This window comes from Nocardioides sp. (assembly GCF_044226765.1).
GTDB lineage: Bacteria > Actinomycetota > Actinomycetes > Propionibacteriales > Nocardioidaceae > Nocardioides.
Genome location: NZ_JBGAGJ010000008.1, coordinates 110750 through 168420, shown reverse-complemented (window position 1 = coordinate 168420; position 57671 = coordinate 110750). Strand labels below are relative to the sequence as shown.

At 73.9% G+C, this 57671-nt stretch carries 48 protein-coding genes (2 of these 48 running past the window's edge); 31 read left to right on the top strand and 17 right to left on the bottom strand.

Annotated features, from left to right (window positions below):
- From ACILRH_RS16850 to ACILRH_RS16830, 5 genes are all read left to right on the top strand, one after another.
- Nucleotides 1-399: the end of an SDR family oxidoreductase gene (locus ACILRH_RS16850; RefSeq protein ID WP_395695204.1), read on the top strand. The gene continues 408 nt to the left of window position 1, outside the view; the window shows 399 of its 807 coding nt (coding positions 409-807); its start codon lies beyond the left edge, outside the window; its stop codon occupies nt 397-399.
- Nucleotides 400-877: 478 nt separating this feature from the next.
- Nucleotides 878-1768, top strand: coding sequence for a hypothetical protein (locus tag ACILRH_RS16845; RefSeq protein ID WP_395695203.1), 891 nt, complete (start codon nt 878-880; stop codon nt 1766-1768).
- Between the two features lie 103 nt (nt 1769-1871).
- Nucleotides 1872-2870 (top strand): hypothetical protein, encoded by a 999-nt coding sequence (locus ACILRH_RS16840; RefSeq protein ID WP_395695202.1) that lies wholly within the window; start codon nt 1872-1874, stop codon nt 2868-2870.
- Nucleotides 2871-3207: 337 nt separating this feature from the next.
- Nucleotides 3208-3612 carry a hypothetical protein gene (locus ACILRH_RS16835; RefSeq protein ID WP_395695201.1) on the top strand — a complete coding sequence of 135 codons (405 nt, stop codon included), beginning with the start codon at nt 3208-3210 and terminating at the stop codon, nt 3610-3612.
- A gap of 59 nt (nt 3613-3671) precedes the next feature.
- Nucleotides 3672-5909 carry a Kelch repeat-containing protein gene (locus tag ACILRH_RS16830; protein ID WP_395695200.1) on the top strand — a complete coding sequence of 746 codons (2238 nt, stop codon included), beginning with the start codon at nt 3672-3674 and terminating at the stop codon, nt 5907-5909.
- A 4-nt stretch (nt 5910-5913) separates the two neighbouring features.
- On the opposite strand, the gene ACILRH_RS16825 is transcribed toward ACILRH_RS16830, so the two are convergent.
- The gene (locus tag ACILRH_RS16825; protein ID WP_395695199.1) at nt 5914-7323 is read right to left on the bottom strand and encodes a flavin-containing monooxygenase; all 1410 of its coding nucleotides are present in this window, start codon (nt 7321-7323) and stop codon (nt 5914-5916) included.
- A gap of 169 nt (nt 7324-7492) precedes the next feature.
- Here ACILRH_RS16825 and ACILRH_RS16820 point away from each other — a divergent pair, with 169 nt between their 5' ends.
- A complete protein-coding gene (locus ACILRH_RS16820; protein WP_395695198.1) occupies nt 7493-7903 on the top strand; it encodes a VOC family protein in 411 nt (136 codons plus the stop codon).
- 16 nt (nt 7904-7919) lie between these two features.
- Here ACILRH_RS16820 and ACILRH_RS16815 read toward each other — a convergent pair whose 3' ends face one another.
- Entirely contained in the window at nt 7920-8501 is a 582-nt protein-coding gene (locus ACILRH_RS16815) for a cysteine hydrolase family protein (RefSeq protein ID WP_395695197.1), read from the bottom strand.
- 52 nt (nt 8502-8553) lie between these two features.
- Nucleotides 8554-10104, bottom strand: a complete 1551-nt coding sequence (locus ACILRH_RS16810; protein ID WP_395695196.1) for a hypothetical protein — start codon at nt 10102-10104, stop codon at nt 8554-8556.
- Between the two features lie 144 nt (nt 10105-10248).
- Here ACILRH_RS16810 and ACILRH_RS16805 point away from each other — a divergent pair, with 144 nt between their 5' ends.
- The 10 genes from ACILRH_RS16805 (at nt 10249) to ACILRH_RS16760 (ending at nt 21900) form a co-directional block, all read left to right on the top strand.
- Nucleotides 10249-12972 carry an ATP-binding protein gene (locus ACILRH_RS16805; protein ID WP_395695195.1) on the top strand — a complete coding sequence of 908 codons (2724 nt, stop codon included), beginning with the start codon at nt 10249-10251 and terminating at the stop codon, nt 12970-12972.
- Nucleotides 12973-13109: 137 nt separating this feature from the next.
- A complete protein-coding gene (locus ACILRH_RS16800) occupies nt 13110-14843 on the top strand; it encodes a GMC oxidoreductase (RefSeq protein ID WP_395695194.1) in 1734 nt (577 codons plus the stop codon).
- Nucleotides 14840-15445, top strand: coding sequence for a hypothetical protein (locus ACILRH_RS16795; protein WP_395695193.1), 606 nt, complete (start codon nt 14840-14842; stop codon nt 15443-15445). The genes ACILRH_RS16800 and ACILRH_RS16795 overlap by 4 nt, the downstream gene beginning before the upstream one ends.
- Nucleotides 15442-16509 (top strand): alpha/beta fold hydrolase, encoded by a 1068-nt coding sequence (locus ACILRH_RS16790; protein WP_395695192.1) that lies wholly within the window; start codon nt 15442-15444, stop codon nt 16507-16509. The genes ACILRH_RS16795 and ACILRH_RS16790 overlap by 4 nt, the downstream gene beginning before the upstream one ends.
- Nucleotides 16506-17393 carry an acetoacetate decarboxylase family protein gene (locus ACILRH_RS16785; RefSeq protein ID WP_395695191.1) on the top strand — a complete coding sequence of 296 codons (888 nt, stop codon included), beginning with the start codon at nt 16506-16508 and terminating at the stop codon, nt 17391-17393. Before ACILRH_RS16790 ends, ACILRH_RS16785 begins: the two co-directional genes overlap by 4 nt.
- A complete protein-coding gene (locus ACILRH_RS16780; protein ID WP_395695190.1) occupies nt 17390-17854 on the top strand; it encodes a DUF1772 domain-containing protein in 465 nt (154 codons plus the stop codon). The genes ACILRH_RS16785 and ACILRH_RS16780 overlap by 4 nt, the downstream gene beginning before the upstream one ends.
- Nucleotides 17851-18234 carry a hypothetical protein gene (locus ACILRH_RS16775; RefSeq protein WP_395695189.1) on the top strand — a complete coding sequence of 128 codons (384 nt, stop codon included), beginning with the start codon at nt 17851-17853 and terminating at the stop codon, nt 18232-18234. Before ACILRH_RS16780 ends, ACILRH_RS16775 begins: the two co-directional genes overlap by 4 nt.
- Nucleotides 18231-19646, top strand: coding sequence for a patatin-like phospholipase family protein (locus tag ACILRH_RS16770; protein WP_395695188.1), 1416 nt, complete (start codon nt 18231-18233; stop codon nt 19644-19646). The genes ACILRH_RS16775 and ACILRH_RS16770 overlap by 4 nt, the downstream gene beginning before the upstream one ends.
- 8 nt (nt 19647-19654) lie before the next feature.
- Nucleotides 19655-21052: a hypothetical protein gene (locus tag ACILRH_RS16765; RefSeq protein ID WP_395695187.1), complete on the top strand. Its 1398-nt coding sequence runs from the start codon at nt 19655-19657 to the stop codon at nt 21050-21052.
- Between the two features lie 29 nt (nt 21053-21081).
- Nucleotides 21082-21900, top strand: coding sequence for a hypothetical protein (locus ACILRH_RS16760; RefSeq protein ID WP_395695186.1), 819 nt, complete (start codon nt 21082-21084; stop codon nt 21898-21900).
- Nucleotides 21901-22267: 367 nt separating this feature from the next.
- Here ACILRH_RS16760 and ACILRH_RS16755 read toward each other — a convergent pair whose 3' ends face one another.
- Complete coding sequence (locus ACILRH_RS16755) at nt 22268-23890, bottom strand: TolB family protein (RefSeq protein WP_395695184.1); 1623 nt, start codon at nt 23888-23890, stop codon at nt 22268-22270.
- Between the two features lie 161 nt (nt 23891-24051).
- On the opposite strand from ACILRH_RS16755, the gene ACILRH_RS16750 reads away from it, so the two are divergent.
- Complete coding sequence (locus ACILRH_RS16750; protein ID WP_395695182.1) at nt 24052-24651, top strand: TetR/AcrR family transcriptional regulator; 600 nt, start codon at nt 24052-24054, stop codon at nt 24649-24651.
- 32 nt (nt 24652-24683) lie between these two features.
- Here ACILRH_RS16750 and ACILRH_RS16745 read toward each other — a convergent pair whose 3' ends face one another.
- Nucleotides 24684-26987 (bottom strand): heavy metal translocating P-type ATPase, encoded by a 2304-nt coding sequence (locus ACILRH_RS16745; RefSeq protein WP_395695180.1) that lies wholly within the window; start codon nt 26985-26987, stop codon nt 24684-24686.
- A 93-nt stretch (nt 26988-27080) separates the two neighbouring features.
- The gene (locus ACILRH_RS16740; protein WP_395695178.1) at nt 27081-27527 is read right to left on the bottom strand and encodes a hypothetical protein; all 447 of its coding nucleotides are present in this window, start codon (nt 27525-27527) and stop codon (nt 27081-27083) included.
- A gap of 67 nt (nt 27528-27594) precedes the next feature.
- Here ACILRH_RS16740 and ACILRH_RS16735 point away from each other — a divergent pair, with 67 nt between their 5' ends.
- Complete coding sequence (locus ACILRH_RS16735; RefSeq protein ID WP_395695176.1) at nt 27595-27984, top strand: hypothetical protein; 390 nt, start codon at nt 27595-27597, stop codon at nt 27982-27984.
- Between the two features lie 43 nt (nt 27985-28027).
- Here the strand turns inward: ACILRH_RS16735 and ACILRH_RS16730 are convergent, their stop codons facing one another.
- A complete protein-coding gene (locus ACILRH_RS16730) occupies nt 28028-29107 on the bottom strand; it encodes a diacylglycerol kinase (RefSeq protein WP_395695175.1) in 1080 nt (359 codons plus the stop codon).
- Nucleotides 29108-29169: 62 nt separating this feature from the next.
- On the opposite strand from ACILRH_RS16730, the gene ACILRH_RS16725 reads away from it, so the two are divergent.
- Nucleotides 29170-29922: a glucose 1-dehydrogenase gene (locus tag ACILRH_RS16725; protein ID WP_395695173.1), complete on the top strand. Its 753-nt coding sequence runs from the start codon at nt 29170-29172 to the stop codon at nt 29920-29922.
- A gap of 146 nt (nt 29923-30068) precedes the next feature.
- Here the strand turns inward: ACILRH_RS16725 and ACILRH_RS16720 are convergent, their stop codons facing one another.
- Nucleotides 30069-31169, bottom strand: a complete 1101-nt coding sequence (locus ACILRH_RS16720) for a TIGR03857 family LLM class F420-dependent oxidoreductase (RefSeq protein ID WP_395695171.1) — start codon at nt 31167-31169, stop codon at nt 30069-30071.
- 95 nt (nt 31170-31264) lie between these two features.
- On the opposite strand from ACILRH_RS16720, the gene ACILRH_RS16715 reads away from it, so the two are divergent.
- Together ACILRH_RS16715 and ACILRH_RS16710 are read left to right on the top strand one after the other, a co-directional pair.
- Nucleotides 31265-32488 carry an anaerobic sulfatase maturase gene (locus ACILRH_RS16715; RefSeq protein WP_395695169.1) on the top strand — a complete coding sequence of 408 codons (1224 nt, stop codon included), beginning with the start codon at nt 31265-31267 and terminating at the stop codon, nt 32486-32488.
- A complete protein-coding gene (locus ACILRH_RS16710; protein ID WP_395695167.1) occupies nt 32481-35387 on the top strand; it encodes a sulfatase-like hydrolase/transferase in 2907 nt (968 codons plus the stop codon). Before ACILRH_RS16715 ends, ACILRH_RS16710 begins: the two co-directional genes overlap by 8 nt.
- A 9-nt stretch (nt 35388-35396) precedes the next feature.
- On the opposite strand, the gene ACILRH_RS16705 is transcribed toward ACILRH_RS16710, so the two are convergent.
- Complete coding sequence (locus ACILRH_RS16705) at nt 35397-35969, bottom strand: hypothetical protein (protein WP_395695165.1); 573 nt, start codon at nt 35967-35969, stop codon at nt 35397-35399.
- 190 nt (nt 35970-36159) lie between these two features.
- Between ACILRH_RS16705 and ACILRH_RS16700 the strand changes: the two genes are divergently transcribed.
- Together ACILRH_RS16700 and ACILRH_RS16695 are read left to right on the top strand one after the other, a co-directional pair.
- Nucleotides 36160-37761 carry an MFS transporter gene (locus ACILRH_RS16700; RefSeq protein ID WP_395695163.1) on the top strand — a complete coding sequence of 534 codons (1602 nt, stop codon included), beginning with the start codon at nt 36160-36162 and terminating at the stop codon, nt 37759-37761.
- Between the two features lie 48 nt (nt 37762-37809).
- Entirely contained in the window at nt 37810-39378 is a 1569-nt protein-coding gene (locus tag ACILRH_RS16695) for a hypothetical protein (RefSeq protein ID WP_395695161.1), read from the top strand.
- Here ACILRH_RS16695 and ACILRH_RS16690 read toward each other — a convergent pair.
- Both ACILRH_RS16690 and ACILRH_RS16685 read right to left on the bottom strand, forming a co-directional pair.
- Nucleotides 39319-40893 carry a phytoene desaturase family protein gene (locus tag ACILRH_RS16690; protein WP_395695235.1) on the bottom strand — a complete coding sequence of 525 codons (1575 nt, stop codon included), beginning with the start codon at nt 40891-40893 and terminating at the stop codon, nt 39319-39321. The genes ACILRH_RS16695 and ACILRH_RS16690 overlap by 60 nt on opposite strands.
- A gap of 120 nt (nt 40894-41013) precedes the next feature.
- Nucleotides 41014-42753, bottom strand: a complete 1740-nt coding sequence (locus tag ACILRH_RS16685) for a glycosyltransferase family 2 protein (protein WP_395695159.1) — start codon at nt 42751-42753, stop codon at nt 41014-41016.
- A gap of 157 nt (nt 42754-42910) precedes the next feature.
- Here ACILRH_RS16685 and ACILRH_RS16680 point away from each other — a divergent pair, with 157 nt between their 5' ends.
- The gene (locus tag ACILRH_RS16680; protein ID WP_395695157.1) at nt 42911-43498 is read left to right on the top strand and encodes a hypothetical protein; all 588 of its coding nucleotides are present in this window, start codon (nt 42911-42913) and stop codon (nt 43496-43498) included.
- Nucleotides 43499-43514: 16 nt separating this feature from the next.
- On the opposite strand, the gene ACILRH_RS16675 is transcribed toward ACILRH_RS16680, so the two are convergent.
- Nucleotides 43515-45194 carry a GAF domain-containing protein gene (locus ACILRH_RS16675; protein ID WP_395695155.1) on the bottom strand — a complete coding sequence of 560 codons (1680 nt, stop codon included), beginning with the start codon at nt 45192-45194 and terminating at the stop codon, nt 43515-43517.
- A gap of 225 nt (nt 45195-45419) precedes the next feature.
- Between ACILRH_RS16675 and ACILRH_RS16670 the strand changes: the two genes are divergently transcribed.
- Nucleotides 45420-46397: an Acg family FMN-binding oxidoreductase gene (locus ACILRH_RS16670; protein ID WP_395695153.1), complete on the top strand. Its 978-nt coding sequence runs from the start codon at nt 45420-45422 to the stop codon at nt 46395-46397.
- 24 nt (nt 46398-46421) lie between these two features.
- Here ACILRH_RS16670 and ACILRH_RS16665 read toward each other — a convergent pair whose 3' ends face one another.
- A complete protein-coding gene (locus ACILRH_RS16665; protein WP_395695151.1) occupies nt 46422-46616 on the bottom strand; it encodes a DUF1918 domain-containing protein in 195 nt (64 codons plus the stop codon).
- Nucleotides 46597-47205, bottom strand: coding sequence for a 2-oxo acid dehydrogenase subunit E2 (locus ACILRH_RS16660; RefSeq protein ID WP_395695149.1), 609 nt, complete (start codon nt 47203-47205; stop codon nt 46597-46599). The genes ACILRH_RS16665 and ACILRH_RS16660 overlap by 20 nt, the downstream gene beginning before the upstream one ends.
- Before the next feature lie 174 nt (nt 47206-47379).
- Here ACILRH_RS16660 and ACILRH_RS16655 point away from each other — a divergent pair, with 174 nt between their 5' ends.
- The 5 genes from ACILRH_RS16655 (at nt 47380) to ACILRH_RS16635 (ending at nt 52249) form a co-directional block, all read left to right on the top strand.
- Nucleotides 47380-47709: a DUF1876 domain-containing protein gene (locus ACILRH_RS16655; RefSeq protein WP_395695147.1), complete on the top strand. Its 330-nt coding sequence runs from the start codon at nt 47380-47382 to the stop codon at nt 47707-47709.
- Nucleotides 47710-47791: 82 nt separating this feature from the next.
- On the top strand, nt 47792-48385 hold the full coding sequence (locus ACILRH_RS16650) for a 2-oxoacid:acceptor oxidoreductase family protein (RefSeq protein WP_395695145.1): 594 nt from the start codon (nt 47792-47794) through the stop codon (nt 48383-48385).
- On the top strand, nt 48378-49559 hold the full coding sequence (locus ACILRH_RS16645) for a transketolase C-terminal domain-containing protein (protein ID WP_395695143.1): 1182 nt from the start codon (nt 48378-48380) through the stop codon (nt 49557-49559). The genes ACILRH_RS16650 and ACILRH_RS16645 overlap by 8 nt, the downstream gene beginning before the upstream one ends.
- 7 nt (nt 49560-49566) lie before the next feature.
- A complete protein-coding gene (locus ACILRH_RS16640) occupies nt 49567-50562 on the top strand; it encodes a thiamine pyrophosphate-dependent enzyme (protein WP_395695141.1) in 996 nt (331 codons plus the stop codon).
- A 1-nt stretch (nt 50563) separates the two neighbouring features.
- On the top strand, nt 50564-52249 hold the full coding sequence (locus tag ACILRH_RS16635; protein WP_395695139.1) for an NAD(P)-binding protein: 1686 nt from the start codon (nt 50564-50566) through the stop codon (nt 52247-52249).
- On the opposite strand, the gene ACILRH_RS16630 is transcribed toward ACILRH_RS16635, so the two are convergent.
- From ACILRH_RS16630 to ACILRH_RS16620, 3 genes are all read right to left on the bottom strand, one after another.
- Nucleotides 52174-54846 (bottom strand): GNAT family N-acetyltransferase, encoded by a 2673-nt coding sequence (locus ACILRH_RS16630; RefSeq protein WP_395695137.1) that lies wholly within the window; start codon nt 54844-54846, stop codon nt 52174-52176. The two genes, ACILRH_RS16635 and ACILRH_RS16630, sit on opposite strands and share 76 nt — an antisense overlap.
- A 97-nt stretch (nt 54847-54943) precedes the next feature.
- The gene (locus tag ACILRH_RS16625) at nt 54944-55177 is read right to left on the bottom strand and encodes a DUF1918 domain-containing protein (RefSeq protein WP_395695136.1); all 234 of its coding nucleotides are present in this window, start codon (nt 55175-55177) and stop codon (nt 54944-54946) included.
- Nucleotides 55178-55263: 86 nt separating this feature from the next.
- Nucleotides 55264-55824 (bottom strand): hypothetical protein, encoded by a 561-nt coding sequence (locus tag ACILRH_RS16620; protein ID WP_395695134.1) that lies wholly within the window; start codon nt 55822-55824, stop codon nt 55264-55266.
- Between the two features lie 105 nt (nt 55825-55929).
- Here ACILRH_RS16620 and ACILRH_RS16615 point away from each other — a divergent pair, with 105 nt between their 5' ends.
- On the top strand, nt 55930-57671 hold the 5' portion of the coding sequence (locus ACILRH_RS16615; protein WP_395695132.1) for a cation-translocating P-type ATPase. It continues 955 nt past the right edge of the window; the window shows 1742 of its 2697 coding nt (coding positions 1-1742); the start codon lies at nt 55930-55932; its stop codon lies off the right edge, out of view.

Sequence of the window (57671 nt, the reverse complement as noted above, 5' to 3'; positions counted from 1 at the left end):
GTCCTGCCTCTCCTCGAGGCCGGGGCGTCCTCCGCCGACCCCGGGCGGATCATCACGATCGGCAGCATCGACGGGATCGTCACGTCCGAGGCCGAGGCCTACGCGTACGGTGCCTCCAAGGCCGCGGTGCACCACCTGTCCCGCCATCTCGCGCGTCAGCTGGCCTCGAGGCACGTCACGTCGAACGTCATCGCCCCGGGCCCGTTCTACTCGAAGATGATGGCGTTCCTCCTCGACGACGCCGAGGCCCGACAAGGGGTGGAGGCCGGCGTCCCCCTCGGCCGGATCGGCACCGGTGACGACATCGCGGGCGCTGCGATCTACCTGGCGAGCCGGGCCGGCGCCTACCTGACCGGCACCACCCTCGTCGTCGACGGCGGGAGCTCCTCGTGCCGCTGACACCGCGAGATCAGAGACGCACACGTCTGTGGTGGGCCACCGCTGCACATGGGACGGCGCCCTCGGTGGATGCCCCGGCCCCCTGGAAGCCCTCGGGCGAGATTCACGCCAAGCAACTTGGCACCAACGTGACGGCGTGTGGATCTCCGACGTCGTCCTGGCGGATCTTCTGGGAGTGGCCGACACCGCGCTGGCGGCCAGGCGAGTGCCTGACGTGCTCCGACTTGGTCAACGTCCCACGGCACTCGGTCGGATCAGGTCTGGGCGTGACCAACCGAGAATGTCCCTTCCCCGAGGCTTTCCCAAGCGATGTGCCGCACCGTGACAGGCTGGACGCCCGTCCGGGACCGACGTAGCGCCAACGCATCGCTTTCGACCTGTGGAACGCGAACGCGCCATCGAGGTGACTCCGATGACTCCGCCCGATGCCTGTGGAGAGCGCCCGACGCGATTCCGGAATCCCTGCTTGCATCGAGCCATGAGCACGCAACCGCCCACGATCCAGGGCTTGGACGCGCAGGACACCCGGTGGCTCGTCGACGAGGTCGCGGCACTCCTGCGGGAGCTCGACCGGAGCTGGACCCTGGTCGACGGTGTCGCGTTCGAGCTGTCCTGCGGCAGGGTGCTGGGGCTGGACAACCTCGCTCGCCGGCTGCAGCTCTTCCCCCGGGCGCGCTGGCGTGAGCTCGTCCGGGACCAGATCACGACACTGCTGTCGATCACCGACCTGCCCGAGTCGGTCGCGCCGGAGACCCTCCGTCCCAAGCTGGAGCAGGCGGGGACCCTGGGTGACCTGGACTACGAGCCCCTCGAGCTGCTGCCCGGCCTCCCGGCGGTCCTGTCAGCCCAGCTGCCCGGCATGACCATCCAGATGGGCAACCTCGACCTCGTCGGTGACCGGGACGAGGCCTACGCCGCGGCACTGGACAACCTCTCCAGGCTGCCCCAGCCACGTCACGCGCGACGGCGTCTCGACCCGCGCCTGCAGGAGTCGTGGGTGGAGTTCCTCGACGCCGACGACTCGTTCGGCGCCTCCCGCGTGCTGGTCCTCCCCGACCTGCTGCGCCGGACGCTGCGCCAGGACTTCCCGGCCTCCGGGGTGCTGGTCGCCGTCCCGACCAAGTTCGACCTGTGGATCCACCTGCCGGTGGACGAGTCGGTGATCGAGACATCGCTGCTCCTCGCGTACGACGCACTCACGACATGCACCTCGAACCCGTTCCCCCTCTCACCGTGCGTCTACGCCGTGTCACCTGACATGCGGGCGGAGGTGCTGGTCCAGCCGGACCGGACCGGGGCCTCCATCAACGAGGAAGCACTCGGTCGCCTGCTCGAAGCGTTGCCACCCGGCCCTGCGTCGGCCGCCTGAGGTGACGAGGTTCCGGCGGGGCCGCCGAGCCACCGAGTCGCACCACGAGCCACCGAGAGACCGCCGGCCTGTTGCGAAGCGGGACGGTGGGTACCGCCGCCGGATGGACACCCTCCGCGTCGGTCTGGTCGCAGATCCCGCCAAGCCCACCGAGGTCGCGCGCCGATTCAGCGACGCCGACCCACCCCACGGCGGGGCCGGGGAGGCCTGGGACGTGTCGATGGTCAGCGAGCCCTTCACGGTGGCGTGCGAGGACGTGGAGACGGCGCTCTCACGACTGACGGAGCACGCCCGTGACCGGCAGTGGGACCTCGTCGTCGGCCTGACCGAGCTGCCCCTCCGGGACGACGACGGCCAGTACCTGCTGGTCGAGACCGACCGGCAGCAACGCACGGCCGTCCTGTCACTGCCCGCGCTGGGAAGTGTCCGCATGCACCGCCGCAGCAGACGCGCGCTACGCGAGCTGATCAGCGGCATGGCCGACTCCGCCGCCGACGTGGACAGCCGCGTGGTGCTCCCCCGCTGGAGCGGTCACTGGCGGCTGCTCCTCGGCATGGTGCTCGCCAACCGGCCCTGGCTGCTCCTGCCGGGGCTGAAGTCCGCGCTGGTCGCCGCACTCACGACCGGCGCCATCGCGACCATCAACTCCACCATGTGGCTGCTGGCTGGGTCGCTGTCACCGTGGCGCCTGGTGGCCGCGACGATCGCCTCCATCGCGCTCGTCGTGGGCTGGCTCGTCATCGACGGGGGGCTGTGGGACCGCCCGAAGGACGACTCCGCCCACGCGCGTGATCGCGCGCGCCTGTACAACACCTCGACGCTCCTCACGCTGACGCTGGGGGCGCTCAGCTGCTACGTCGCGCTGTACGTGCTGAACCTGCTGTGGGCGCTGTTCGTCCTCGACCCCTCGGTGATGGGGGGCTACCTGAAGCAGCCACTCCACTACAGCGACCTCTTCGTGCTCGCCTGGTTCGTGGCGTCGGCAGCAACCGTCGGCGGCGCCCTGGGCAGCGGACTGGAGTCGGACGAAGCGATCCGGGCGGCCGCGTACTCCAAGCGCGAGGAGGACCGCCGCAACCGGCTCGCGGACGAGAGGACATGAGAGGACATCCGCACCGGCCTGTCGGTGCGGTGGCGCCTCGTGCCTCTCGAGGGACGAAGGCACGAGGCGCCACCCGTCGCTCTTCGCCGAGAGATCGCCGCTCGAGGTGGTCGCTGCTGGCCACGGGCTTTCCGGCTCGGGGTCGGCGTTCGACGGACAGCCCGGGGCTGGTCCGGTCACGCGCGGATCACCGTGCTGGCGGCGACCGACGTGCCGGCCGGGAGCCAGGGACTGACCAACGGCCCTGGTCCGAGGGCCGGACAGCGGGCCAGCCTGGGGCCGGGGCCCACCGCGGCGGCGGGGGCGCTCAGTCGAGCACAGGAGGAGCGTCATGTCGGTGTCCAGCACGCACGCAGCCACGGGTCGCGCGGACCGGCCGTGGCGGCGCACGCTGGGGGTGGTCGCCGGCCTGACCTGCCTGGCCGCGCTCGCGGGTGCGGTGCAGCTGGTGACGGGGACCTACACCCCGCCGGTCTCCGACCTCGAGCCCCTGGGCCTCGACTCGTGGCTGCTGCCCGGCCTCTGGCTCGCCGCGTCGGTGGCGGTGCCGTGCGGCGTCACTGCAGCCCTCGCCTGGCGGGGTTCCAGGCACCTCGGGACGGCGGCCGTCGCCTCCGGGGCACTGCTGCTGATCGAGCTCGTCGTGCAGGTGCCCTTCGTCGGGCCGGACCCGCTGCAGGCGGTCATGGGCGCGGTCGCCGTCGCCCTCGTGGTCCTCGGTTGGGCAGCGCGCCGCCGCTAGCCCGATTCCCCGGCTCGGTGTGACGCCCTACCCTCAGGTGACTCGACGAGGGAGGGCACATGGCGAACGGTGACCGGTGGCGGTTCCGCGCGGCGGTCCGGGCGGTGTGCGCAGGGCTGTGCGCAGGGCTGTGCGTGGCGGCCTTCACCCCCAACACCAGCGCGGTGGCGACCCCACCGGACGACGCTGCACGGGCACCAGTCACCCGGGAGGTCCCTGACGGTGTCTACCTGACGCTCGACAGGGGCCGGGTCATCGCCGGCGTGCGCCGCGACTACCTGCTGACGGTCAACACCGAGGGCGCGGCGATCAACGGCCACCTGCGGATCACGGTGCCCGCAGGATGGACCCGTCCCCAGCAGGCCAGCCAGGAGCTGCCCGGATTCGTCTCTCCCGTCGAGACCAGCTGCAGACGCGCCGTGGTCGACGGCTTCAGGCCGGCTCCCGGCGGCAGTCGCGTGATCAACCTCCTCCTGCACTGCTCGGCCTCCGCGGACGTGACACTGAGCTTCGCGGACGTCACGTCCCCGGCTGTCGCGAAGATGTACCGATGGCCGACCACGACCAGCGTGCACGGCGTGACGACGTCCCTCAGCAGGACCGAGGCACCGAGGATCCGGGTGGTCGCCGGCCGGCCCACCGCCCTGACGTTCCGCAGCGGGCCGATGGCCAGCACGGCCGGAGAGGTGCTCGCCCGGCCTCCCGTCGTGGTGGCGGTCGACCGGTTCGGCAACCGGACCCTGGCCGCCGTCCCGGTGCGGATGGGGATCGAGAGCTCGTGCGGACGGGCGTCGTTGAGCGGGACGACCCGGCAGACGACCTCCGTCGGCGTCGCCCGGTTCACCACCCTGCGCACCGACCGGGCCTGCTCGACGGTGAGGTTGCGCGCGTCGAGCCCCGGACTCCGTACGGCGACGAGCCGACCGTTCCACGTCGACGCAGCGGCTCCGGCGGCCTTGCAGCTCCGGAAGCTCCCACCGAGGGTCGTGGCCCGGCGGCCGGTCGGGCCCACCCTGGCCGTCGACGTGCTCGACCGGTACGGCAACCGCACCTCCTCCTCGGCCGTGGTGACGCTGTCTGCGGGCGGAGCGTGCGCGGTCCAGGTGACGGGGCCGTCGGTCGTCGCGGCCGAAGCCGGGACGGCGACGTTCCCGACCACTGGCATCGACCGCGCCTGCAACCGGGTGACCCTGACCGCCGAGAGCGCCGGGCTCGCCTCGGACACCAGCCCCGTGTTCGAGGCGACCGGGACCTGGAAGGCGGTGGCGACGATCCCGGGCCACCTGGACGGCGCCGCATTCGCGCAGCTGTCCGACGGCCGGGTGCTGGTGGTCGGCGGCTACGGCTCCGACTCGGAGCCGGCGTCGGACGATGCCTATCTCTTCGACCCGGCCACCAACACCTTCAATGAGGCCGGGCTGGCGCCGACCGCGCGCGGGGGCGCGACGGCGATCACCCTCCAGGACGGCACGGTCCTCGTCTTCGGCGGGCGCGAGACCCGCTCGTCACCGATCTCGACCGCCGTGGACGTCTACTACCCCGCGACCAACGACTGGAACGAGCTCGCGTTCAGGTCCGCCGTCCCCGGGGACGTCACCAAGGAGCTCGCCGTGCTGTTGCCCGACGGCGACGTGCTCACGGCACCCGAGGGCTTCGGTGACGACCCCACCGAGGTGACGGTCTACGACCCGACGGCCGACACGTGGTCCCGGCCAGGTCAGCCTGCGGGGCCCTCGCCCCGCGTGGGCTTCACGCTGACCTCCCTCACCGACGGTCGGGTGCTGCTCGAGGGCGGCTTCGGCCCGACCTCACCCGCCCTGCTCCCACCACAGGTGTACGACCCGGACTCACGTCAGTGGGCGCCGGCCGGCACGCCGGCCATCCTCCAGGTCGGTGCGGCGGCGACCTCGCTCCTCGATGGACGGGTCCTCGTCTCCGGCGGACTGAGCGCGCTGAGCGACCACGCCGAGCCGCCGATCACGACCACCGAGATCTTCGACCCCACTACCTCCACCTGGTCCGCCGGTCCGCCGCTCAGCACCGGCCGTCAGCTCCACCAGGCGGTCACGCGATCCGACGGCACCGTCGTGGTCGCCGGGGGCGACGTCTCGGGGTGGGACGACGGCGGCGCGTTCCGGCGCACGACCGACACGTGGAACCCGGGCGCCAGCGTCTTCCGGGCCGGCCCCGACCTCAACGACGAGCTGGGCTCGGACGTGTTCCTCGCGCCGCTGCCGGACAACTCGGTCCTGCTGTTCCACACCGTCCCCGAGGGACGCGTCGAACGGCTCAGGTGAGCACTCAGCGGAGTCCGGCCAACGCGTGGCCGACCCGGTCGGTGAGCGAGGGGTGCGGCTTCTCGGCGCGCGCCTCCTTCATGGCCCGGATGTAGCGCCAGTAGTCGACCTGCATGGTGTGCCGCTCAGATCGGACGTAGCGCGCCGCGAGGGCAGCCTGGTCCTCCGCGATCCAGGCCTGCATCCGCTCCTTGCCGGGCAGCACGACCTCCCCGGTGAGGACGTCGCCGATCCACGCGGACTGGTACTCGAACAGCGGGATGTTGGCGCCGACGGTCTGCATGAAGCCGATGAAGTAGAGGCCGGGCCGGTCCGGCGCGACGGCGCGCTGGTAGAGCGGCATCCGGTTGCCGGAGGGGTCGAACACCTCCGGGGACAAGAAGGGCAACGAGACGTCGTACCCCGTCGCGTAGACGAGCAGGTCGGCGTGCTCGGCGGTGCCGTCGACGTAGACGATCCGGTCGCCGTCGAGGCGCTCGATGCCCGGCTTCATCACGATGTCCCCGTGCCCGACCCGGTCGTAGAGCTCTGCGGAGACGGTGGGGTGGGCGTGGAGCAGGCGGTGGTCGGGCTTCGGCAGCCCGCGGTCCTGAGGACGGCCGGTACTGAGCCGGAGCAGGGTCTCGTAGATCTTCCGCTCGACCGGGAACGGGAGGTAGGCCACGAGCGGGGAGCCGAACTGGTCGATGGGCCGGCCGAAGGCGTACTTGGGGATCACGTGGACGCCGTGCCGGGTCACCAGGCGCACGCTCCTCGCGGTCCGGGCGGCGTCGCAGGCGATGTCCATCCCGGAGTTGCCCACGCCGACCACGACGACGTCCTTGTCGGCGAAGACCGCGGGGTCGCGGTAGTCGTGGGAGTGGAAGGACTCGCCGGTGAAGGTGCCGGGGAAGTCCGGCACCTTGGGGCTGCTGTGGTGGCCGTTGGCGACCAGGACGCTGCGGTAGGTCCGGGTGCCGGTGGTGGCCGTGGTGACCGACCAGCCGTGGGCGCCGGGGTCCCCCGGTCCGGGCAGTGGCCGCACGGAGGTGACCGGGGACCGGAACGTGATCCGCCGCAGCAGGTCGTTGTCCTCGGCGAAGCGCTGGAAGTACTGCGCCATCAGCTCGTGGGTCGGGTAGTCCGGCCAGTCCTGTGGCATCGGGTACGACGGGTACTGCGTGAGCGGGCGCGAGCTGTTCAGGTGCAGCGTGCGGTAGGCCGCCACCGCCCCGTTGTCGTTGTCGATGCGCCACAGGCCACCGACCATCGACCCCTTCTCGAACCAGTCGAGGTCCAGGCCCCGGTCGACCAGGGCCTTGCCGGCGGCCAGACCCGCGGCCCCGGCGCCGATGAGGCACACCTCCGCGTCGAACCCGTCGGACCCGTCGCGGTCCGCGACGGGTTCGGTGCCCGTCTGCCTGGCGGTGGTCATCGCTGTCCTCCTGGTCTGCGGTCCGGTCGCTGCGGAAGCCCCGCTGGGGACACCGTATTGGTCCGAGGACCTCCGGCACCGGTCCTTCCTGGTCCGGACCGGGCCTGCCTCGGGGCGCCCTGCGGCCGTGCGCCATGGTGGTGCTCCACGCCCGACGACGAGGAGCACCGTGGCCCACCTCGAAGCCATCACCATCCACGCCCACGAGCCGGCCCGTCTGGCGGAGTTCTGGTCGGTCCTGCTCGGACTGCCGATCGACCCGGCCGACGCCGAGGCGATCGTGGCCGGCACCCTCCAGCCCGGGGTCTCGGTGCTGCTCGGCGACCGCGCCGGGCTCCACGTGTGGGTGAGCCCGGCGGACGAGCTGGCGCCCGTCGGCGGGCGGGTCCACCTCGACGTCCGCCTCGACCCGGGACAGGACGACGACCTGCTCCGCAGCCTGGGCGCGAGGCCGGCCTGGGCCGACCCACGGGGCCGATGGACGGTCTGGACCGACCCCGAGGGCAACCGGTTCTGCGCCGTTCCTCCTCCGCCGACCCGCGAGGGGGCGGACGCGGGGAGTCGGCGACGGACGGGCTGAGCGCAGCGACCGGCCGTCAGCCGAGCGCGTCCAGCACGTCCTGGGTGCTCACCACGGTCGCGAACTCGCCGTGCAGGTTGGTCGCGGTCGCCCGCGCGAGCTCGTCGGCGGTCAGCACCGAGCCGTCGGGACCGGTGCGGTCGAACGTATGCGTGGCGTCGAGGGCGAACCACACGTCGTACCCGAGGTTGCCGCCGACGCGCGCCGTCGTCTCGCAGCAGTGGTTGGTGGTGATGCCCGCCACCACGATCCCGGTGAGGCTCTCTCCTCGCAGCCAGTCGTCGAGGTCGGGCTCCCCGTGGAAGGCGGAGTTGACCGTCTTGCTCACCACGAGCGCGGCGGCGCGCTCGTCGAGGTAGGGCTTGAGCCGGTTGCCCGGGCGGTCCGGATGCAGTGGGCTGTCCTCGAGACGGGAGTCGTGCCGCACCAGGACCACCGGCAGTCCCCGGTCGGAGAACGCCGAGACGAGCGCGTCGATCCGGGCGTCGCAGTCCGGGTTGTTGCGCGGTCCCCACCACGGGTCGTCGAACCCGGCCTGCACGTCCACCACCACCAGCGCACTGCCGTCCAGATCCGCCGCGCCACCCCGACCAGCCATGCGCCGACTCTCCGGCGTCGGCCGCCGGCCCGTCAACCCGGGCCCGTCCGCCTCAGGGGGTGGTGCCGAACCCGCTGGACCAGCGTCGCGGCGGGTTGCCGGCCAGGTCGGTCAGGGCCAGGGTCCCCGGCGGGTCCGCGGTGACGTCGTACTCGATCCCGTCCGAGAACGGCGCGGCCGGAGTGAAGGACGCGCGTCGGACCACGCCGTCGCGGCACGAGGTCGGCGTGTGGTGCGAGTCCTGGCAGGTCCAGGTGCCCTTCACCCGTCCCGCGGCGGACCCGTCGACGGAGACGCGCAGGCTCTGCGGCGAGACGCCGTTGACGGCCTCGTCGAAGTCGACGACGAGCGGGCCCGCGTGCGGCACCGGTTGGCCGTGGAAGAAGACCAGCCGCGGAGCCGGTGGCTTGCGGTCGGCGCCCTTCATGGGCAGCGCGGGGAGGTCGACCGAGAGGTAGTTGGCCGCCTCGTCGTAGACGCCCAGCCGGAGCGCCACGGTCCCCGGGCTGCCCTGGCACGGCCGGAACACCAGGGTCGCCCTCCACACACCGTTCTGGACGGTGCCCGCGACGCGCTTCATCTCCGCCGCCGCGGTGGTCACCGGTCCCGTCGCGACCACTCCCGCCGAGTGCACCCCGGCCCCGGCGTCGGTGAGGCGGGCGGTCACGACAACCGTCCGCGCCCCCTGCCGGACGTCCACGACCTTGGTGTCCACCTTCGTGGACGCGACCACCGGCGCCGTGACGTCGCTGCCCGCGGTCACCTGGACCTGCCAGGGCAGGCTCTGCGAGGAGAGGTCCGGCGGGCCGTACGTCTTCTGGTTGCCCGCCTTGTCGGCCACGTCCAGGGAGAGCTGCCAGGTGCTGGTCCCGAAGTAGGGCCCGACGCGCCACACACCGGAGTAGGTCGCCACGGTCCCGGGCACCGGACGCAGCAGGACGGACGCTGCCTTGCTCAGCGTCGGGCTCAGGAACCCGGCGAGGACGCGTCGGGTGCCGGAGACATCGTCGGGCACGGTGGCGGTGACGGTCAGGTCCACCGCCCCCTGGGTCGCGTCGACGGGGGTGAGCTGGCTGAACGTCAGGCCGGTGAGCACGGGCGGCTTCACGTCCGGGGTCCCCGTCACGGCGACCTCGGTCGGGAAGCCGCGAGCGGCGAGCTGCGGGGATGAGTACTCCGCCGTGTTGCCCGCCTTGTCGGTGACCGAGACCCAGGTGAGTGTCCACGTCCCGGTCGCGCCGCCACGCGGGACGGTGAAGGTGGTCCGGAAGTCCTTCGAGGTCGCCTTCAGCGTCCGGGTCTGCAGCTGCCAGGTGTGTGACCTCAGCTGGGCCTGCACCCGCTTCACCCCCGACGCCGGTCCGGGGCCGCCCAGGTCGCGGACGCGCACCCGCAGGCCGACCGTCCGCGCAGCGTCGGTCACGTCGACCTCGCCGCGCGAGAGCGAGAGTTCGGTCACCACCGCGTCACCGTTGTCCCGGCTCCAGCAGGAGTTGAGGGGCGCGGCGACGGCCGGTGGCCCGGCGGTCACCCCCAGGACCCACCCCACCGACACCACCACGGCGACCACCACGTGCACGACGCCTCGCGGGCGACCCGACATCCTGACTCCTCCGTCGCTGGTTGGACCCGGCCATCGTGGTCGGGCCCGGGCGTGCCGCCAACGGCGATCGGTCAAGTTCAGGGCGCGCCTGCCGAAAGTTCGGGGTGCCCTCCCCCGGACCCCGAGATCCCCTAGCCTGCCGTCGTGTCGTCGGCCAGCAGCGTCCTGCTCGAGCGCGACGTCGAGCAGCGCCGGCTCGAGCGGGCACTCGTCGCCGCCGCCGGCGGGGCCGGAGCGCTCTGCGTGGTCGAGGGCCCGCCAGGCGTCGGGAAGACCTCGCTGCTGCGCGCCACCGCCCGGATGGCCACGGCGCGCGGGTTCCAGGTGCTGACCGCGACGGGCTCGCAGCTGGAGACCAGCTTCCCCTATGGCGCGGCCCAGCAGCTGCTCGGGCGTCGGGCGACCGCCGACGCCACGGCCTCCTCGACCGCGTACGTCGCCTCCGACCGCCTCTACTGGCGGGTCTCGGACCTGGGCGAGGCGGGACCCGTGCTGGTCAGCGTGGACGACCTGCAGTGGGTCGACCTGCCCACCCTGCGGTTCCTGCACCACCTTGCCCGGCGGATCCCGGAGCACCCCGTCCTGCTGCTCCTGGGGCACCGCCCCGACGACACCACACCGGCGGCAGCCCGGACGATCATCACCGACCTGGTCGCGCTCTCGCCCACACCGCTGCGGCCAGCGCTCCTCAGCCCGGCTGCGGTCGCCAGGCTCGCCGAGCTGCGCTGGGAGCGCCCGGTCGACCCGCCGTTCGTGTCCGCCTGCCTGGAGGCGACCGGCGGCAACCCGTTCCTGCTGTCGCAGCTGCTCAGCGAACTCGATGCGCGGAGCGCGACGCCGGCGGCGGTGCGCTCGGCAGCGCCCGACGGCGTACGGCGCCGCGTCGGGTCGGTCCTCGCCGGACTCGGTGCGGACGCCGATGCCCTCGCCCGGGCCGTCGCGATCCTCGGCGAGTGCGACCTGCCACTCGCCGCCGAGCTCGCCGGGCTACCACCCGACCGGGCGGCGCGCACGGCCGGCCAGCTCGAGTCCGCAGGCGTCTTCGCGGCCCAGGTGCACCCCCGGTTCGCCCACCCACTGATCTCCAACGTGGTCGAGGAGTCGTGGACCGTCCACGGCCGGGCAGACGCCCATGCGGCCGCGGCACGGCTGCTCCACGACCGGGGTGCGCCCCCGGGCCAGGTGGCCAACCACCTGCTGCGCGCCCGGCCGATGGCGGATCCGTGGGTCGCGGCGGCACTCCGGCGTGCCGGGGCCGAGGCATCGGGCCGCGGCGCACCGGAGGCGGCGGTGACCCTGCTCGAGCGTGCCCTGGCCGAGCCACCTCCGGGCGAGGAGCTCGAAGGGACGCTGACGGAGACCGGGCAGGCGCTCCTCATGCTGCAGCGGCACGCCGAGGCGGCAGGCGTCCTCGAGCGCGCCCTGGAGCTCGCCCGCGGCACGGCTCGCGAGGTCGACACCGCGCTGGTCCTCTCGCAGTGCTACTTCCACGGCAGCCGGTTCGACGCGGCCGCCTCCATCTTGGAGGAGGCCCGGAGCCGGGCCCGGACCGAGCAGGACGTGCTCCTGGTGGACGGCAACCTGGTGCCCCTCGGCCTGCTCGACCCCGCGCGCACCTCCGCCACCCGCACGCTCCTCGCCGACTACCGCGCCCGAGCCGCCGACGACCGACTGGACGACCCCGCCCTGCTGGCGATCGTGGGCGCGGCCGCGGTCATGGCGGCCGAGCCCCGCACGACCGGCCTGCGCCTGATCGACCGAGCCGTCGAGCAGCGCGGGCTCACCGCCTTCGGCCCGCACGCGTACGGGTTCGGGTGGGCGATCGCGGGCTACCAGTTCTCGTCGGAGAACGGGAGGGCCGTCGCGCTCCTGGAGGCCGCCATCGAGCAGGCACGAGCTCGTGGGGACGCCCAGAGCACGGCCTACCTGCTGTGCTACCTGACGACCTCCCTGGCCGACCTCGGCCGCCTCGCGGACGCCGAGGCGACCGGGGTGCAGGCGGCGGACCTGCTGGCCGGTCTCGGCGAGTCGCACGCCTACCCCTTCGCCCTGCTGGACGCCCTGCTGGCGCGAGGACAGGTCGAGGAGGCGGCGACCCGCCTGGCGGGCGTGCAGCGCGGCGGCGCCCCGCAGCGGCAGGCGGTCGTCTCGGTGATGGAGGGCAAGGTGGCGGCCACCTCCGGTCGATGGCGTGACGCCCTGGACCTGATGCTGCCCGCGGGGAGGCAGCTCGACGAGCTCGACCTGCGCCACCCCGACCTGGCGCCGTGGCGACAGGAGTGCGCGCTGGCCGCCCGGACGCTCGGCGACGACCGGCTCGCGACCCGGCTGGCCGGCGAGCTGGTCGAGCTCGCGCTCGGCACCGAGAATCCGCTCACGACCTGTCGGGCCCTGCGGACCCGCGGCGTCGTGGCGGCGGACGAGGACGACCTCCGGGACGCGATCGACGCGCTCGGGGACCACGAGAACCGGGTCGAGGCGGCCCGTACCCTGCTCGCCCTCGGCGAGCTGCAGCGCAGCCGCGGGGAGGTGGCGGCAGCACGCGACACCTTGCGCCACGCCTTGGACCAGGCCCACGTCGCAGGCGCCCACGGGGTCGCCGGCCAGGCGCGGTCCGAGCTGGTGGCGGCCGGCGGACGCCCGCGCCGGGCCGCCCTCAGCGGGCTCGACGCCCTGACCGCCACCGAGCTGCGGATCGCACAGCTGGCGGCGGGCGGGCTGACCAACCGCCAGATCGCCGAGCAGCTGTTCGTCACCACCAAGACCGTGGAGAGCCACCTCGCGCGGGTGTACGCCAAGCTCGGTGTCCGTGGCCGTCGTGACCTCTCCGGAGTGACCGGGCTGACCCATGAGGTGCCACCGGTCTAGGTCGTCTGCGCTATGGCCGCCGCCGATCGGGTGGCCGGAGACTGGCCCGACAGACCCGGCCCGGATCACCGGACCGGATCACAGGACCGGATCGCTCGGCCTGATCGCTCGGCCCAATCACTCGGGAGGTGGAGCCGGTGGTGCTGCTCGTGGGAGAACCACCCGACCGGGCCGACGTCGTCGTGATCGGGAGCGGCTTCGGGGGCGCCGTCGTCGCCGAGCGGCTCGCGGCCGAGGGCCTCGACGTGTGCGTCCTCGAGCGCGGGAAGGCCTACCCGCCGGGGTCGTTCCCCCGCACCCCGGCCGGCCTCGGCGCCAACTTCTGGGACCCCAGCGCGGGCCTCCACGGGATGTTCGACGCCTGGTCCTTCTCGGGCCTGGACTCCATCGTGTCCAGCGGGCTGGGCGGAGGATCGCTCATCTACGCGAACGTGCTGCTGCGCAAGGACCCGACCTGGTTCCGCCAGCCGCACCCCTACCGGCCCGGCGTCGAGGAGGTCTGGCCGATCGGGTACGACGACCTCGCGCCGCACTACGACCGGGTCGAGCAGTTCCTCGACGTCCAGACGATGCCGTTCGACAGCCCCTCGGGCGCGTTCCACCTGCCCAAGACGGCGGCGATGCGCGACGCCGGGGCGAGCACCCGCGGCACGTTCGCCCTCGCCCCCCTGGCGGTCCGCTTCCGCGACGCCGCCGGCGAGCCGGCCGTCGGGGCCGAGCTCCCGCTCGACGGCTACCCCAACATCCACCGCCCGGGCAGTCCGACCAGTGGCCGGCGCACCTGCCGTCTGCTCGGCGAGTGCGACGTGGGCTGCAACGAGGGTGCGAAGAGCAGCCTGGACCACACCTACCTCTCCGCCGCGAGCCACCACGGCGCGCACATCCATGTGCTGACCGAGGTACGGCGGCTCGCGCGGGTCGACGGCGGCTTCGACGTCACCGTTGCCGTGCACGAGCCCGACGCCGGCCCGCGTCCGACCGCTGAGCGCCCCGAGCACACGATCCGGGCCACGCGTGTCGTCGTGGCCGCGGGCACGCTGGGCAGCAGCTACCTGCTGCTCGACAACCGCGACGCCCTCGGCATCACCTCCCCCGCCCTGGGCACCCGGTTCTGCGGCAACGGCGACCTGCTCGGCTTCGTCCTGGGAGCCGCCCGCGCGCTCGAGGGCACCCGCGGCCCGGTGATCAGCTCCTACCTCCGCTTCGACGACGCCGTCGACACCCACGACGAGCGCGACCACGGGATGTACATCGAGGACGCCGGCTACCCCGCGATCGCGGCCTGGCTGGCCGAGTTCAGCCAGAGCCCGGCGATGCTCGGCCGGCTTGGGCGGCTGGTGGCGCTGCGGCTGCGCGAGCGGTTCACCGGCGGACCGCACACGCACCTCTCGGCCGACCTCGCCCGGCTGATCGGACCGGGCACCTTCAGCGACGACGGCCTGCCGCTGCTCGGGATGGGCCGCGACGTCCCCGACGGCACGCTCTACCTCCGCGACCCCGACGAGCTGCGCGGACCCGACGACCGACCGGTCCTCGACAGCACGTGGACCACGCGCACCTCGCAGCGCTACTTCGCGACCATGGCGGCACGGATGGAGCAGCTCGCCGACGCGCTCGACGGCCGCTTCGAGGTGAACCCGTCCTTCTGGTTCCGGCGGGTCATCACCGTGCACCCGCTCGGCGGCGTGCCCATGTCCACCTCCGAGCGCGAGGGCGTCGTCGACGCGCACGGGCGGGTGCGCGGCGTCGACGGTCTCCGTGTCTGCGACGGCTCGGTCATGCCGGGACCCGTGGGAGCCAACCCGTCGCTGACCATCGCGGCGTTCGCGGACCGGGTGGCCGACGACCTGCTCGAGGAGGTCCTGGCATGAGCGTCGAGTTCACCGAGGAGATGAAGGGCTTCTACACCCCCGGCGCCCCGACGTACGACGCCGGCGACGTCACCGGGCGCCGTGACTGGAACCGCCTGATGTTCCACCTCACCATCGGCACCGCGGACCTCGGCGCCGCGCTGCGGGACCCGCACCACTCGATGGCGGCTCGCGGCTACGTCCGCTGCCGGGCGCTGGGCGCCGCCGACCACCCCGTCCACGACGGGCGCTTCGACCTGTTCGCCCCGAGCCCGGTCGCGGGCCGGCTGCTGATGCGCTACCGCCTCCCCTTCGACAGCCGCGAGGGCCCGATGACCCTCCTGGGGTTCAAGGACGTCGGCAACGACGGTGGCGTCGACGCCTGGCCGGACACCACGACGCTCTACACCCGGCTCGTCCACGGCACCGTCGACCACGACCACCCCGACGACGCGGGCGACGAGCACGGCCGCGGCATCCTGCGCCTGGACGCGCCGATGTTCGCCCGGCAGCTGACGACCTACCGCGGGAGCCTGCTGGACATCACCCGCTTCAACCTGTTCTTCGTGCGGCGGCTGCTGTCGGTCTACGGCCGCGCCCCGCGGCAGGAGGTGCGGGCATGACCGCCGTCGGGCGGGTCGACGCATCCGGCAGCGTCGTCTCGGCCCCCCGGACCGAGGTGCTGTCCTTCCGAGCCGGCGACGGCCGCTGGCTCAACCTCCACCACGTCACCAGCGACCGGCCGCCCACCCGAGGGCCGGTGCTCCTGGTGCACGGGGCCGGGGTGCGGGCGGACGTGTTCCGGACCGCCGGGCAGCCGACGATCGTCGACGCGCTGCTCGACGCCGGCTGGGACGTCTGGCTGGAGAACTGGCGAGCCAGCATCGACCTGCCGCCGAACCGCTGGGACCTCGACCAGGCCGCCGTCCACGACCACCCGGCCGCGGTCGCGACGGTGCTCGAGCACACCGGGGCGGACACGCTCAAGGCGGTCATCCACTGCCAGGGCTCCAGCAGCTTCGCGCTCGCCGCGGTCGCCGGTCTGCTCCCCCAGGTCGACACGATCGTGTCCAACGCGATGTCGCTGCACCCGGTCGTGCCCCGGATGTCGGCCCTGAAGCTGTCCCGGGTCGTGCCGCTGGTCGCGCTGGCCATGGACTACGTCGACCCGCACTGGGGCAAGACCGCCCCGGCCGGGTTCCTCCAGCGCCGGATGGTCGACCTCGTCCGGCTGAGCCACCGGGAGTGCCGCAGCGGCGCCTGCCGGATGGTGAGCTTCGTCTACGGCGCCGGCCACCCCGCGCTGTGGTCGCACGACAACCTCAGCGCCGGCAGCCACCAGTGGCTCGCCGACGAGTTCGGACCCGTGCCGCTGACCTTCTTCGCCCAGATGGCGTGCTCGGTGCGTGCCGGCCGGATCGTCCCGACCGGCAGCGCCCCGGGCCTGCCCGCCGACCCGGTCGCCGGGGCGCCGCGCACCGACGCGCGGTTCGCCCTGGTCGCCGGACGCGACAACCTCTGCTTCCTCCCCGAGAGCCAGGAGCGCACCTTCGACCACCTCGAGCGCCACGCACCGGGACGGCACTCACTGCACGTCGTCGAGGGCTATGGCCACCTCGACGTCTTCATGGGCCGCTACGCCCCCCGCGACACCTTCCCCCTCATCCTCGAGGAGCTGTCCCGATGATGCCTCTGACGCCCCGCCGGCAGCGCGCCCTCCGGGGCCGCGACGCGCTGGTCGACGAGATCCCCTTCTCCCTGCCGGTCAACTCCGCGGACTCCCCCGCGCTGATGGCGGCGTTCACCGGCGACCTCGAGGGCATCCGCCGCCTGCTGCCCGGCGAGGAGCTGGTCCCAGTGCGACTGCCCGGCGGTCGCGGCCTGCTGGTCGTCACGGTGATCGACTACCGCACCACCGACATCGGGCGGTACGTCGAGTTCAGCATCGCCTTCGCGTGCGCCCACCGTCGCGCGGGCAGCCCGCTGCTCGCGACGCTGCTGCGCGAGCGCACCACCGCGGTCGGCCAGTACGTCTGGGACCTGCCGGTCAGCAGCCGGATCTCGGTCAAGGGCGGCAAGGGCATCTGGGGCATGCCCAAGCACCAGGCCAACCTGGACTTCCGCGTCGACGACCGCGAGATGTCCAGCCAGTACGACCTGGACGGCGACCTGTGCCTGCGCATCACCGTGCAGCGGCCGCGCGGCCCGAAGGTGCCGCTGCGCAACCTCGGGGCCGCGAACTACTGCCAGTTCCGGGGGATGCTGATGAAGTCGACGATCTTCTTCTCCGACGACGTCGAGGTCGCCCTCGGTCGCCGCGCCCGCGCCGACCTCCGTCTCGGCCCCCACCCCCGGATGGACCCCTTGCGCGACCTCGACCTCGCGCCGAGCCCGCTCTTCGTCGCCTGCCTCCCGCACTCCCACGGGATCCTCGACGACCACTACGAGGGCTGGTTCCTCACCTCGACCTCGCCTCCCGATCCGGCCACACCGCCGGAGGGCCTGGAGTCGGTCGTCGGGCTGCCGAACGACGAGGGCTGGCTGCCCGCACCGACGGCGGAGGGACGGTGACCACCGAGGCCTGGCTCGGGGCCGGGCTCCTCTTCTTCGCCTCCCTCTACCTCGGGATGGGGTTCTCGCTGGTCGTGCTCCAGTTCCCCGGGGCGCTCGCGACCACCCGGAGCACCGACTTCCCCCAGCGGTTCGGCGACCCGGTACGCCGCGCCGTGGGGTTCTTCACCGTCGGCAGCGTGCTGATGGTGGCCGGCGCGATCTGGCTCACGGCCCTGGAGTGGGACGACGGCAGCCGGCGGCTGCTGCCGCTCGCCTACCTCGTGCTCGCGGTCCTGGCGACCGCCTTCACGGTCGTCTTCATCCTCCCGGTCAACCGCAGGCTCTACCGCGACATCCCCGACCAGGCCGAGTTCACCCGGGTGCTCGACCGGTGGATCCGGCTGAACGTGGTCCGCTACGCCTTCTGGGTGCTGGAGTGGTGCGCGATCACCGGCTGGTTCGTGGCGGTGGTGTCATGACCACCGACACCGCCGGCCGCACCACCGTGGCGCGCGCCATCGGCGCCACGACCGCCGCCTCGGGCCTCGGTCTCGTGGTCGCCCCGCGGACGGCGCTGCGGCTGATGGGCGCCCCGACCCCGGACCCGGCACCGTTGCTCTACCGGGTCGTGGGGATGTTCATGACCGTGTCCGGCGGCCTGCTGCTCGACGGCGCCGAGCACCGCGTGGTCCTGCGCTGGAGCCTGGCCCAGAAGTCCGGGGCGGTCGCCGGTGTCGGCCTGGGCGTCCTGCGTGGCGACTACCGCAAGCGGGCGCTGCTGGTCGCGTCGTTCGACGCGGTCAGCGCCGTGGCCCTCGCCCGGATGCTCGCCTCGCCGCGGCCGGAGGCCGGACGATGACCGGGCGGGGCCTGGTCCTGGCCGGTGGCGGCATCCGGGTCGCCTGGCAGACCGGCGCGCTGGCCGCGCTCGACGAGGACGGCCTCTCCTTCGACCACGGCGACGGGACCTCCGGCGGGATCTTCACCCTCGGGATGCTGCTGTCCGGCCAACGGCCGGACGAGATGGTGCGCCGCTGGCTCGACCTCGACGTGCGTCGCTTCGTGTCCCCGCTGCCGCTGCGGGCCTACCTGCGCTCACCGACCGACTGGGTCGCGTTCGGCAGCGCCGACGGCGTACGGCGGGCCGTCCTGCCCGCGCTGGGCATCGACCTCGACCGGGTCCGGCTCGCCGGCCCGATGACCGGCTCCTTCAACGTCGCCGACTTCACCCGCAAGCGGTGCGTCGCCGTCCCCCACACCGAGATCGACGAGGACCGGCTGGTCGCCGGCGTCTCCCTGGCCGGGGTGATGCCGGCCGTCGAGGTCGACGGGCGCAGCTGGACCGACGCGGTCTGGATCCAGGACGCCAACCTGATGGAGGCCGTGCGCCGCGGCTGCGACGAGCTGTGGGTGCTGTGGTGCATCGGCAACACATCACGGTGGGGCACCGGGGCCCTGGAGCAGTACGTCCACATGATCGAGATGAGCGCCACCGGGGCGCTCACCGCCGAGCTCGAGGCGATCGCCGACCTCAACCGGCGGCGCGCCGCCGGGGAGCAGGTCCTCGGCTCGACCGAACCCGTCACCGTGCACGTGGTCCGGCCCGACCTGCCGATCCCCCTCGACCCCGACCTGGTCGCCGGCCGGATCGACACCGAGACGCTGGTGGCGATGGGCTACCGCGATGCCCGGCGCCACCTGGCGACCCGATCGCCCGCCGGCACCGCGTTGACCGAGACCGCCACCCAGACCCCGGCCAGGGAGCTGGGGGCGCGGATCACCCTGCGCGCGACCGGGACGACCCCGACCGGGCCGCTCGGCTACACCCTCGTGGTCGAGGCCGACGACCTCGCGGCGCTCCGGCGCGATCCGGGCACCGCCCTGGGCGTCGTCGGCACCCTCCGCCACCCCGACCACGGCCTCCGCCTCCTCGGCGGTGGCACCGGCCGGCTCGCCGGCGTCGGCCCGCGCCGGCGCCTGGAGGTGCGCGCCGAGGTGCGCCTGCCCGGAGGCGTCGGCGAGCTCGCCGTCGACGTACCGCTCCCACCCGGCCGCCCGGACGCCGCCCGGCACCAGACCTGGCGCCTCACCCGGCCCGACGGCACCGACAGCTCGGGCACCGCGGGGCTGACCGTCGGTCAGGCGGTCCGCGCCCTCGCGTCGTTCGAGCCGAGCGGCGCCCACCACCTCACCGACCGGGCGCGGGCGCTCGGACTGGCCGTCGGCGTCGCGCGAGGCCGACGTGCCCGCCCCGCCCCGGTGCCGGCCTGAGGCGTGCCGTGGAGGTGTCCATCCGCCCGCTCGTGGCCGCCGGAGCCCCGGCGGGCACGCTCCGGGTGTGGGTCGGCGTCCTCGGCCACGGCGACCTGCCCGACCTCACCTGGACGGTCGACGGCGTCGCGGTGACGCCGACACCGGTGCTCCCCCTGCGGCCCGCCTACCCTGCGGCCGCCTCGCTGCGGGTCGCGTCCGGCGTCGTCGACCTGACCGGCCTCCCGGCCGGCCCGCACGAGGTCCGGGTGACCGCCTCCGCACCCCACGTCCCACCGGTCGGGTCCACGCTCACGATGCGCGCGGTGCCCACGGAGGTGCCGCGCGACGGCTCGTCGTTCAACGTCCTGCTCGTCTCGTGCTTCTACCGCGGCGGCGACAAGGCCGGCCGCGCCGGCGCGGTCGCATCCGCGCTCACCGGCCTCGACCGCCCGGACGTCGTGCTCACCGTCGGCGACCAGGTCTACCTCGACCAGCCGCCGTTGATCGGCACCTTCGACGACGAGCGCCTCGCGGCGACGTTCGCGCAGAAGTACCGCGACAACTTCGTCGGGACCACCGGCTACGCCGCCCTCCTCCGCACTGCGCCCGTCGCGGGGATCCCCGACGACCACGAGTACTGGAACAACTACCCCCACCCCTCGCCGATGACGCTGCAGACGCTCGTGCACCGCGGCGACCTGGACCACAACCCGTGGCGCCGAGCCGCGCGCGCGATGTACGACGCCTTCCAGCTGGCGGCCCCGGACACCTACACCTACCGCTTCGACGTGCCACCGCTGTCCTTCTTCATGATGGACAACCGGACCTTCCGCGACCCGGACGCGAAGCACACGATGCGACCGGGCGACCTCGACCTCTACCGGGCCTGGGTGGCGGAGGCGATCGCCGACCGGTTGGTGCCCGTCCTGGTGACCGGCCCCTCGCTGGTCCAGCCGGGCAAGGGCTGGTGGGGTCGGCTGCTGGACCGCAACTTCGCGGACTACGGCGACTACCGCGACATCGTCGGCGGGCTGAGCGAGCTCGCCCGCCACGGACGGGGCGCGCTCGCCCTGACCGGCGACGTCCACTACGGACGGGTGGCGGACGTCCGGCTCCTGGGGACGGCACCCGACGCCGGCACGCCGATCGGGTGGGTCCGCGAGGTGATCTCCTCGCCGTCCGCGCTGGTCTGGGGCTCCGACCACCAGCGACCTGCGGCGCCGCGGACCGAGCCCGGGCTCGGGTTGACCACCGAGGCCGTGTGGCCGGGCGGCGAGGACGTCCGCGGTGACCACGTGGCCCTCCTGAAGTTCACGCGCAGCGCGGGCGGCGTCGCCGTGGAGATCCAGTACCGGATGGTGCGGGAGGTCCGCGGGCCCGGCCGCGGCACCTACCGACTGCCCCCCGTGCTCCTGCCCGCCTGACCACCACGAGCACCTGATCGGAGCGAGAGATGTATGCCATTCGCGGATCGACCGCCACGTCGCAGTACGACGGCTTCGCCGAGCACGAGCGCTCCGGGACCGGCCCGACGGCCAACCTCGAGTGGCTCGCCGACCGCCTGGCCGAGCTCGGGGGCTCGACCCACGAGCAGACGCTGGTGCTGCTCGTGGGCGGTCGCGGACCCTACGACTTCCGCCTCCGGGTGGCGCAGTCGCACCTGCGTGACGACCTGACGCCCAGCCACTGGTCGCACGCGGCCCTCCTCGACGACGTCGGCGACCCGCTCGGGTCGACCGTGGTGCGCGAGGTCTCGCTGGAGCCGCGCGACGGGTTCGGCATGCCCGCCACGGACAACGCGGTGCAGACCACGACACTCGACTGGTACGCCGACCCGCAGGTCGTGCCGAACATCGCGGTCCTCTGCGTCCCGGTGCCGTCGGCTGCGTGGCAGGGGCGGCGCGACACCCCGGGTCGTGCCGAGCAGACCTCGGTGCTCGAGCAGCTCACCCAGCAGCGGGTGATCGTCGACCTGCCGGCACTGGTGCTGCGGTGGCTGGGGTTCGTGTGGGGGGCCGGCCGCGCCGGCAACCCCTTGGTGGAGGGGGACGGCGTCCCGTCCGCGGTGCTGATCGAGACCCTCGTCAGCGCGGCCGGCTACGACCTCACCCCCGGCCTGGACAGCCGGGCGGCCACGCCGGAGGGGTTCTGGCAGACCGCCCGGTGGTGGCACACGTACTTCGAGCTCCAGGACCGGCCGCCGGTCCGCGGCTCCTACTGGGTGGCCGACCGGATCGACTACGCCCCGCCGCGGGGACGGACGGTGCCCTGACCCGCCGTGGTCGAGCGGTGGATGAATCCCCGGTCAGCCGGGGAAACCTGACGTTGTCGGGGGTTGCAACGGCCGACAACGTCAGGCACTGCCCGTCCGGTGGGGATGGTGGGACTCGTGGGGCGAGGACGGGCCGCCGACCCCCCCCCTCGACCGGCAGCGCAGCCGTCGCGGCCCAGCGTCCAGTGGAAGCCGCTGCTCGCCACTGCCGGCTTCGCCTTCGGGGGCAGGCACCACCGCATGCGTGCGTCGCAGGTTGATCACGGGATGCAGGCGAACCGGCACCTCCCACGGCCCACCGTGGGAAGTGCCGGTTCACCACCAGACCATGGTGAAACGACAGACAGCCACAGCAGACGGGCGGCGGTCAGTCCAGGCGGCGGAGGAACACGTCGCGCACGCCGTTGGTGTCGCCCACGACCAGGTTGGTGGCGTCGGACGCGAAGGCGATGGCCAGGCCGTTGCCGGCGAGCGCCGGGAAGGTGCTGTCGGCGTTCCCGTTCACCCCGCCGGGCCGGTCCGACACACGCTTGATCGTGCCGGCGTCCAGGTCGGAGACGTAGATGTCAAGGAAGCCGTTGGTGTCCCCCGGTGCCAGGACCGCCTCGGAGGACCGGAAGGCCACCGTCGATCCGTCGGCGCTGATGGACGGGAAGCTGACCTCACCCTGCTGCGAGAAGTCAGCGGCGGTCGAGTGGCTGGCCACCTCGAACGAGCCGTCGGACCGGTCCCACACCAGGATGTCCCACCAGCCGTCCGGGTCGTCCGGGGTGAGGTTCGTCGAGTCGGTCGTGAAGGCGACATACCGGCCCGTGGCGCTGATCGACGGGTCGAAGCCGTTTCCGTCGCCTTGCGTCGCGGTACCCCGGACCTGAGTCACCCGCTCGGTCGTCTGACCGGTGAGACTGCGGAGGAACACGTCGGGATGGTTGTTGGTGTCGTTCGCGACCAGCGTGGTCGCGTCGCTCTGGAACGCGACGTAGTCGCCGTTCGCGCTGATCGACGGCCGGGACGAGGCCTTGTCACCCTGCGCCCCTCCGGAGCTCACCGACACCCGGGTCGTCGTGCCGCTCGTCATGTTGCGCACGAACACGTCGAACTTGCCGTTGGTGTCGCCCACGACCAGGTTGTTGGCGGCCGACGTGAACGCGACCAGGTTGCCGTCGCCGGAGACCGACGGCTGCTCGGACTGCGCCGTCCCCCCGCCCATGAGCGGCGTGCTGACGAGCACGGTCGCGTCGGTCTTGCGGTCGTGGCGGAACACGTCGACGACGGTGTTGCCCTCGCTCTGGTCACCGAACTGCGCCGACGCGGATGAGTAGACGACGAAACGCCCGTCGGCGCTGATCGCCGGGCTCACCGACTCCTCGGTCCCTTGCGTCCCGTCGGTGGCGACCGAGACCCGCTCGACCGAGTGCGTCCAGGTGTCCTTGACGAAGACGTCGGTGACGCCGTTGGTGTCACCCGGCACCAGGTTGGTCGCGTCCGAGGTGAACGCCACGTACCGACCGTCGGCGCTGATCGACGGGCGGTAGTAGGTCGCCGCGGACGCGCCGTCGGCCTGACCGCCGGACGAGCTGGTGGACACGCGCTCGAGCAGCGGCCGCTTGACCAGCACGGTGCGGACCGGGGACGCCACCTGGGGCAGCCCCTTCGCCGGCACCGCGAGCACCCGCAGCCGGACAGTGCCCGGCCGGACGAACCGCAGGCGGAGGGCGACCCGGCCGGCCGCCGACTCCCGGCCCGCCGCGACCTTGACCCAGCGCGACCCCACACGGCGCTGGAGCAGGGCACGGCGCCCGGGGCGGACCGGCGTGAACGCCGCCCGCACGGTGAGGGTGGTCTGGACCCGCACGGCGGCCGGCGCGGAGAGCGCGGCGCGCTGCCGGACGGCAGCGCCCGAGGCCTGCTGCGACCCGAGCATGGCGAGGGCGGTCACGACCACCCCGAGCACCGTCAGCACTGCGGCCCCGCCCACCCTGCGTCCCATCATCACCCTCCCGAATTACTGAACATGCGATCAGATACTCTGCAATCGAGGCTCCAACGGCGGCAAGTTCAGGCGCGGAACCCGTGATATCTGTCTAGTCAGCTCCTCGCAATGTTTATGATCAACCGACTGACAACGTCCCGAAGACCGGAGGCACGTCCATGGGCCGCCCGCAGGAGATCGACCCGTCCGACCTGCTCGAGCACGCCCGGCAGCTCTGGATCGAGCAGGGACGGCAGGCGGTGACGACGCGGGCGGTCAGCGCTCGTGCCGGGGTGTCGAGTGGCTCGCTCTACTCCTACTTCGGCAGCCGCGACGAGCTGATCGCGAAGGTCTGGGCGTCGGAGGCGACCGCCTTCCGCGCCTTCCAGGCCGAGCAGGTCGCGAGCGCCCGTCGCGCGGGTGACTCGACCGACGTGGTGCTGGCCGCAGCACTGGCGACCGGCGACTACGCCGCGGTGCGCGGGGCGGCGGTCCGGGTGCTGTTCGCCAGCCGGCCAGGCGATGGCGCGGCGGACCTGCCCACCCCCCTGGCCGCCGAGCTCGCCCGGCACCGGACGGAGACCGACGCGCTGCTCGCCGTCCTGGCCTTCGAGTCGTGGGGGCGCCACGACGCGGACGCCGTCGCGCTCATGCGGATGTGCGTCGTCGACGTGCCGGCCCGGTTGCTGGTGGCCGGCGGTCGCGAGCACCACCTGCTGGCCCGGCACGCGATCGAGCACGCGGTCCGCGGCATCCTGGCGGCGGGACCGCCCGACTGAGAGCGGCCGCGCCCGGCCGCCGGGCCGGCGGCTCAGCCGGCGGTCGCCGGTCCGGGGGGCAGCAGGCTGAACGCCGTCTCGTCCTCCAGCGAGTTGTGCAGGCGCAGCACCCCGTAGAGCGCGTAGAGCGCCCGCCGGACCTCGACCAGGTCGTCGACCTGGACGTCGTCGTCCGCCACGTCCTCCAGCAGGCGGGTGAGCCGCGCGACCTGGTGCTCGATCTCGGCGTGGCTGCGGGAGAGCGCGTACGTCGACTGCGGACCCAGCGCCCGCGCGACGATCGGCACCAGCCGAGCCTCGTCGGCGCGCTCGTGGACCAGCAGGTCGCTGCGCAGGCGCTCGACCAGGTGACGCGCGGGCGTGAGGTCGGGGGTCGCGGTGTCGAGCTCGTCGGCGACGGCGCGGATCTGCTCGACGACGGCCAGCGACGCGTCGTGCTCGGCCCGCAGCTCGGTGGCGACCGCCACGTCGGCTGCGGGCAGCTCGACGGTGTGGGCCCGGCCGGGCAGCACCGCGCGCAGCGCGATGCCGATCGCCAGGAGGTCGATAGCCTCCTGCAGGACCGCGCCTGCAGCGGGCGGGAGGAACCCGGCCGCCGCCACGACCATGGCCACCAGCGACAGGCCCATCCCGGCGCCGACCGCCTGGCGGGCGATCCGCCGGGCCCGCTGAGCGACCAGGATGGCGTCGGCGAGCGCGTCGACCCGGTCGACGGTCAGCACGACGTCCGCTGCCTCCGAGGACGCGGTCGCACCACGCGCGGCCAGCGCGACGCCGACGTCGGCAGCCGCGAGCGCCGGCGCGTCGTTGACCCCGTCGCCCACCATCATCGTGGTGTCCGACTCACGCTCGGTCTCGATCGCGGCGAGCTTCTCGGCCGGGTCGCACTCCGCCCGCACGGCGTCGACCCCGACGATGCGCCCGACGGTCTCGGCCGCGTCCGCCCGGTCACCGGTCAGCAGCACGACCCGCCGGATCCCGGCCGCGCGCAGCCCGTGCACCATCCTGGGCGCGTCGGAGCGGATGACGTCCTCGAGCAGGAACGCGCCCGCCGGCTCGCCGTCGACCGCCGCGAACACGGTGACCGACCCGTCCAGGCCGGCGCGCCGGCCGACCCGGCGGACCCAGTCGGGGTGCGGCTCGGGGACGATCCAGCCGGACTTGCCGAGCGCGACCTGCCGGTCGCCGACCCGGCCGCTCAGGCCGTAGCCGTGCACCTCCTGCACGCCCTCGGGTGCCTGCAGCGCGAGGCCGCGGCGGGTCGCGGCCGAGACGATCGCGGTCGCGAGCACGTGGGGCGACATCTGGTCGAGCGAGGCGGCGAGTGCGAGGAGCTCCTCGGCGCCCGGGGCGTCGGGAGCACGCACCACGTCGACGAGCTCGGGCCGGCCGCGCGTGAGCGTCCCGGTCTTGTCGAACATGATCACGCGCGTCGACGCCAACCGTTCGAGCGTGCCACCACCCTTGACGACCACGCCACCACCCGCCGCGCGGGAGAGGCCGGAGATGTAGGCGATCGGCGCCGCCAGGATCAGCGGGCACGGGGTCGCGACGACGAGCACCGCGACCGCCCGCACCGGGTCGCCCGACACCGCCCACGCGCCGCCCGCCAGGACCAGGGTCAGCGGCACGAAGGCCAGCGCCAGCCGGTCGGCCAGGCGCACGAACGGCGCGGACCCGGCCTGTGCCTGCTCGACCAGCCGGACCAGGCCGGCGTACGTCGACTCGGCGGCGGTGGTCGTCGCCAGCAGGTCGAACGACGCGCCCGCGTTGACCGCCCCGCTGCGCACGACCTCGCCGGCGGCGCGCTCCACCGGCAGCGACTCCCCCGTCAGCGTCGACTCGTCGAGGGTCGCCGCCGCGACCAGCCGTCCGTCGACCGGGACCACGTCACCGGTGAGCACCACCAGCTCCTCGCCCGGGGTGACCTCGTCGACGGCGACCTCGACCACGCGGTCCCCCACGCGGCGGCGCGCGGAGCGGGGCGAGCGCTCGAGGAGCAGCCGCAGCTCGCGCCGAGCGCGCGCCTCGGCGCGGGCCTCGAGCAGTTGCCCGGTGGCCAGCATCACCGTGATCATCGCGCCGGCGAAGTACTCGCCGACCGCCAGCGCCCCGCCGAGTGCGAGCAGGGCGATCACGTCGACGGTCGGCCGGTGCTGGCGGAACGCGTTCGCGGTGGTGACCAGCGCGGCCGCCAGCCCGAGGACGGTGCCGGCCAGCCACGCCGCGTCTGCCACCTCGGGAGAGTCGAGGACCCAGGCCAGCCCGCCGGCCGCGAGCAGGAGCGCCGACACGAGGAAAAGGACGAGCACGACCCGTCCGCGGAGGACGTCCACGCCCCCAGCAGACCGGACTCCGCCGGCGCGGTGCAGAGGCTTTCGCACGTTGCGCCGGGACGATCGGCCCTGCTCCGAGGTCGGCGAACCCGGTCAGCCGGCGGTGCGACGTCCCGGCGGCGTGACCCGGGCGAGCGCGGCCTCGAGGCCGGCCGCGACCGCGTCCAGCTCGGCCGACGGCGATGCCGGCGGGAGTGGCCCGGCGAGAGCGTCCAGCCGCTCCCGGGCCTCCCGGACGGCGTCTCGCAGGGTGCTCGTCCGGACCCGGCCGACGTCATCGGGAGACGTGGCGGCGTGCGCGGTGAGGCTGTCCTCCAGCCGCCGGACGCGGTCGGCGCCGGCGACCGACCAGGCGCCGGCGAGGCGCTCGGCCGAACCGGCGTTGCGGCGCAGCTCCGGCACCAGCTCGCGGGCGAACCAGGCCGCCTCCTGCTCGTCGGCCTCCACCAGCCGCGCCCAGGCCGCACGGCGCCGGGAGCGGGCGAGCAGCAGCCCGACCAGCACCGCGACGACCAGCACGACGCCGAGCACGAGCCACATCCACGGCTCCGAGCCGCCGGAGTCGCCCGCGGCGTCACCCGTGCCGGACGAGGGGGAGGCCGTCGCCGTGGTGGTCGCGGTGGCCGTCGCCGTGGTGGTCGCAGTGGCCGTCGCCGTGGTCGTCGCAGTGGCCGTCGCAGTGGTCGTCGCAGTGGTCGTCGCCGTGGTCGTCGCCGTGGTCGTCGCTGTGGCGGTCGCGGTGGTCGTGGCGCTCGTCGTGGCGGTCCCGGTCGTCGACGGCGCCGTGCCGGTGGGTGACGTCGAGGTCGGCCGGTCGGGCAGCGACGGCGTCGCCGGCGACAGGCTGACCGAGCCGGTCGGAGTCGGGAGGGTCGGCACCGTCGGTCCGGATCCTCCGCAGCCGGCGAGGAGCCCGGCCAGGGGGAGGGTGAGCAGGGAGAGGGCGAGCAGGACAGGGACGCTGCGTCGACGGCCGGTTCTCACGGGGCGACGCTAGTGACGGCTGCGTGCGGATCGCCTCGCCTGATTCGGGTGTCTGGTCAGCGCGCGGTCGAGAAGACTCCGCGCCCGGTCGGGAGCGGCAGGTCGAGGGTGGTGACGATGCCGGGCGCGGCGGCACGGACGTCGGGGATCGTGTTCACGATGCGGCCGCACGCCGCCACGATCGCGGCGTGGTTGTGGTCACCGTGCTCGCTGCTCGGCACGATGTCGACGACGTAGCTCGGCTCGCCGGTGATCTCGACGCGGTAGGCGCCGCCACCGGACGCCGGCCGCGCCCAGTCGGGCCGCAGGTCGTCGCGGGTGCGGGTCACGTGCTCGACCACGATGGCCGGCCGCCCGGCGACGATGCCGGCGATCGAGAACTTCAGGGCCGCGATGGTCCCCTTCTCGATCCGCCCGGCCGCGATGTCGTAGGACTCGGGGGCCGGCTCGGCCTCCCAGTGCTCGACGACGTCCTCGACCTCGACGCCGAGGCCCTGCGCCATCAGCCGGATCGCGGTGCCCCAGGCCATGCCGAGCACGCCCGGCAGGAAGAGCAGCGGCGTCTCGTCCATCGGCCGGCCGAAGCCCATCAGGTCGAACATCACCTCCGCACCGTCGTACGTCGCATAGTCGGCCAGCTCGTAGCAGGTGATCTGATCGATCCGCTGGCAGGTGCTGGCCAGCGCCAGCGGCAGCAGGTCGCTGGCGAAGCCGGGGTCCACCCCCGTCACGAAGAGCGTCGTGCCTCCGGCGTGCGCGGCGGCCTCCACCTTGTCGATCACCTTCGCCGGCATCGTGCCCCAGGGGTAGAGGAAGGTCCCCGGTGACGAGCCGACGACGTCGATGCCGGCCTCGAGGAGACGGCAGACCTCGGCGGTCGCCTCGCGTGGCCGGGTGTCGCCCATGGCGCAGTAGACGACGCACTCCGGGCCGGTCGCGACCAGCTCGTCGAGGCTGGCGACCGCCGTCACCCCGGTCGTGAGGTCGAGGCCGGCGAGCGTGCCGGCGTCCACGCCGACCTTCTCGGGGCTGGAGGTGCTCACCCCCACCAGCTCGAACCGGTCGTCGGTGATCAGCTGGCGCAGGGTGAGCCGGCCGGCGTTGCCGGTGGCGACCTGGGCGACGCGGATGGCCATCGGCGCTCACTCTCAGCGGTCGTTTCTAGAACCTGTTCTAGTGCGATGTTATCGTGCCGCGCATGGGTCGGGTGGACGGCAAGGTCGCGCTGATCAGCGGCGGGGCGCGCAACATCGGTGGGGCGACCGCGCGCCTCCTGGTCGCCGAGGGCGCCCGGGTGGTCATCGGCGACCTGCTCGACGACGAGGGTGCCGCCCTCGCCGAGGAGCTGTGCGAGGAGCACGGCGGCGGCGTCGCCCGCTACGTGCACCTCGATGTCACCTCCGAGGACGACTGGGCCGCAGCGGTCGAGCAGACCGTGACCGCGCTCGGCCGCCTCGACGTGCTCTTCAACAACGCCGGCATCTTCAACGGCGGCCAGCTGCAGCGCTACCGGCGCGAGCAGTGGCAGCAGATGCTCGACGTGAACCTGACCGGCGCCTTCCTGGGCATCCAGGCCGCCGCCGACGCGATGATCGCCGCCGGCGGCGGCTCGATCATCAACACCTCCTCGATCGAGGGGCTGCGCGGCACGCCGTGGGCGCACGGGTACGTCGCCTCCAAGTGGGGCCTGCGCGGCCTCACCAAGTCGGCGGCGATGGAGCTGGCGCCGCACGGCATCCGGGTCAACTCCGTCCACCCCGGCCGGATCTCGACGCCGGCCACCGACGCGATGCCCGAGGACCTGATCCCGATCCCCCTCGGTCGGGCCGGCCAGCCCCACGAGGTTGCGACCGTGGCGCTCTTCCTGGCCAGCGACGAGTCGTCCTTCATGACCGGCACCGAGCTGGTCGTCGACGGCGGCACCGTCATGCACATCCCGACCAGGCTCTGAGGGAGCTCCTCTCAACGACAAGGACGCCCGGGCGTCGGGTGCGGGGGTCTCGACAAGCTCGACCACCGGGGGGCAAGCCGACCACCGGGGGGCAAGCCGACCACCGGGGGGCAAGCCGACCACCGGTGGGCGAGCTCGACCACCGGTCAGGCGGGCGGGCGGATCCAGCCCGGGTTGGCCGCGAGGGCGTCGAGGGACGCGGGACGCCGGGCGCGCCACGCGTCGAGTACGGGCGCCAGCTCGGCCGGCGTCGCCCCGTGCAGGACGACGCTGTCGGCACCCGCGTCCAGCTGGTCGGCGATGCGCGCGGCGCACGTCGCCGGGTCGCCGGTCGCCGACGCCGCCAGCCACCCCGCAGGCAGCACGTCGTCGCGCAGGTGGCGCAGCTGGTCGACCGTGCCGATGGCGTCGAAGGCACCGGGATAGCCCTGCACCAGGTCGTCGGTGCGGAACCGCTCGAGGTCGGCGAGGTCCCAGCCGTTGGCGCGCACCAGCACCTCGCCGTACCCCTGCAGGTACGTCGCCAGCCGGCCCACCAGCTTGCGCAGCCGAAGCTCCTCGGGGAGGTCGTCGGTCACGGTCGCCAGCACGGACCAGACGCGCACCGCGGCAGGGTCACGCCCGGCCTCCTCCGCCGCCCGCCGGACCGTCGCGACGCAGCGGGCGACGGTCTCGTCGGTCATGAAGGTGTGGAGCACGACCCCGTCGGCGACCTGCCCCGCCAGCCGGAGGCTGCGCTCACCGATCGCCATCATCAAGACCGGCACGTCCTCGTCGAAGGAGCTGTCCTGGGACAGGTAGGGATAGCTGCCCGCCGGCCCGTCGTGCCCGGCGACCGCCGTCCCGTGCCACAGGCTGCGGTAGATCCCGATGGCGTCGGCCATCTGCGCGCCGGTGACCCGGGGCAGCCCCATCAGGTCGAACAGCACGTCGAAGCCGCGCCCGATCCCGAGCGCGTAGCGGCCGCCCGAGAGGCGGTGCAGCGTCGTCGCCATGGTCGCGGTGACCAGAGGGTGCCGGGTGTTGTGGTTGGTCGCCGCCGTGCCGATACCCAGGCGCTCCGTGGTCGCCGCCACCGCCCCCGCGAGCACCCCGGCGTCCTTGACGTTGAACCGCTCGGACAAGAACATCGCGCCGATCCCGAGCTCCTCCGCCAGCCGCGCCTCGGCGACGACGTCGCGCGGCTGGTCCGTGTGGCCGGCGAGCCCGTAGCAGCCGATCTCGGGCATGGACGGCTGGTTGGACATGTGTCCAAGTTAGGGGGCCTGTCAACCGCGCGCAGCGCCGCGGTCGGGACCAACGCCTCTCGGCCGCACCGCGTTCCGTCACTAGCGTCGGTCGGGTGACCACCCGCGCCTTCCACGTCATGGCGAAGCCCACCGGTGCGGTCTGCAACCTGGACTGCACCTACTGCTTCTACCTGACCAAGGAGCGGCTCTACCCCGGCTCGGACTTCCGGATGTCCGACCGGGTCCTCGAGCAGTACGTCGCCCAGCTGCTCGCCGCGCACGCCGGGCAGCCCGAGGTGGTCGTGGCGTTCCAGGGCGGCGAGCCCACCATGATGGGGCTGGACTTCTTCCGGCGCCTGGTTGAGATCGAGCAGCGGCTCGTGCGACCCGGACAGCAGGTCCTCAACACCCTGCAGACCAACGCGACCCTCCTCGACGACGAGTGGGCGGCGTTCCTGCGCGAGCACGACTTCCTGGTGGGCGTCTCGATCGACGGGCCGCGCGACCTGCACGACGCCTACCGCCGCGACAAGGGCGGCAAGCCCACGTTCGACCGCGTGCTGGCCGGCCTCGACGCCCTGCGCCGCCACGACGTGGAGTGGAACGCCCTGGTGACCGTCAACCGTGCCAACCAGGACCACGGTGTCGAGGTCTACCGGTTCCTGCGCGACGAGCTCGGTGCCTGCTTCGTGCAGCTGATCCCGATCGTCGACCGCCAGGACGGTCAGGTGCTCCCGCACTCGGTCGAGCCGGCGGCGTACGGCGACTTCCTGTGTGAAGTGTTCGACGAGTGGGTGCGCCACGACGTCGGGACCGTCTTCGTGCAGGCCTTCGACACCGCGCTCGCGCACTGGCTCGGCCTGGAGGGCCTGGGCGTCTGCGTGCACGAGCGCACCTGCGGGTCGTCCGTGGCGCTCGAGCACACCGGCGACGTGTACTCCTGCGACCACTACGTCGATCCCGAGCACCGGCTCGGCACGCTCGGGGAGGGCCGCACCCTGCTCGAGCTGGTCGAGAGCCCGCAGCAGCGGACCTTCGGGAGCGCCAAGCTGGAGACGCTGCCGGCGCAGTGCCGGTCCTGCCGGGTGCGGTTCGCCTGCAACGGCGGGTGCCCGAAGGACCGGTTCGCCACCACGCCGGACGGCGAGCCCGGCCTCAACCACCTCTGCGCCGGCTACCGGCGCTTCTTCGAGCATGTCGACCGCCCCATGCGGTTCATGGCGGAGCGGGTGCGGTCGGGCGGGGAGGCGATCGACGTGATGGGACTGATGGCACGGCGCGACCGGACGGCCGCCGAAGCACAAGGGGAACAGAAGGCAGGAGACAGACATGGCTGAGAACCCGATCCTGGTGGTCGCTGCGTACCAGGACCTCGACGCCGCCCGGCGCGAGTTCGACGCGCTCGCGGCGCAGGTCGAGGACCGGCAGATCGCGTCGCGCGGCGTGATCGTGGTGTCCAAGGACGCCGACGGCACCACGACGGTGCACGACACCGGCGACCACCTCGGCCGGCGCGGTGCCGGCTGGGGCGGAGGCGTCGGGGTGCTGGTCGGCCTGTTCGCTCCCCCGCTGCTCGCGTCGGTCGCGGTCGGCGCGACCGCCGGCGCGGTGGTCGGGAAGTTCGCCGGCCACAAGGTCCGCGGCGCGATCGAGGAGAAGATCGGCGGTGCGATGCCGGCCGGCACCGCGTTCGTCATCGGCATGTTCGACGACGAGCAGCGGCTCGCCGTCGAGCGGCAGCTCGCCGGGTCGCCCGCCAAGTCCGTGGTCGAGATGGACGAGGCGGGCCTGAGGGACCTGCAGGACGCCCTGGCCGAGGCGATGGGCAAGTTCGCTCCCGACCGCACGGTGCTACCGATCCCCGACAAGTTGTTCGGCGGCACGGTCGGACGCACCCTGCGCGACTCGGTACCCGACTGGTCGTTCGTCCCGGGCGTCTCAGCACCCGAGGGCGCGCCCAACGTGCTCGTCGTCCTCATCGACGACGCCGGGTTCGGCTCGATCGACTCCTTCGGCGGACCGGTGTCGACCCCGACCTTCACCCGGGTCCAGGACATGGGCCTGACCTACAACCGCTTCCACGTCACCGCGGTCTGCTCGCCCACCCGGGCCGCTCTGCTCACCGGGCGCAACCAGCACCGGGTCGGCTTCGGGTCGATCGCGGAGTTCCCCGGCCCCTTCCCCGGCTACTCCGCCCGCAAGCCACGCAGCTGCGCCGCCTTCCCGCGGATCCTCAAGGAGAACGGCTGGGTCACTGGCGGCTTCGGCAAGTGGCACATGACCCCCGACAACGTGCAGGGGGCCGCGGGGCCCTTCGACCTGTGGCCGAAGGCCTGGGGCTTCGACCACTGGTGGGGCTTCCTCTCCGGTGCGGCCGGACAGTACGACCCCGTCGTCACCATGGACGACTGGACGGTCGGCGTGCCCGAGGGCAGGGACGGCGAGCAGTACTACTTCCCCGACGACCTGACCGACAAGGCCGTCGAGTGGCTGCACGCCGTCCGCGCGCAGGACCGCCAGAAGCCCTGGATGATGTACTACTCGACCGGCTGCGCACACGCGCCGCACCACGTGGCGACCGAGTGGGCCGACAAGTACCGGGGCGTCTTCGACGAGGGCTGGGACGTCCTGCGCGAGCGCACGCTGGCCCGGCAGAAGGAGCTCGGCATCGTCCCGCCGGACACCGACCTCACCGAGCGCCCCGACCTGTTCCCCGCCTGGGACTCGCTCACCGAGAACCAGAAGAAGCTCTACGTGCGCCAGATGGAGGTCTACGCCGGCTACCAGGAGAACGCGGACTGGAACATCGGTCGGCTGCTGGACTCGATCGAGGAGATGGGCGACCTCGACAACACCCTGGTGTTCTACATCTGGGGCGACAACGGCGCGAGCATGGAGGGCACGGTCACCGGGTCCTTCAACGAGATGACCTTCCTCAACGGTGTCGTCCTCGACGCCGACCAACAGCTCGCGCTGATCGAGCAGTACGGCGGCCTCGAGGCGATCGGCAACGACCACACCGCCCCCCACGTCGCGGCCGCCTGGGCGCACGCGATGAACACCCCGTTCCAGTGGGGCAAGCAGATGGCCAGCCACCTCGGCGGCACCCGCGACCCGATGGCGGTGGCCTGGCCGGCCAGGATCTCGCCGGACCGGGCGGTCCGCTCGCAGTTCACCCACTGCATCGACGTCGGCCCGACGATCCTGGAGGCCTGCGGGATCCCCGAGCCGACGGCCGTGGACGGCATCGGCCAGCAGCCGATGGACGGGACCAGCTTCGCCTACTCCTTCGCCGGCGCCGAGGCGCCCGAGGAGCACACGTCGCAGTACTTCGAGATGTTCGGGGGCCGCGCGATGTACCACGACGGCTGGTGGGCGGCCTCCAAGCCCGACCGGATCCCGTGGGACTTCTCCCCCGAGACGATCCAGCGGTTCGGGCCCGACGGCGACTGGGACCCCGACCGCGATGCCCCTTGGGAGCTCTACGACCTCAGCACGGACTTCTCCCAGGCGCACGACGTCGCCGAGCAGCACCCCGACACGGTCGCCGAGCTGCAGGAGCTCTGGTGGGCGGAGGCCGAGCGCAACCAGGTGCTGCCCATGTGGGCCGGCGCGAGCGTGATGTTCGGGATCCTGCCCCCGCTGCCGACAGTGACCCGGTTCGAGTTCGCCGGCGACGTCCAGAACGTCGCGCGCGGCATGATCCCGCGCGTCTACGGCCGGTCCTACGCGATCGAGGCCGAGCTCGAGATCCCGGACGAGGGGGCCGAGGGCGTCATCGTCGCCAACGCCGACTTCATCGGCGGCTTCGGCCTGTGGGTCGACAGCGATCACCTGCTGCACCACACCTACTCGTTCCTCGGGGTCGAGACCTACAAGCAGGTCGCGACCGAGCCGCTGCCGACGGGCGAGGTGACCGTGAAGATGCTCTTCGAGTCCGACCAGCCCCTGCCGGGCAGCGGCGGCAGGGTCACGCTCTACGTCGGGGACCGGGCGGTCGGCGAGGGCACGATGCCGCACACCGTCCCGATCGCCTTCACGTCGTACGCCGGCATGGACATCAGCCGCGACAACGGGCTGGTCGTCGACCTGGACTACGAGGACAGGGCCCCCTACGCGTTCACCGGCCGGGTGCGGAAGGTGACCTTCGACCTCGCCCCGGTGAGCCACGAGGAGGACCAGGCGCTCCACCAGCACGCCGCCAACCACGCCGTGGGGGACGGCGCCGCCGGCTGAGGCGCCGCCTCAGGCGGCGTCCTCCCGGTGCCCGGGCGGCTCGGTCGGCAGGCCCAGGGCACGCAGCAGGTGGCGCAGCACCTCCTCCGCTCGTTCGGCCGGCATCGGGTCGCACCGGGCGGTCCGGGCGGCCCACAGGCCGGAGACGGCACACACGACGACGTCGCGCGTGAGCGCGTCGTGCGCGGACAGTCCAGCAACCGCTCCGATCGCCCGACCGAGGTCGACCTCGCGGGCGGCGACGATCGCGCCCAGCCCGTCGTCGGCGCGCGCCATCTCGACGAGTGCGAGCCAGGCGCGGGCCAGCCGCAGTGTCTCGGAGTCGAGGACGAGGGCCGGCGCACCGCGCCTGACGGCCGCGCCTCGGAGGGAGGAGACGAGCTGGTCACCGACCCTGCTGATCACGAGGCCGACGATGCGGGTCTTGTCCGTGAGGTGCGCCAGGAGCGTCGACGGGTTCAGGTTCAGCACCCCGGCGATGCGCCGCACGCTCAATGCCCCAAGTCCCTCGGTCTCGATGACGTGAACGGCGGCGGCGGCGACCCGGTCCACGCGTTCGGACCGGTCCATCAGGTAGGGCATGGCTCGAGCCCACCACGGATCGGCGTACCGCGCTCCGGCCCTCCACAGGACCACCCGTTCCGCGTTGAACACACGTGTGCTCAACCGGGAAACGGGTGTCCCACCGCAGCTCCGAGGGGCGGATCGAGCGAGCCGAGTTCGCCTGCAACGGGGGAGGTCGGACCGACCGCGTCTGCGCACGATGTGGGCCATGACCACCGATGCCGCCGTGCCCGCCCCGACCGGGGAGCCGGAGTCGAGCCAGCCCGCCAACGCCAAGGCGGTGCTGCTGACGCTGATCCTCGTCGCCGCGGTCGCGAACCTGAACCTGTCGGTCGCCAACGTGGCGCTCCCCGACATCGGCAAGGCGTTCGACTCCTCGCAGACGATGCTCGACCTGATCGCGGTCGGCTACTCCCTGGGGCTGGCGGCCTCCGTGCTGTGGTTCGGCGCGCTCGGCGACCGCTACGGCCGCAAGCTGATGATCCTCGCCGGCATGCTGCTCTCGCTCCCCGCCTGCCTGGTCGCCGGGTTCGCACCCTCGGACACCGTGCTCTTCGGCGCCCGGGTGGTCGGCGGCCTCTCGGCCGGCATGGCGTACCCGACGACCCTGGCGCTGATCACCGCGCTGTGGAGCGGACCGGCCCGCACGAAGTCGATCGCCCTGTGGTCCGCACTCGGCGGTGGCATCGCCGCCCTCGGCCCGCTGGTGTCCGGCCTGCTGCTGGAGAAGTTCGACTGGGGCTCGGTCTTCCTGGTCACGATCCCGCTCGCGCTGATCGCGCTGTTCCTGGCCTGGCGGCTGGTGCCCGCGCACGTCAACGAGGCGACCGAGCCGGTCGACAACCTCGGCGGCGTGCTGTCGGCGGTGATGATCGGCGCGCTGGTGGTGGCGGTCAACTTCGTCACCGTCCCCAACCTGCACACCACGGCGTACGTGCTGCTCGGCGTCTTCGTCGTCGGGCTGGTGCTCTTCCTGCTGCGCCAGCGCCGCGCCGCCAACCCGCTCTACGACCTGGCCGTGGCCAAGCGGCCGACGTTCTGGGTGGCCGCGTGCGCGGGCATCATCGTCTTCGGGTCGCTGATGGGCATCGCGTTCGTCAACCAGCAGTACCTGCAGAACGTCCTCGACTACTCCAGCCTCGACGCCGGCCTGGCGATCCTGCCCGCGGTCGTCTTCATGGTGATCGTCGCGCCGCGCTCGGCGATCCTCGTGCAGCGACTGGGCTCGCGGGCCACGCTGCTCATCGGCCAGTCGCTGCTCGCGCTGGCGTTCGTCGGGATGCTCCTGCTCTGGGGCGACGACTCGGCGTACTGGCAGGTCGCGATCCCGCTGTGCCTGATGGGCGCCGGCGTCGGCCTGGCCGGCACGCCGTCGTCGAACTCGTTGACCGGGTCGGTCCCGGTCACCCGGGTCGGCATGGCGTCGGGCACCGCCGACCTGCAGCGCGACCTCGGTGGGGCGTTCATGACGTCGATCTTCGGCGCGCTGCTCACCGCCGGCTACGCGTCGGCGATGGGCAGCGCGATCGCGTCCTCCGGCCAGCACGTGACCTCCTCCACCCAGGCCACCCTGCAGCTCTCCTACGCGAGCGCCGCCGACCTGGCCAGCCAGAACCCGAAGTACTCCGAGCAGATCCTCGCGGCCGCCAAGTCGTCGTTCCTCCAAGGTGACCAGTGGGCCTACATCGCGGGCCTGGCCGCCGTCCTGCTCGGAATGGCCCTGGTGTTCTTCCTCTTCCCGGGCAAGGAGAAGGAGCACGCGCTGCACGCCGAGTTCGCCGCCGAGGACGAGGCGCAGCCCTCGGTCTGACCCGGTCGGCGCCGGGCGGACCCGGCAGCTCGCAGTACGGTCGTCAGGGTGACCCGTCAGCTCCTCCTTCGCCTCGGCGCGGCGCTGCTGCTGGCCACGGTCCCCTTCGCGAGTGCCCTGGTCGCCATCCGGTACGCCCCGCCGGCACACGTCGAGATCGCGGGTCAGCAGGTCGCGGTGCGGCCCGTCATCGGTCAGGACACCAGCCGACTCTTCGACGGGGCACTGATCCGTCCCCAGCACGTCCACGTGGCCGGCAAGAGCGTCGGCGTCGACGTCGACGCCAACTGGAACGACCTGGTCCCCAGCAACAAGCAGACGCGCCGCTACCTGGCCTCGCTGTGGGACGACCCCACCCCGGCGATCGGCGCGATCTCGGACGCGGCCCGCCGCCAGATCCTGCTGTCAGGCATCGGCGGCTTCGCGGCCGGGCTCCTGGCCGTGGCCGCCGTCGTGGCACTGTGGGCGCAGCGGCGTCGCCGGCTCGCGTCCTACGAGCCGGCGCAGGCGCAGCTGGTCGCCGACCACAACCGGCGCCTCCGGCTGACGCTGGTGGTCGCCGGCGTCGCCGGGGCCCTCGCGCTGGATGCCCTGGCCGTCCGGGTCTGGACGCACGACGACCGACACGAGCTGGTGCCGACGCCCGCCCTGGCCGGCACGCCGCTCGCCGGCTCGCAGGTCACCGGTCTGCTGGCGGACGTGATCCCGTTCCTCTCCGTGCTGCGGCCCCGCTCAGCCTTCTACGACCGGGTGTCGGACAACCTCCAGCGGTCGCTGCTCCTCCAGGCGGACCTCGCGCCGCGCGACGGGGAGGTCTCGTTCGTCGTCGCGGACGACTTCGAGGACGTGAACGGGATGGCCCGGCAGGTCGGGCTGACGGCGTCGCTGCTCGACACCGACCTCGTGGCGCTGACCGGTGACCTCACCTTCGCCGGCAAGCCGTTGGAGACCTACGTGCTCGACACCGTGGACTACTACGCCGAGCACCGGCCGGTGTACCTCTCCCCGGGCCTGCACGACACCCCCACGATCGTCGACGCCGCGACGACCCGCGACTGGCACGTCGCCGAGGGACGGACGGTCGAGGTCGACGGGCTCCGCCTCCTCACGCTCGCCGACCCGCGGATCTCCACGGTGGGCAACTTCGGGGCTGGAGACGAGCTGCGCGACCCGGACGTGGACGTCGACACGTTCGTCGCCGACGCCGTGGACCGCGCCTGCACCGACCGCCCGGACATCGTGCTGCTGCACGACCACCTGCTCGGGCGGCGGATCGCGGAGAGCGGCTGCGTTCGGATCGGCGTCATCGACGGCCGGTCCTACCGGTCGTTGGGTCTCCAGGACGTCGCGACGACCACTGGTGGGACGACCGCGGAGCTCACCCTCGGCAGCGGCGGCGGCCACACGAGCACCCGACCGAACCCCGGCATCATCACCAGTGCTGCGATGTTCGCCATCGTCTACGTCGATCCCGGTGCGGGCACGGCGAGGTACGCCGTGGTGACCGTCGAGCCGGACGCCAGCGTCGCCATCACGGCGCCGGTGTCGTTCAGTGGCTCAGCCGCGCCGCAGGCGGCGCGAGGCGAGCACGGCCCGAGCGGCGTTCGCGCCGGGTGACCCGTGCACGCCCCCACCGGGATGGGCGGACGCCGAGGCGAGGTAGAGCCCGGCGACCTGGGTGCGCGGCCGGCCGGTGCCCGGCACCGGCCGGAAAATCAGCTCCTGGAAGAGCTGTGCGGTGCCGGCGTTGATGGCGCCGCCGACCAGGCTGGCATCACGCGCCTCGAACTCGCGGGGCCCCAGTACCCGGCGCGCGAGGATCCGCTCCCCGAAGCCGGGTGCCAGCTCCTCGAGGCGGGCCTGGACCCGGTCGCCGAAGCGCTCGCAGTCGTCGCGGTCCCAGAATCCGCGCACCGAGCCGTCGCCCGCGTCGCGCTCGGTGCGCTGCGGCACGTGGGTGTACGCCCACAGGGACTCGGTCCCGGCGGGAGACCGGGTCGGGTCGGAGGTGGTCATCTGGCCGGCGAGCAGGAAGGGGTGCGCCGGGACGACCCCGGTGGAGATCTGCGCCTGGGCGACCGCCAGCTCCTCCAGCGTGGAGGCGACGTGGACGGTCCCGGGAGCGACCGGCGGCTCGGCCGCCCAGGGGACGGGCCCGGACAGCGCCCAGTCGACCTTGACCGTCGACGGGTCCAGCCGGAAGCTCCGCATCGACCGGACGGTCCGCCGTGGCACGTCCTCGGGCCGCAGGAGCCGGCCGTAGAGCAGCGGGGCGGACACGTCGGCGAGGACGGCGTGCCGGGCGGCGTACCGCTCCCCCGCCACCGTGCGGACACCGACCGCGCGGCGCCCGGAGACCTCGACCCGCTCCACCTCGGCGGAGCAGTGCAGGGTGCCGCCACGGGCGCGGAACCGCCGCTCCAGCGCGCCGGCGAGCTCCCCGGCGCCGCCCTCGGGCACCGGGAAGCCGACGGTCTGCCCCAGCATCGTCATGATCAGGCCGAAGAGCCCCGAGCCGGGCGCGTTGGCCGGGATGTCGGCGTGGCCCGCGTTGCCGGCAAGCAGCAACTGCGGGGCGAAGCCCGTGAACCGCACGTCGGCGAGGTCGAGCACGGGCATCAGCAGCTGCCGCACCAGGTCGAGCCCGCCGGTCCGCGCGATGCCTCGGAGCAGGCCCGGCGCGTCGCGCAGGGGCGGGAACGGCCGGGTGAGCCCGCCGATCAGGTGGTCCCCGACGTGGTCCCACACCTCGCACAGCTCCAGCCACGCGGCACCGTCGCCCGGCGACTGCTGCTCCATCAGGTGCGCGGTCAGGGCCCGGTCGCGCGACAGGATCGCCCAGCGACCGTCGGGCGTGGGATGGCCGAGCACCGCGGGCGCGTGCCGCCAGCGCAGGCCGTGCCGCTCCAGCTCGAGCCCGCGGAGGACCGGTGATGCCGCGGCCAGCGGGTAGAACGCGCTGAACGTGTCGTGCCGGAACCCCGGGTGCACCTCGGTGTCGGTGCGCACCGCCCCGCCCACCTCGGGCTGGGACTCCAGCACCAGGACCGACCAGCCGCGATCGGCCAGCAGGTTGGCGGCCACCAGACCGTTCACGCCGGCCCCGACCACCACGGCGTCGTACGACGTCATCTCGGTCACTCCCCGGGCTGGTCGACGGTCACGGGAATGGACCGTACCCGGGCGGCCCGGTCGCACTCCTCCGGTCGTGGGCCGGTGTGGGTGGCGGCCGCTGCCCTGTCGCCACGTCGGTCACGACGCCGCCGCGACGCGCTTGCGGCGCGGGATCCACCGGCGAAGGGGCGGCAGGATCTGCAGGACGCTGAGCCCGACGAACACGAGGGTGTTGAACGCGACCCAGTCGCAGAGGGCCGCGTACCAGTCGGAGTAGAGCACCGAGGTGGGCAACAGGATGCCGAGCGAGGTGATCGCGGGCACCGCCATCAGCACGCCGACGGCGTTGAGGGCGGGACGGGGGACGTAGTTCCAGCCGGCCTTGCGCCCGGCCAGGATCTCCACGATCGACGTCACGAAGATGATCTGCAGGAACGCCGAGTAGATGAGCTCCGGGACGATCGGAGCTGCCAGCGCCCGCGCCCGCCACCCGACCGCCCAGACGGTCACGAGCCGCTCCACGACGAACACCATGCCCAGGGTGATCCAGAACGGCGACCAGCGCACGTGGTCGGCGGCGAGCAGGGTGATCGTCACGAGCAGGAAGTACGACCAGAGCGCGAGGACGCCGTACGCGAGCCCGAGCTGCTGGCCCCAGTAGAGCGCGGTGGCGCGGGTGAACCCGTAGATCCCGATGTTCTCCAGCGCCCCCCGGTGCCAGCGCAGCCGCTGCCGCCACAGGTCCCGCCAGGTGGTCATCACCTCGGTGGTGACCCGGCAGTCCGGTGGGGAGGTCAGCCGCCCGCCGAGGGTCTTCAGGGCGAGGGTGAGCTCGTTGTCCTCGGTCATCGCGAGGGTGTCGTAGACCTTGCCGTGCGGACCCGGGATCAGGTGTCCGCGTGCCTCGGCCACCGCCTGCAGCGCGTAGGCACGGATGATGGAGGCGGTGCCGGTCAGCACGAACACGCGGTTGAGCTTGCGGGCCACCTGCCGCTGGTAGCGGCCGTACTCGTTGCGCTGCAGCTGGCCGATCAGGCCGGCGCCCTCCTCGCCGAAGAACAGCCCGCCGACCGCCATCAGGTCGGGGTCCTCCTCGAGCAGGGCGAGCGCCGCGTCGAGGAACTCGGGGTTGATGGTGGAGTCGGCGTCCATCACGAGCACGACCTGGTGCCGGCCCGCGTCCGGGACCAGGTCGGCGAGCACCTGGTTGAGCGCGCCGGCCTTCTTCTCGGTGTTGTCCACGGTCTCGACGACCTCCGCGCCGGCGGCGCGGGCGACCAGCACCGTCCCGTCGCTGCAGTTGTCGGCGACGACGATGACCCGGTCGGGCGGCCGGTCCTGGGCGGCGAGGGAGGCGAGCGTCTCGCCGATCACCGCCTCCTCGTTGTGTGCGGGGATCAGCACCGTGCAGTGCAACCGGATCCCGGCCGGCCGCCCGCCGGAGGGGATCGCCAGCACGGGCGTCTCCGGGACCCGGTCGACGCCCAGCGCCCGGGCCACGGGTGGGCTGAGCAGCATCATCCGCGCGCGGACCCGACGGCTGCCGACCAGCCGGCGACCGGGGCGCCGGGCCGGCAGCCGCCCGGGCACGGCCTCCTGGCGCTTGAGGATGCGCATCGAGGCAGCGGTCTCCAGCGCCGCGAGCCCGACCAGGGCGGCGACCCCGACCAGGACGGCGGCGAGGAGCACGGCGATGCCGGCCCGGCTGACCTGGAGGTCGAGCGGCAGCACGACGGTGACCCGGCGGGGCTGCGTGCCGCGCTGCACCTCCCAGTACGCCAGCGCCAGCAGCAGCCCGGCCAGCACGAACAGCCCCAGCGCCACCGCACCCTGCCGCGCGCCGTGCACGCGGGGCGGGGCGGTCGACTGCTCGGACACGAGGGCCATTCCACCCGGCCGCCCGCCCGGCCGCCTCACCCAGAACCGGCGACCCGCCGGGACCTAGGTCCCGGGGTGTCGGGACCCCCGGCCGCTGCGCCGAGCGGCACGACGACCGCAGCCTGGACCGACCCCTGCGACCGGGTGAGGAGCGCGGATGCCCAGCCCGACCAGCACCAGCCGGACCAGCACCAGCCGGACCAGCACCAGCCCGACCGGCGCCCAGGACGGGGCCTCGGTGTCCCGGCTCACCGTGTGGCGCCTGGGCGAGGACGTGTCCGACCCGTCCGTGCGGCTGCTGGCCGAGCGCGCGGCGCGGGCCGTGGAGCCGGAGGTGACCGGGTGGGCCCTGGTCTCCTGGCCGGTCGGCCGGCCGGCGCCCCGGATCGACGCCACCGGACCCGACGCTGCGCTGGACCCGTCGTGCTGGCACCTGCTCTTCGGCGGCCTGCTGATGGCTCCCCTGCTCGACGTGCGGACCGGCGCGCCCTTCCGGGAGCCTCCACCTCGCCGCACCGAGGTCGCCGTGTTCGTCAACCAGGTCCGCGACCTCGCGGTGCCGGGCAGCTGCCTGCTCGCGGTCGTGGGGCGGGCAGCCGACGTCCACGCCGCCGCGGACACCGTGCACGGTGCGCTCGGCGCCCGCACCCCCCTGGTGGCGGCCACCATCGCCCTGTCGAGCCGGGAGGCCGCCGCCGTGGCGGCCGCCTTCCTCGACCCGGAACCTCGGGCGGCCAGCGCCTGACCCGTCACCGGTCGGCTCAGGAGAGCGGCACCCACCAGGTGATGCACGTGCCGGCGCCGGCCGCCGACTCGATCGTCAGCCGACCCCCGCGGGCCTCGGCCCGGCGCCGCATGTTGGACAACCCGCTCTCCGCGACGTCGGGCGCCATGCCGCGCCCGTCGTCGGCCACCCGCAGGCGCAGGCCGTCGTCCACGCTGAGCGCGACTGAGACCGACGACGCCGCGGCGTGGCGGGCCACGTTCGACAGCGTCTCGGTGAGGACGGCGAGCACGTCGGGCACGAGCTCGTCGCCGACCAGGGTGCGCACCGGTCCGTCGAAGGTGAGGTCGGGCCGGAACTTCAGGGCGCTGTGGGCCCGCTCGACGACCTCGACCACCGCGCTCTGCAGGTCCGCGGCGCCGGTGTCCATCGACCCGAGGGCGAAGATCGTGCGCCGGATGTCGCGGATCGTGGTGTCGAGCTCGTCGACGGTCGCGTCGAGCTTGGCCGGGACGTCGACGTCCGCCCCGGCGCCGACCTGGTGGGCGGTCGCCTGCAGCCCGAGCCCGGCGGCGAACAGCCGCTGGATGACCAGGTCGTGCAGGTCACGCGCGATCCGGTCGCGGTCCTCGAGCAGGGCGAGGCGCTGCTCGTCGCGCCGGGCGGCGCTGATCCGCAGGGCGAGTGCCGCCTGCTCGGCGAAGCGGGTGGGCAGGGCGGGGTCGACGAGAGCCCACCGGGCACCGGAGTTCCGCAGCCAGGCGAGCGCCACGACTCCGTCGACCCCGGCCGAGCTGCGCAGCGGCACGACGATCGCCGGGCCCAGCTCGGGCCAGCCGAGCCGGTCGGCGACGTCGACGGCACGCGGGTCGGCGGCCAGGTCCTCCACGGCGATCGGCAGCTCGCTGGCCACCACGCTGCGCGCCAACGACCGGCTCAGGTCGATCGAGGCCATCGCCTCCGGGTCGGCCGGCAGTCCCGAGACCACCTGGAGTCGGAGGTCGGCGGCGTCCTGGCCGGCGACCACCCAGGCCACGTCGGCGTCGGCGAGGACCCGCGCCCGGTCCGCGACCACCTGCAGGGCCGAGTCCTCGGCCTCGGGCTGCAGCAGCACCGAGGTGACCTCGGCGGCGGCGTCCAGCCACCGCTCCCGGCGGACCGCCTCGGCATGCAGACGGGCGTTCTCGATCGCGACGCCGGCGGCGCCGGCGAGACCGACGACGATCCGCTCGTCCTCCTCGGTGAAGTCCGACCCGTCGAGCTTCTCGCTGAGGTAGAGGTTGCCGAACACCTTCTGACCGGTGCGGACCGGCACGCCGAGGAACGACCGCATGGGTGGGTGCTCGGCAGGGAACCCGACCGAGGCGGGGTGGGCGGCGATGTCGTGCAGGCGGACCTTCTCCGGCCGGTCGATCAGCAGGCCCAGCAGTCCGTGCCCGCGAGGCAGGTCGCCGATGGCCGCCTTCTGCTCGGCGGTGAGTCCGTGCGTGACGAAGGTCTGCAGGCGGTGGTCGCCTCGCGCGCCCGCGTCGGCCAGGACGCCCAGGGCGACGTACCGGGCCCCGGCCAGGTCGGCTCCGATCTCCACGATCCGCTGCAGCAGCTCGTCGATGTTGAGGTCCGCGGCCAGCGTGACGACGGCGTCGAGCAGCAGCTTCCAGCGCTGCTGGTCGTCGAGGGGCTCGGGCGCGTCCGGAGCCCCGCGATCGGTGTCCATCCGCCCCTCCCGTCACGAAGACGTGCAGAGACGGTAGCAACAGGGCGGCGTGCGGCGGAACAGCCACCACCCGCCTCGTGCGGTCCTTGGGCCCGGGGCCGCCGGGACCTTGGCCACTGTCGCCGGGAGCCCCGGGCCCGCAGCCTCGGTAGACACCACCCGCGTCCCGACGACCAGACGCGCCGGGGTGGTGACGCCCCCGGCGACGAGGAGGAGGAAGCTCCCGTGACGACGCGCAGCGACATCAGCCCGACGTCCACCGACACGGCGCGCGACCTCGTCGCGTTCGCGTGCCAGGCCCCCAGCATCCACAACAGCCAGCCGTGGCGGTGGCGGGCCGGCCGGGGCCGCCTGGAGCTGCGCGCCGACCGGGACCGACAGCTGTCGGTGGCGGACCCCGAGGGCCGGCACCTGACCATCAGCTGCGGTGCCGCGCTCCACCACGCCGTCGTCCGTGCCCGCGCCCTCGGCCTGACCTGTGACGTGACGCTCGTGCCCGACGCCGGCGACCCCGACCTGCTCGCGACGGTCCGGCTCTTCCCGGGACGCCCGGACCCGCTGGCCCAGGACGAGGCCGACCTGCTCGGCCGGCGCCGCACCGACCGCCGGCGGTTCACGGCGTGGCCGCTGCCCGAGGACCGCCTGGCCGAGCTGGTCGACGCGGTCGACGAGGCCGGCACGACCATCACCCCGGTCCGGGAGCAGAGCCGCCGGGTCCGGGTGGGGCTCCTGGTCACCAAGGCCCTCTTCGTCGAGAGCACCGACCCCGACTACGCCGCCGAGCAGGCGCGGTGGGCCGAGCCCACCCCCGACGGGGGCGTCCCCGAGACCCACCGGCCGGTCCCGCACCGCCGGCTGACGGTGAGCTCCCGGTACGACGACACCGCGAGCGCCCCGGCGCGCGACGCCGTCGCGCCCACCGACGGCCTCCTCGTCGTCACCACCCCCGGCGACGGGCCGGTGGACTGGCTGCGCACCGGCATCGCCTTGTGCAAGCTCTGGACCGGCGCCATGGACGCCGGGATGTCCGTCGTGCCGCTCAGCCAGGTGGTCGAGGTGCCCGAGACACGGTCCGCGCTCTCCGAGGAGATCGGGGAGCACGGCCACCCGCAGCTGCTGCTCCGCCTCGGCTGGCAGGAGATCGCCCGCAACCCGCTGCCCCCGTCGGGCCGCCGGCCCGTCGAGGAGGTGCTGGTGCGCTGACCCCGGTCGGCGTGCGGCCGGAGGTCAGTGGTGCTCGAAGTGCTGGACCTCCGCGTCCGGCCCCGGGAACACCAGGGCCTCGTGACCGGTGTCGGACCAGCGGACGACGTACGGCGGCGAGCCGTCCTCGTGACGCACCTCGATGATCTCCCCGTCGCGGACCGGGCCGTCGACGTGGTTGCTCCGGACGACCAGGCGGTCACCCACTGCTGCGTGCATCGCTCCTGCTCCCTCCTGCCGGCTGCTCCCCGGCATCTCCCGGCGGCTCGAATGCCTCCGGGTGCGCGCAGTACTCCCGCACCGCGGCGGCGAACGCGGCGGCCCGCCGGCCGTCGACGCGGTCGCGGTCGAACGTCGCGGTCAGCGTCAGGACCGGCCGGATCACCACCCGGCCCTCGATCGCGACCGGTCGCTGCGAGACGGCGCCCACCACGACCAGCACGGTGACGCCGCCGGCCTCGGGCAGCGGCTCGTAGGCCCGGGTGAAGCCGTCCTCGGCAGAGGTCAGCACCACCGCAGGACCCACGGGCTGGGTGCCCGGTGCGCGGGCGGCCGCAGCCAGCTCCCGGGCGACCTCGGTCACCGGCTTGTCATCGACCCGCTCGACCGTCACCCCGCGGTCGGCGAAGAAGACGTCGGTGCCGGCGGTCCGCAGCTCGGGCACCGCCAGCAGGCCGCGCGCGACCGCCCGCCCCACGAGGTGCGTCACGGTGACGGGCGTCGCGGCGCGAGCACCGACGGCGGCCGCGTAGGTCGTCAGGTTCGCCGCGTCGACGTCGAGGTCGCCGTGCACCTGTCCGGACGTCATGCCCTCACGGTCGCGCGGCCGCCGGTCCGCCGCCCACGGTCCAAGGTCCCCGCCCGGTCGGGCCGGATGACCGTTCCGGGGGGCACCGGCGCGGAGAAGGGTCGGAGGCAACGCCGGTGCGCCGTGCTCCGGACGGCCCGGGCGGCAGCACCGGACCGCGGATCGGAGGCCATCATGTCGACGACGCTGCCGGCACCCACGCCGGCATCACTGCACACCAGGACCTGGCACCTGCACATCGACCTCTTCGAGCGGGGCACGACGACCCGGGCCGAAGCGGTGCTGGTCACCGACGTCGGCACCGAGCTGCGGCACGTCGGCGAGGCCCACTGCCGCCCGGGAGACCGCGACGTCCCCGAGATCGGCGACGAGCTGGCGACCTGCCGGGCGCTGTCCGGGCTGGCCCACGACCTGCTCGAGGCGACGCTCGCCGACATCTCGGCCAACGCCCCCGAGCCGGCCCGGGTCCGGTCCGGCTCCGAGCCCGGCCTGTACCTCGGGTGAGGCCGCGACGGAGTCCGAACGTCGGAGCAGCGCATGACCTTCGGCCCTGCGCCGGCACCGGTGGGCCGGGGAGGGTGGAGGCGTGTTCAACGTCCGCTTCCACGGCCGGGGAGGCCAAGGGGTCGTGACGGCCGCCGAGATGCTCTCGGTGGCCGCCTTCGACTGCGGGCTCCACGCCCAGGCCTTCCCGACGTTCGGCTCCGAGCGCACCGGAGCACCGGTCACGTCCTACTGCCGAGTCGACGACGCACCGATCCGCTTCCACGAGCCGATCGAGGTGCCCCAGGCGATCGTGGTGCAGGACCCCACGCTCTTCCACGGGGTCCCGGTGCTCGCCGGCGTGCAGCGGTCGACGTACCTGCTGGTCAACACCTCCCGCGCGCTGCAGCTCGGCGACGTCCCGGACGGTGACCGGGTCTCGCCCGACCGGCTCGTGACACTGGCCGCCACCGACCTCGCCCGGGAGGTCCTGGGCCGGCCGGTGCCGAACACCGCGCTGCTGGGCGCGTTGGCCGCGCTGACCGGGGTGGTCCCGCTGGAGGCCGTCCTGGTCGCGATCCGGGAGCGCTTCGAGGGCCGGGTCGCCGAGGCGAACGTCGAGCTCGCGGTGCGGGCGCATGCGTCGGTCGCGCACGACGCGACCGGGACCGGGGGGACGGTGGGCAGCCGTGCGTGAGCAGGTCGAGGGCTCACGCGCGGTCGCCCGCGCCGTGGCGATGTGCCGTCCGCAGGTGATCGCGGCCTACCCGATCTCCCCGCAGACCCACGTCGTGGAGGCACTCTCCGACCTGGTGCGCACCGGTGAGCTGGCGTCGTGCGAGTACCTCACCGTGGAGTCCGAGTTCGCGGCGATGTCGGCGTGCATCGGCGCGTCGGGGGTGGGTGCGCGCGCCTACACCGCGACCGCCAGCCAGGGCCTGCTCTTCATGGCCGAGGCGGTGTTCAACGCCTCCGGGCTCGGCTTCCCGATCGTGATGACCGTCGCCAACCGGGCGATCGGCGCGCCGATCAACATCTGGAACGACCACTCCGACGCCATGGCGATGCGCGACGCCGGCTGGATCCAGCTCTACGCCGCCGACGTGCAGGAGGCCACCGACCTGCACCTGCAGGCGTTCGTGGTCGCCGAGGAGGTCTCCTTGCCGGTCATGGTCTGCATGGACGGCTTCGTGCTCACCCACGCGGTGGAGGAGGTGGACCTGCCCGAACAGGAGGAGGTCGACGCCTTCGTGCCGCCGTTCGAGCCCGAGCAGGAGCTCGACCCGGCCGCTCCGGTCACGATCGGGGCGATGGTCGGTCCCGAGGCCTTCACCGAGGTGCGCTACCTGATGCAGCAGCGCATGGACGCCGCGCTCGGCACCGTCGCCCGGGTCGCCGACGACTTCCGCGACCGCTTCGGGCGGCGCAGCGGTGGGCTGGTCCGCGGCTACCGCACCGACGACGCCGACACCGTGCTCGTCACGATCGGCTCGGTCGCCGGCGCGGCCGCCGAGGTCGTCGACGAGCTGCGGGACGAGGGCGTCGCCGCCGGCGCCGTCACCGTGACCTGCTTCCGCCCGTGGCCGGCCGAGGCGCTTCGGGAGGCCGTCGGCGGGGCCCGCCGGGTGGTCGTGCTCGAGCGGGCGTTCAGCGTCGGCCGCGGCAGCATCGTCGGGCAGGACGTCCGCGACACCCTCCAGGACCTGCCGGTCACCGTCGTCGAGGCGGTGGGCGGGCTCGGCGGGCGGCCCGTGCGGCGCGCCGACGTACGCCGGCTCGTCGAGGGTGTGGCGGCCGATCTGCTCGCCCCCGGTCAGCTGCACTTCCTCGACCTCGACCACGCGCTGCTGGCCTCGGCCGGCGGGGAGTGAGGACCCGATGACGACCACCCGCGAGACCCGGCTCTACCAGGTCGGCACGTTCGCGGCCGGCAACCGGCTGCTGCCCCTCGAGGTCCGCACGGTCGCGGCCCACGGTGACCGCACCAACGCGATCACCAGCGGGCACCGCGCCTGCCGGGGCTGCGGCGAGGCGCTGGGGGCGCGGTTCGTCCTCGACGCCGCCGTGCGCGCCGCGGGCGGGGACCTGGTCACCGCGAACGCCACCGGCTGCCTGGAGGTCTTCTCGACGCCCTACCCGGAGTCGTCGTGGCAGGTGCCCTGGCTGCACTCGCTCTTCGGCAACGCGCCCGCGGTCGCCGCGGGCATGGCCGCCGGGCTGCGCGCCCGGGGCCGCGCCACCCGGGTCGTCGGCCAGGCGGGTGACGGCGGCACGGTCGACATCGGGTTCGGCTGCCTGTCGGGCATGTTCGAGCGCAACGACGACGTGCTCTTCGTCTGCTACGACAACCAGGGCTACATGAACACCGGGGTGCAGCGTTCGGGTGCCACTCCCCCGGCAGCCCGCACCGCCACCACGTCCACCGCCGGCGGCGTGCCCGGCAACCCGTTCGGGCAGGGCAAGTCCGCGCCGCTCATCGCGATGGCCCACGAGATCCCCTACGTCGCCACCGCGACCGTCGCGGACCTGCACGACCTCGAGGACAAGGTCACCAAGGCCATGTCGGTGCACGGCGCGCGCTACCTGCACGTCCTGGTGCCCTGCCCGCTCGGGTGGGCGGCCGAGCCGCACGACACGGTGCGGCTGGCGCGCCTGGCCACCGAGTCGGGGCTGTTCCCGCTCTTCGAGGCCGAGCACGGCGAGGTCACCTCGGTGACGCCGATCCGGCACCGGGTGCCGGTCGATGAGTACCTGCGGCTCCAGGGCCGCTACGCGCACCTGTTCGGGTCGCACCCGCGTCCGGACCTCGTCGCCGCGCTCCAGGCCGGCGCCGACCGCAACATCGCCCGGTTCGGGCTGCTCGAGGAGGGCTGAGATGGACCACCCCTTCGCGATCACGCTGGACGTGGGGTCCAGCCGCGCGAACCACACCGGGGCCTGGCGCACCGAGCGACCGGTGTACGTCGACCTCGAGCCACCGTGCGCCGTCGGCTGCCCGGCCGGCGAGGACGTCCGCGGCTGGCTGCGCGAGGCGGAGGACGGCGACGGCGGCCCCGACGGCGGCCCGGACGGCGGCCCGGACGGCACCGGCTACGAGCGGGCCTGGCGGCGGATCATGGAGGTCAACCCGCTCCCGGCGGTGATGGGCCGGATCTGCTACCACCCGTGCGAGACCGCCTGCAACCGCGCGACGCTCGACGAGTCGGTCGGCATCAACGCGGTCGAGCGGTTCCTCGGCGACCAGGCGATCCGGGCCGGCTGGACGCCGGAGGTCACCGCGGAGCCGACCGGCCGGCACGTGCTGGTCGTGGGGTCGGGACCGGCCGGCCTGTCGGCGGCCTACCACCTCGTGCGACTCGGTCACCGCGTCACCATCGTGGAGGCGGCCGCGCGGCCCGGCGGGATGATGCGCTACGGCATCCCGGCCTACCGGCTGCCGCGCGACGTGCTCGACGCCGAGATCGACCGGATCCTGGCCCTCGGCGTCGAGCTGCGGCTGGACGCACCCGTGACCGACCTGGCGGCCGTGCTCGAGGAGGGGTACGACGCGGTCTTCCTCGCCGTCGGCGCCCAGCTCGGCAAGCGCGCCTACCTGCCCGCCGGGTCCGCGGCGAAGGTGCTCGACGCCGTCCGGCTGCTGCACGGGGTCGAGGAGGGCGAGCGCCCGCTGCTCGGGCGCCGGGTCGCGGTGTACGGCGGCGGCAACACCGCCATGGACGCGGCCCGCACCGCCCGACGGCTGGGCGCGGACGAGGCCGTGGTGGTCTACCGGCGCACCCGCGAGCGGATGCCCGCCCACCCCAGCGAGGTCTCCGAGGCGGAGGCCGAGGGGGTGCAGCTGCGCTGGCTGTCGACGATCACCGAGGTCGACGGCGAGGGGCTGACCATCGAGCGGATGGAGCTCGACGAGACCGGGTTCCCGCAGCCCACCGGCGAGCTGGAGCGGCTCGAGGCGGACTCGCTGGTGCTCGCCCTCGGTCAGGACTCCGACCTCGGCTTCCTCGCCGGCGTGCCGGGCCTCGAGCTCGTCGACGGCGTGCTCGCCGTCGACGACACGCTGATGACCGGCCGGCCCGGGCTGTTCGCCGGCGGCGACATGGTGCCGGCCGTCCGGTCGGCCACCGTGGGCATCGGCCACGGTCGCCGGGCCGCGGCGTCGATCGACGCGTGGCTGCGCCGCGAGGACGCCGAGCCCGCGGCTGCGTCGGGGGCCGGGACCGCCGAGCCGGCGGCGTACGAGCGGCTGAACACCTGGTACTACACCGACGCCCCCCGCGCCCACCGCACCCAGCTCGAGGCCGCCCGGCGGTCCTCGACCTTCGACGAGGTCGTGCACGGGCTCGACGGCGAGACCGCGCTCTACGAGGCGCGGCGCTGCCTGTCCTGCGGCACCTGCTTCTCCTGCGACAACTGCTTCGGCATGTGCCCGGACAACGCGGTGATCAAGACCGACGACGCCGGCACGCCGTACGTCATCGACCTGGACTACTGCAAGGGCTGCGGCGTCTGCGCCTCCGAGTGCCCCGCCGGCGCGATCAGCATGGTGCCCGAGGAGATCTGACATCCGGCAGTCGTGATGCCCATCGTGCGCTCACGCGCACGGTGGGCATCCACCTCGGCGACGGCGGGCACGTCGTCGGCCAGCCGCCCCAGGCGCACCAGCAGGTCCTCCAGCCCCTCGACGTCGCCCGCCGGCGCCCCGCGGAAGCCCTGGAGCAGCGGCCAGACGCGCAGCGACCGGACCGCGCGCGCGGCGTCGCGGGGGGAGACCGGCGGCAGCAGGTAGGCGCGGTCGTCCCACAGCTCGGTGGCGACACCCCCCGCGCCGACCATGACCAGCGGTCCGAAGCGCGGGTCGCGCACCACGCCCAGGGCGATCTCGGTGCCCGAGAGCACCGGCTGCACCAGCACCTCGGCGGGCTCACCGACCTCGGCCTCGAAGGCCTGCACCGCCCGCACCACCTCGGCGCGGGTCATCAGCCCGACGCGCACCAGCCCGTGCTCGGTGCGGTGCACGACCGCGTCGCCGGCCGCCTTGACCACGACCGGGTAGCCGAGTTCCTTGGCCGCCGCCACCGCGGCGTCCCGACCGACGGCGAACCGCCCCTCCGGCCCCAGGCCGTACTCGGCGAGCAGGGCCCGTGACGCCAGCGCGTCCAGCCACCCCTCGCCGGACCCGGCGGCGACCAGGTCGTGCGCGGCGGCGCGCGCCCGGAACGCACGGTCGGGGTCGCCGGGTGCCTCCTCGCGCGGCGGCTGACGGCGCCACTCGTCGTACCAGGCGGCGCGCTCGAGGGCGCGGACCGCCGCGTCGGCGGTGCGGTACGCCGTCACGCCGTCGAGCGCCGACGGGGCGATGTCCAGGCCGCCGAGCGGGACCAGGAGCACCGGCTTGTCGGGGTAGCGGCGCCGGACCTCGGGCAGCGCCTGGGCCGCGCCCGACACGTTGCCCAGGCCGGTCGCCACCAGGACCACGAGCAGCACGTCGACCTCGTCGGACCCCAGCAGCAGGTCGGCGAGCATGGCAAGCGTGCGCGGCCCGGCCGCCGGCCCGGCGTCGACCGGGTTGCCGGTCGCGACGGTGCCTGGCACCTCGGAGGCGAGCCGGCCGCGCAGGTCCGCGGAGAGCTCGGGCACCGAGAGGCCTGCGCCCTCGGCGGTGTCCGCGGCGAGCACGCCCATCCCCCCGGCGTTGGTGAGCACGGCCACCCGGCGACCCGGCGGGCGGGGCTGCTTGCCGAGCAGCAGCGCGCAGTCGGCCAGCTCCTCGGCGGACCCGCAGGCGATCACGCCCGCCTGGGCGAACAGCGCGCGCACGCCGACCAGCGGCGAGGCCTCCGCCGCGGTGTGGGAGCTCCCGCCCCGGCGGCCGCCCGCGGAGCGTCCTCCGACCACCGCGAGCAACGGCTTGCGCTCGCTGAACTCGCGCGCGACCCGGGCGAACTTCGGGGCGTTGCCGAAGGACTCCAGGTAGAGGGCGGCGGCGGTGACGTGCGGGTCGTCGCGCCACGCGGCGAGCAGGTCGTTGCCCGAGACGTCGACCTTGTTGCCGAGCGAGACCAGCATCCCGACCCCGAGGCCGAGCTGGCGCGCGAGGTCGGCGAGCACGATGCCGACGCCGCCGGACTGGGAGGCGAGCGTCAGGCCACCCGCGGGCGGGACGCACCCGCTGAACGTCGCGTCGAGCCGGACGGCCGGATGGGTGTTGAGGATGCCCAGGCAGTTCGGCCCCACCACCCGCATGCTGCTCGCCCGGGCGATCTCCAGGACCTCCTGCTGGAGCGCGGCCCCCTCCGGTCCGGCCTCGGCGAAGCCGGCGGAGATCACGACCGCACCCCGGCACTGGGCCGCCGCGGCGTCGCGCAGGACGTCGACGACCTGCGGGGCGGGGACGGCGACGACGACCAGGTCGGCCGGGACCGGCAGCTCGGCGAGGGAGCGCACCGCGGGGACGCCGCGCATCGACCCGGCGGAGGGGTGCACGACGTGCACGGTGCCGGTGTAGCCGCCGGAGACGATGGAGCGCAGGACGGCGGCCCCGACCCCGCTCCCGCTGCGCCGGGCGCCCACGACCGCGACCGAGCGCGGGCGCAGCAGCGGGGCCAGCGACCGCGCCTCCGTGAGCGCCTCGCGCTCGTCGGCGGCCCGCAGGGCGTCGTACGACGCCGTGGTGTCCATCTCGACCAGCACGCAGCCGGCCTCGGTGCGGTGGGTGACGTCGAAGCCGGCGTGCCGCAGGATGTCGAGCATCACGGCGTTCTCGCTCAGCACCTCGGCGGTGAAGCGCCGCACGCCGTGCTCGCGGCCGGCCGCGGCCAGGTGCTCGAGCAGCAGGCTGCCGATCCCCAGGCCGTGGCACTCGTCGGCGACGAGGAACGCGATCTCCGCGGTCCCCGCACCCACGGGCTCGGCGGTGCCGAGCGCGACGACCTCGCCCCGGCGCTCGGCGACGAGGGCGAGCGTGTCCGGGCTGTCGAGCACGTGGGCGACGTACTGGCGCCCCGCGACCCGGCTGGAGGAGAAGAACCTCAGCCGCACGTTCTCCGGCCCGATGCTGTCGTGCAGGTCGGTGAGGGCGGGGCCGTCCTCCGCCGAGATCGGCCGGATCGAGGCCACGGTCCCGTCGGTGAGCAGGACGTCGGCACGCTCCCGGGTCACGTCCCCATGGTCCGTCGATCGCCGGAGGGTTCCCAGGGGCCTTGGTCCCGTCGTGCCCCGAGCCGGTCGGCGCGGGCCCGCGGCCCGCGGTCCCGGCTCAGACCCCGACGTACGGCCCGCGCGCGTCGTACTCGGCCGGGTAGACCGGCCCGGAGTGCTCGACGACGGTGTCACCGGTGGGGACGTAGAGCTCCTCCTCACCGGAGTCGGACCAGCGGACCCAGTACGGCGGGTGACCGTCGGGGTGGTCGTTCTCGATCACCTCCGCGTCCCGCGTGACCTCTGCGGCGCCGTCCCGCACGTAGATCCGGTCACCCCTGAACGCATACATGGTCGGTCCCCTCCATCAGGTTCCATCAGCTCGTGCAGGTTCGCTGCACACCGGGGCGTGGTCCGCCCCGGACGTCGTAGGTCGGGTCACCGCTCCTGCGGCTCCCGCCAGCCCGACCGGGCGAGCCAGTCGGCGAACTTCGCCGGGTCCCGCCGCTCGAGCTCGTCGAGCAGCGACGAGCGCTCCTCCACCAGCCGCAGCGCGGTCGCCGGCGGGACGGAGCGGTCCGAGAGCTCCTCGGTGGTCTGCCGCCAGCGGCGGACCAGGTCGCGGTCGGAGAGCTCGACCGGGTGGTCGGTGGCGACGACCGGGTGCGCCTTGCGCCACTGGTCCAGGCCCAGCTGGAGCAGCGGCGGGCAGCTGACGCCGATCACGAGCAGGACCGGGAGCGACCAGGCTCCGACGACCGGGGGCAGCCCGACGATGAGCAGGCCGGCGACGCCGAACCAGACGGCGCACTCGGCCATGACCCGCGGCCGGTGGCCCGGCTCCTCGATCCAGCTGAAGCCGAAGAGGGCACCCAGGCAGGCGAACGCGACCGACGTCCCCACGGTGGCCAGCCAGCCCACGTCGCCGACGCCGACGAGCCCTGCCCCCACGGCCAGGACGAGCACCAGCGCGCGCCACCCGGTCCGGTATGCCCTCATGCCTCCACGCTCCTCCGCCCGGCGTGGGCGCGGCAGGGACCATCGGGCCCGCCCCGGGGGACTTCGGCCCTACGTTGGGTGGGCCGCCCGCGCCACCGTGGAGTCATGACGGTCGGTCCTGGACCCGACCTGCTGCTGCGCCGCCTGCCCGATGTGCTGGACGGGCTCCGCACCGGCCCCGAGGGGCTCACGACGCAGGAGGCGTCCGTTCGCCTCGCCGACGCCGGTCCCAACGAGCTCGTCGCCCGGCGCGGCCCGTCGTTCCTCTCCCAGCTGGTCCACCAGCTGGTGCACCCGCTCGCGCTGCTGCTGTGGCTGGCCGCGGCACTGTCCCTGGCGACCGGAGCCGTCACGCTCGGGGTCGCGATCGTGCTGGTGATCGCGCTGAACGCCGCGTTCGCGCTCGTCCAGGAGCGGCACGCCGAGCACGCGGTCGCGGCCCTCAGCAGCTACCTGCCCCTGCAGGGCCTGGTGGTCCGCGACGGTCAGCGGGTCCGGGTGGAGGCTCGCACGATCGTGCCCGGCGACGTCCTCGTGGTCGAGGAGGGGGACGCGGTCTGCGCCGACGCCAAGGTGCTCTCCGGCGCGGTGGAGGTCGACCTGTCGGCGGTCACCGGTGAGTCGGTGCCCGTCGTCCGCAGCGCCGACGCCGACCACCCGGCCGCGACGAGGGTCGTTGATGCCTGGGACGTGCTCCTGTCCGGGACGACCTGCACGTCCGGGGAGGCGGTCGCGGTCGTCGTCGCGACCGGGATGCGGACCGAGCTGGGCCGGATCGCGGGCCTGAGCGGACGCACCGAGCAGGAGCCGAGCCCGCTGGAGCTCCAGGTACGCCGGGTCGCGTGGCTGATCGCCGCGGTCGCCGTCGGCGTGGGCCTCGCGTTCCTGCCGCTCGGCATGCTCGCCGGCCTCAGCATCGCCGAGGCGGCCATCTTCGCCATCGGCCTGCTCGTCGCCAACGTGCCGGAGGGCCTGCTGCCCACCATCACGCTCGCCCTCGCGGTCGGGGTGGCGGACCTGGCCCGGTGCGGTGGCCTGGTCAAGCGCCTCAGCGCGGTGGAGACGCTCGGCTCCACCGACGTCATCTGCACCGACAAGACCGGGACGCTCACGCAGAACCGGATGCAGCTGCACAGCACCTGGGACGCCACCGGGCGCCACTCCCCCGACCCGCCCGTGCGCGCCGCCCTCGCCCGGGTGCTCACCTCGTGCACCACCGCCGACCTGTCCACCGGCATCGGCGACCCCACCGAGCTCGCGCTGCTGGAGGCCGCCGCACGGCTCCACGAGGCGGCCGGCAGCGCCGCCCGGGCGCCGGTGGAGCGGCGCGACGCGACGTACCACTTCGACCCGCGGCTGCGGCTGATGTCGGTGATCGTGCCCGACACCGCCGACAGCGACCTGGTGCTGACCAAGGGGGCACCCGAGGCCGTGCTCGCCCGGTCGACCGCCGTGCTGCTGCCCGACGGCGGCCGTACGCCGCTGACGCCGCACGCCCGCGCGGCGCTCACGGCGCGCCTGGGCGACCTGGCCGGGCGGGGGCTGCGGCTGATCGCCTGCGGCCACCGCGAGGTCCCGCCCCCGGGCGGCGGTCCGCCGGACCGCGCCGAGGTGGAGCGCGACCTGGTCCTGCTCGGCTTCGTCGCGCTCTCCGACCCGCTGCGCGACGCCGTCCCGGACGCCGTGGCGCAGGCGCACGGCGCCGGGATCACGGTGCACGTCATCACCGGCGACAGCGGCCCCACCGCGGCGGCGATCGCGGGGTCGGCCGGCATCGGCGGCCCCGGGCGGCCGGTCGTGGTCGCCGGCACCGAGCTCGAGGCGATGGACGACGAGCGGCTGGGCGA

Bases quoted from the DNA above. Each gene is read 5' to 3' on its own strand.
- ACILRH_RS16640 (WP_395695141.1), top strand. From the start codon at position 49,567: ATGACGACCACCCGCGAGACCCGGCTCTACCAGGTCGGCACGTTCGCG.
- ACILRH_RS16740 (WP_395695178.1), bottom strand. From the start codon at position 27,527: ATGTGGCTCGTGCTCGGCGTCGTGCTGGTCGTCGCGGTGCTGGTCGGG.
- ACILRH_RS16660 (WP_395695149.1), bottom strand. From the start codon at position 47,205: ATGACGTCCGGACAGGTGCACGGCGACCTCGACGTCGACGCGGCGAAC.
- ACILRH_RS16810 (WP_395695196.1), bottom strand. From the start codon at position 10,104: ATGTCGGGTCGCCCGCGAGGCGTCGTGCACGTGGTGGTCGCCGTGGTG.
- ACILRH_RS16710 (WP_395695167.1), top strand. From the start codon at position 32,481: ATGGCTGAGAACCCGATCCTGGTGGTCGCTGCGTACCAGGACCTCGAC.
- ACILRH_RS16675 (WP_395695155.1), bottom strand. From the start codon at position 45,194: ATGGACACCGATCGCGGGGCTCCGGACGCGCCCGAGCCCCTCGACGAC.
- ACILRH_RS16655 (WP_395695147.1), top strand. From the start codon at position 47,380: ATGTCGACGACGCTGCCGGCACCCACGCCGGCATCACTGCACACCAGG.
- ACILRH_RS16665 (WP_395695151.1), bottom strand. From the start codon at position 46,616: ATGCACGCAGCAGTGGGTGACCGCCTGGTCGTCCGGAGCAACCACGTC.
- ACILRH_RS16830 (WP_395695200.1), top strand. From the start codon at position 3,672: ATGGCGAACGGTGACCGGTGGCGGTTCCGCGCGGCGGTCCGGGCGGTG.
- ACILRH_RS16785 (WP_395695191.1), top strand. From the start codon at position 16,506: ATGATGCCTCTGACGCCCCGCCGGCAGCGCGCCCTCCGGGGCCGCGAC.
- ACILRH_RS16620 (WP_395695134.1), bottom strand. From the start codon at position 55,824: ATGAGGGCATACCGGACCGGGTGGCGCGCGCTGGTGCTCGTCCTGGCC.
- ACILRH_RS16840 (WP_395695202.1), top strand. From the start codon at position 1,872: ATGGACACCCTCCGCGTCGGTCTGGTCGCAGATCCCGCCAAGCCCACC.
- ACILRH_RS16760 (WP_395695186.1), top strand. From the start codon at position 21,082: ATGTATGCCATTCGCGGATCGACCGCCACGTCGCAGTACGACGGCTTC.
- ACILRH_RS16730 (WP_395695175.1), bottom strand. From the start codon at position 29,107: ATGGCCATCCGCGTCGCCCAGGTCGCCACCGGCAACGCCGGCCGGCTC.
- ACILRH_RS16845 (WP_395695203.1), top strand. From the start codon at position 878: ATGAGCACGCAACCGCCCACGATCCAGGGCTTGGACGCGCAGGACACC.
- ACILRH_RS16705 (WP_395695165.1), bottom strand. From the start codon at position 35,969: ATGCCCTACCTGATGGACCGGTCCGAACGCGTGGACCGGGTCGCCGCC.
- ACILRH_RS16635 (WP_395695139.1), top strand. From the start codon at position 50,564: ATGGACCACCCCTTCGCGATCACGCTGGACGTGGGGTCCAGCCGCGCG.
- ACILRH_RS16700 (WP_395695163.1), top strand. From the start codon at position 36,160: ATGACCACCGATGCCGCCGTGCCCGCCCCGACCGGGGAGCCGGAGTCG.
- ACILRH_RS16680 (WP_395695157.1), top strand. From the start codon at position 42,911: ATGCCCAGCCCGACCAGCACCAGCCGGACCAGCACCAGCCGGACCAGC.
- ACILRH_RS16795 (WP_395695193.1), top strand. From the start codon at position 14,840: ATGAGCGTCGAGTTCACCGAGGAGATGAAGGGCTTCTACACCCCCGGC.
- ACILRH_RS16690 (WP_395695235.1), bottom strand. From the start codon at position 40,893: ATGACGTCGTACGACGCCGTGGTGGTCGGGGCCGGCGTGAACGGTCTG.
- ACILRH_RS16815 (WP_395695197.1), bottom strand. From the start codon at position 8,501: ATGGCTGGTCGGGGTGGCGCGGCGGATCTGGACGGCAGTGCGCTGGTG.
- ACILRH_RS16825 (WP_395695199.1), bottom strand. From the start codon at position 7,323: ATGACCACCGCCAGGCAGACGGGCACCGAACCCGTCGCGGACCGCGAC.
- ACILRH_RS16625 (WP_395695136.1), bottom strand. From the start codon at position 55,177: ATGTATGCGTTCAGGGGTGACCGGATCTACGTGCGGGACGGCGCCGCA.
- ACILRH_RS16770 (WP_395695188.1), top strand. From the start codon at position 18,231: ATGACCGGGCGGGGCCTGGTCCTGGCCGGTGGCGGCATCCGGGTCGCC.
- ACILRH_RS16755 (WP_395695184.1), bottom strand. From the start codon at position 23,890: ATGGGACGCAGGGTGGGCGGGGCCGCAGTGCTGACGGTGCTCGGGGTG.
- ACILRH_RS16790 (WP_395695192.1), top strand. From the start codon at position 15,442: ATGACCGCCGTCGGGCGGGTCGACGCATCCGGCAGCGTCGTCTCGGCC.
- ACILRH_RS16725 (WP_395695173.1), top strand. From the start codon at position 29,170: ATGGGTCGGGTGGACGGCAAGGTCGCGCTGATCAGCGGCGGGGCGCGC.
- ACILRH_RS16750 (WP_395695182.1), top strand. From the start codon at position 24,052: ATGGGCCGCCCGCAGGAGATCGACCCGTCCGACCTGCTCGAGCACGCC.
- ACILRH_RS16720 (WP_395695171.1), bottom strand. From the start codon at position 31,169: ATGTCCAACCAGCCGTCCATGCCCGAGATCGGCTGCTACGGGCTCGCC.
- ACILRH_RS16775 (WP_395695189.1), top strand. From the start codon at position 17,851: ATGACCACCGACACCGCCGGCCGCACCACCGTGGCGCGCGCCATCGGC.